General features: G+C 33.3%; 32 protein-coding genes. 18 read left to right on the top strand and 14 right to left on the bottom strand.

The annotated features are described in order from the left end of the window. From HN894_09280 to HN894_09265, 4 genes are all read right to left on the bottom strand, one after another. On the bottom strand, window positions 1-318 hold a 318-nt coding region (locus tag HN894_09280; protein ID MBT7143518.1), incomplete at its 3' end, for a hypothetical protein. 310 nt (window positions 319-628) lie between these two features. Then, window positions 629-1171 (bottom strand): hydrolase, encoded by a 543-nt coding sequence (locus HN894_09275; protein MBT7143517.1) that lies wholly within the window; start codon window positions 1169-1171, stop codon window positions 629-631. A 15-nt stretch (window positions 1172-1186) separates the two neighbouring features. Further along, on the bottom strand, window positions 1187-1798 hold the full coding sequence (locus HN894_09270; protein MBT7143516.1) for a fumarylacetoacetate hydrolase family protein: 612 nt from the start codon (window positions 1796-1798) through the stop codon (window positions 1187-1189). Between the two features lie 285 nt (window positions 1799-2083). After that, window positions 2084-3733: a GDP-mannose dehydrogenase gene (locus HN894_09265; protein MBT7143515.1), complete on the bottom strand. Its 1650-nt coding sequence runs from the start codon at window positions 3731-3733 to the stop codon at window positions 2084-2086. Between the two features lie 414 nt (window positions 3734-4147). On the opposite strand from HN894_09265, the gene HN894_09260 reads away from it, so the two are divergent. From HN894_09260 to HN894_09250, 3 genes are all read left to right on the top strand, one after another. Next, window positions 4148-4900 (top strand): hypothetical protein, encoded by a 753-nt coding sequence (locus HN894_09260; protein ID MBT7143514.1) that lies wholly within the window; start codon window positions 4148-4150, stop codon window positions 4898-4900. 156 nt (window positions 4901-5056) lie between these two features. After that, entirely contained in the window at window positions 5057-6976 is a 1920-nt protein-coding gene (locus tag HN894_09255; GenBank protein ID MBT7143513.1) for an LTA synthase family protein, read from the top strand. Then, window positions 6969-8138 carry a pseudouridine synthase gene (locus HN894_09250; protein ID MBT7143512.1) on the top strand — a complete coding sequence of 390 codons (1170 nt, stop codon included), beginning with the start codon at window positions 6969-6971 and terminating at the stop codon, window positions 8136-8138. The genes HN894_09255 and HN894_09250 overlap by 8 nt, the downstream gene beginning before the upstream one ends. 36 nt (window positions 8139-8174) lie before the next feature. Here HN894_09250 and HN894_09245 read toward each other — a convergent pair whose 3' ends face one another. Genes HN894_09245 through HN894_09230 form a run of 4 tightly spaced genes read right to left on the bottom strand, consistent with a single transcriptional unit; the run spans window position 8175 to window position 12713 of the window. Further along, window positions 8175-8768 (bottom strand): NTP transferase domain-containing protein, encoded by a 594-nt coding sequence (locus HN894_09245; protein ID MBT7143511.1) that lies wholly within the window; start codon window positions 8766-8768, stop codon window positions 8175-8177. Then, the gene (locus tag HN894_09240) at window positions 8768-9493 is read right to left on the bottom strand and encodes a nucleotidyltransferase family protein (protein ID MBT7143510.1); all 726 of its coding nucleotides are present in this window, start codon (window positions 9491-9493) and stop codon (window positions 8768-8770) included. Before HN894_09240 ends, HN894_09245 begins: the two co-directional genes overlap by 1 nt. Window positions 9494-9523: 30 nt before the next feature. Then, window positions 9524-10954 carry a phosphotransferase gene (locus HN894_09235; protein MBT7143509.1) on the bottom strand — a complete coding sequence of 477 codons (1431 nt, stop codon included), beginning with the start codon at window positions 10952-10954 and terminating at the stop codon, window positions 9524-9526. A gap of 25 nt (window positions 10955-10979) precedes the next feature. Then, complete coding sequence (locus tag HN894_09230) at window positions 10980-12713, bottom strand: M23 family metallopeptidase (protein MBT7143508.1); 1734 nt, start codon at window positions 12711-12713, stop codon at window positions 10980-10982. A 231-nt stretch (window positions 12714-12944) separates the two neighbouring features. On the opposite strand from HN894_09230, the gene HN894_09225 reads away from it, so the two are divergent. The 7 genes from HN894_09225 (at window position 12945) to HN894_09195 (ending at window position 20196) form a co-directional block, all read left to right on the top strand. Beyond that, entirely contained in the window at window positions 12945-13238 is a 294-nt protein-coding gene (locus HN894_09225) for a hypothetical protein (protein ID MBT7143507.1), read from the top strand. Window positions 13239-13249: 11 nt separating this feature from the next. Then, window positions 13250-13543 carry a cell division protein ZapA gene (locus HN894_09220; GenBank protein MBT7143506.1) on the top strand — a complete coding sequence of 98 codons (294 nt, stop codon included), beginning with the start codon at window positions 13250-13252 and terminating at the stop codon, window positions 13541-13543. 263 nt (window positions 13544-13806) lie between these two features. Then, window positions 13807-15369 carry a ribonuclease Y gene (gene rny, locus HN894_09215; GenBank protein ID MBT7143505.1) on the top strand — a complete coding sequence of 521 codons (1563 nt, stop codon included), beginning with the start codon at window positions 13807-13809 and terminating at the stop codon, window positions 15367-15369. Between the two features lie 165 nt (window positions 15370-15534). Further along, on the top strand, window positions 15535-15921 hold the full coding sequence (locus HN894_09210; GenBank protein ID MBT7143504.1) for an SRPBCC domain-containing protein: 387 nt from the start codon (window positions 15535-15537) through the stop codon (window positions 15919-15921). Between the two features lie 247 nt (window positions 15922-16168). After that, window positions 16169-17650 (top strand): YjgP/YjgQ family permease, encoded by a 1482-nt coding sequence (locus tag HN894_09205; GenBank protein ID MBT7143503.1) that lies wholly within the window; start codon window positions 16169-16171, stop codon window positions 17648-17650. A gap of 105 nt (window positions 17651-17755) precedes the next feature. Continuing rightward, window positions 17756-18985, top strand: coding sequence for a glycosyltransferase family 4 protein (locus HN894_09200; GenBank protein MBT7143502.1), 1230 nt, complete (start codon window positions 17756-17758; stop codon window positions 18983-18985). A gap of 8 nt (window positions 18986-18993) precedes the next feature. Beyond that, a complete protein-coding gene (locus HN894_09195; GenBank protein MBT7143501.1) occupies window positions 18994-20196 on the top strand; it encodes a glycosyltransferase family 2 protein in 1203 nt (400 codons plus the stop codon). A gap of 6 nt (window positions 20197-20202) precedes the next feature. On the opposite strand, the gene HN894_09190 is transcribed toward HN894_09195, so the two are convergent. Further along, window positions 20203-21033 carry an HAD family phosphatase gene (locus HN894_09190; GenBank protein ID MBT7143500.1) on the bottom strand — a complete coding sequence of 277 codons (831 nt, stop codon included), beginning with the start codon at window positions 21031-21033 and terminating at the stop codon, window positions 20203-20205. 23 nt (window positions 21034-21056) lie between these two features. Further along, entirely contained in the window at window positions 21057-23369 is a 2313-nt protein-coding gene (xdhB, locus tag HN894_09185) for a xanthine dehydrogenase molybdopterin binding subunit (GenBank protein MBT7143499.1), read from the bottom strand. Window positions 23370-23668: 299 nt separating this feature from the next. Between xdhB and HN894_09180 the strand changes: the two genes are divergently transcribed. From HN894_09180 to HN894_09160, 5 genes are all read left to right on the top strand, one after another. Further along, the gene (locus HN894_09180; protein ID MBT7143498.1) at window positions 23669-24013 is read left to right on the top strand and encodes a hypothetical protein; all 345 of its coding nucleotides are present in this window, start codon (window positions 23669-23671) and stop codon (window positions 24011-24013) included. A 47-nt stretch (window positions 24014-24060) separates the two neighbouring features. After that, on the top strand, window positions 24061-25722 hold the full coding sequence (locus HN894_09175) for a tetratricopeptide repeat protein (protein MBT7143497.1): 1662 nt from the start codon (window positions 24061-24063) through the stop codon (window positions 25720-25722). A 167-nt stretch (window positions 25723-25889) separates the two neighbouring features. After that, on the top strand, window positions 25890-26054 hold the full coding sequence (locus tag HN894_09170; GenBank protein MBT7143496.1) for a hypothetical protein: 165 nt from the start codon (window positions 25890-25892) through the stop codon (window positions 26052-26054). Between the two features lie 11 nt (window positions 26055-26065). Further along, window positions 26066-41371 (top strand): choice-of-anchor D domain-containing protein, encoded by a 15306-nt coding sequence (locus HN894_09165; protein ID MBT7143495.1) that lies wholly within the window; start codon window positions 26066-26068, stop codon window positions 41369-41371. Window positions 41372-41910: 539 nt separating this feature from the next. After that, on the top strand, window positions 41911-45990 hold the full coding sequence (locus HN894_09160; protein ID MBT7143494.1) for a PAS domain S-box protein: 4080 nt from the start codon (window positions 41911-41913) through the stop codon (window positions 45988-45990). Window positions 45991-46084: 94 nt separating this feature from the next. Here HN894_09160 and HN894_09155 read toward each other — a convergent pair whose 3' ends face one another. The 3 genes from HN894_09155 to HN894_09145 all read right to left on the bottom strand — a co-directional run bounded on the left by HN894_09155 (window position 46085) and on the right by HN894_09145 (window position 51120). After that, on the bottom strand, window positions 46085-47395 hold the full coding sequence (locus HN894_09155; protein MBT7143493.1) for a citrate (Si)-synthase: 1311 nt from the start codon (window positions 47393-47395) through the stop codon (window positions 46085-46087). 76 nt (window positions 47396-47471) lie between these two features. Next, window positions 47472-48839, bottom strand: a complete 1368-nt coding sequence (icd, locus tag HN894_09150; GenBank protein MBT7143492.1) for an NADP-dependent isocitrate dehydrogenase — start codon at window positions 48837-48839, stop codon at window positions 47472-47474. A 13-nt stretch (window positions 48840-48852) separates the two neighbouring features. Further along, on the bottom strand, window positions 48853-51120 hold the full coding sequence (locus HN894_09145) for an aconitate hydratase (protein MBT7143491.1): 2268 nt from the start codon (window positions 51118-51120) through the stop codon (window positions 48853-48855). A 236-nt stretch (window positions 51121-51356) separates the two neighbouring features. Between HN894_09145 and HN894_09140 the strand changes: the two genes are divergently transcribed. Then, window positions 51357-51653 carry a hypothetical protein gene (locus tag HN894_09140; protein ID MBT7143490.1) on the top strand — a complete coding sequence of 99 codons (297 nt, stop codon included), beginning with the start codon at window positions 51357-51359 and terminating at the stop codon, window positions 51651-51653. Between the two features lie 550 nt (window positions 51654-52203). On the opposite strand, the gene feoB is transcribed toward HN894_09140, so the two are convergent. Beyond that, window positions 52204-54708, bottom strand: a complete 2505-nt coding sequence (gene feoB / locus HN894_09135) for a ferrous iron transport protein B (GenBank protein ID MBT7143489.1) — start codon at window positions 54706-54708, stop codon at window positions 52204-52206. A gap of 456 nt (window positions 54709-55164) precedes the next feature. On the opposite strand from feoB, the gene HN894_09130 reads away from it, so the two are divergent. Both HN894_09130 and HN894_09125 read left to right on the top strand, forming a co-directional pair. Further along, complete coding sequence (locus tag HN894_09130) at window positions 55165-55932, top strand: hypothetical protein (protein MBT7143488.1); 768 nt, start codon at window positions 55165-55167, stop codon at window positions 55930-55932. A gap of 14 nt (window positions 55933-55946) precedes the next feature. Further along, window positions 55947-56243 (top strand): MTH1187 family thiamine-binding protein, encoded by a 297-nt coding sequence (locus HN894_09125; protein MBT7143487.1) that lies wholly within the window; start codon window positions 55947-55949, stop codon window positions 56241-56243. Window positions 56244-56460 lie beyond the last annotated feature (217 nt).

Genomic DNA, 56460 nt, shown 5'->3' with positions numbered 1-56460 from the left:
ATCGTTTATAACAAGAACAGCATTATAAGTTTGAGCTTGCAGCGACACATATTCCCAAACATCGGCATTTGTGATTTCAATAGTGTCCTGAGCTGAACTATATCCATTTGCAGTTACAGAATAAACATAAGTTCCTGCAGGCAAACTAAACCAGGCTTCACCCCAGAAATCAGTAGTGATTGTTTGGTTTCCGATTGTTACATCTGCTCCCATAATTCCTAACATGCCATCGTTTATAACAAGAACAGCATTGTAATTCTGTGCGCTGCTAAACAAAGCACATAGAACAATTGAATAAAGTAAAATAATTTTTTTCATAATATAAATTTTTGATTCGCTTACAAAATTGTTGTATGAAAAATCTTTATTCAATTTTTATCAGGTACAATAATTCAACAATATTTAATAAGACTACAACAAAATATAACCATGACACATATTGCCCTGATTATTCATATATTATGTAATAGCAATTTTATACTATAGTGATAGATTTATGTTAAAATCTACACATTGTATTTTAGTAAAATTCTTGAAAAATGGGAGTAAAGTGGAATTGTTGTAAATTATATTCTTAAGAAAATGATTTACAATATTCAGATGAACATATAGATTTTTTCGAGATTTACTACTTAACTATTTTCGAGATACTCTTAAAGTATTCATTATTTGAATATCTGCACAATTCAAATAGGATTGATTCGAATCCGGTTATTATAGCACCTTTTGAGCGCATTCGTTCTATTGCAATTTTTTTGTTCTTTTTGTGTCTCGACGAAACACAATCTTCCACAATAATTGGTTGGTAGCCTTTTTCAATTAGATCGATGGCAGTTTGCATTACACAAACATGCGATTCAATTCCTGCAATTATTATATTTTTCTTAGAATTGGAAGATATTTCCTGCATAAAAACTTCATCATCGCAACAACTGAAAGACGATTTCTCAATGGTTTGATAATCTCCCAAAAGTTTTTTAATAGGAGCTATAGTTTCTCCCAAACCCTTGGTATATTGTTGAGTAATCAACAATGGTATTTTTAAAGTTTTAAGCCCTTCAATTAAGGTATAGGTATTTTTTGTAAGCATTTCGTATTTGTAGATATGCGGATAAAGCACCGATTGCATATCAATAATCAGACCTATAGTTTCATTTTGTAAAATTCTCATATTTAATGTTTTATATTATTTAATTTCAAAATCCATAAGCTTCTTATCTTCAAGGAAAGCTGTAAGTCGATCGCCAATTTCAACTTTGCCAACACCGGCAGGAGTGCCAGTAAAAATCATATCTCCTATTTTCAAGGAAACAAATTTAGAAACATAAGCAATAATTTCGTCGAAATCGAAAATCATGTGTTTTGTATTTCCGTCTTGTACAACTGTTTCATTTTTAGTTAGAGAAAAATTTATGTTTTGTAAATCGGGAAAATTATTTTTGCTTACGAAATCGCTAATAGGAGCGGAGTTATCAAAAGCTTTTGCAATTTCCCAAGGGTGCCCGTTTTTTTTACATTTCGATTGCAAATCGCGAGCAGTAAAATCTATTCCAAGACCTATTTCACTGTAATATCTGTGTGCAAATTTTTTATCTACATGTTTTCCAATTTTGTCTATTCGCAATACCACTTCAAGTTCGTAGTGTATTTCGTTCGAAAATTCGGGGATATAAAATGGCTTGTTTTTTCTTAGAATTGCAGTTTCTGGTTTAAGGAAAAAAATTGGTTCTTTTGGTACCGGATTGTTCAATTCTTTTGCATGTTCGATATAGTTTCTTCCTATTGCTATTATTTTCATAATGTTCTGATTTGTTTATAATAATGTTAAAATTATAAGTATATAAAATTATGTATTCAAATACTACTAATTTAAATTTCCAAAATGCAATTATATGGAAAATATCTTTCGTGATTATCAAAAATGAAATTAATTTATTCTGTGCCCGGCAATTAAATCTTTTTCAGATTCTTAAAAGTACTTTGTTATAAAATTTCAAAATCTTCACACTTTCGCTAGGCTTGATAATTAAAAAAGCTTGAAATAGTAAAACTTCAAGCTTTTTTCCAGTGATAATTCTATCGTCTAATTTTTCTTAACTTCTCTCTTAATTCTGGCAATATGTCCACGTCCAAGAGCTTTAACTTCGCAGTCTAATTCAAAATATCGACGAATCTTTTCGTCCGACAAAATTCCAAAACAATCTACAATAGCTATTGGTCCTCCAGCCCATTTCACAATATCGTCAGGATCTAATATCAAATATTCTTCATGCGGCACAGCAAGTATTAGAGCTTCGGTGTCTTTAAGAGCCTCGGGTAAGTTTTTCGAGACTTTTATATCAGTAAGGTTTTGTTGGTTACGGAAAAACCTTTTCCATGAATATGCTTCCTCGTTTTTATTGTCTTGCTCTTCAAATTCATACCAATTTTCTACGTATGGATCGTGAACGTCCATTTCTGCACCCATTTCCGAAAGTTTCCTTACAACCATTTCGCTACCGCTATATCGGGTATCACCCACATCTTGACGATAGCTTGCACCACAAATAAGGACTTTTGCTCCAGCAATATATCTGTCCATATTTCTTAAAGCATCTCTTGTAAGTTCTGCCACATGCAGCGAACGAGTATCATTTATATCAATAGCTGTTGGTGTAAGTTTAAAAATACTGTCGCCGTCTTCAAAACCTAAAATATGGCGATATGCCCAATAGCCTAAACCTCCGTCTTTTGGTAAACAATATCCACCAATTCCCGGACCTGGGAAAATCATATTGCTATGGGTAGGTCTCATTTTAATTGCATTGATAACCTTAATAATATCCACTCCGTTCCGTTCAGCAAATAGGCTCCATTCGTTCAAATATGCAAGTGTAGTTGCACGATAAGAATTTTCTACTATTTTGGTAGTTTCAGACTCAATGGGTCGATCCATAACTGTCAATGGAAATTCTTTAGTGTTTAGAACTTCGTGCAAGAATTTTTCTACTCGGGCACGTGCTTCCGATTCACAACCTGAACAAACTCTCCAAAAATCGCGAATACTTGCTACATATTCCCTGCCGGGCATAACTCTTTCAAAACTATGCGAAAGTAAAGGCACAGAGTCAATTCCTCGTTTTTTATATTCTTTTTTTAGAATTGGCCAGGCAACAAATTCGGTAGTTCCCGGAGCTACTGTAGTTTCTATCAAAGTAAGGCAATTTGGCATAACTCTTTCTCCAATAGTTTTGATTGTAGCTTCAAGGGCTGCCATATCAGTATCGCCGGTTTTCATATTTCCCAGATCGTTTTTCTTGAAATCGCACTGAACATCAACTACGACACAATCGGCGAATTTTAGGCAATCGCTATTGTAGGTTGCAACTAAAGTTTTTGAGTCTTGAACGCAACGATTTATCAAAATATCCACTTCAGGATCTTCAGCTTTTACAGGCGATTCTGCTCTATTAAGTATCGGAATTTTCCAATAACTTCTTTTGCTCGGACGTTGACAGCCAATTACAAATTTGGTCGATTTTCCGTTTTCGTCTTTTGTATCGGCTACAATTGCTGCCATTACAGCTCCAACGAATCCTACTCCCATCACCACAACAATCTCTTTTCCCTCAGCTCTGGCTTCCTTAACTTGATGTTCAATTTTTTCCAATTCAGCCTGATATTCAGACTCTAATGGAATTTCAAATTTTTCTCCCCAAGGAGTAATCGAATAATTTACTTTAGTTTCTTCCATCGTTGTTTGTTTTAATTAATATAGAATCATAATTTTACCCTACAATATTACTAATAATTTTATTTTTTTTGTATATAATCGATAAAATTTAATGTAACTAATCAGTGTGTTTAAAGTGTTGTATTTATGATTGTTGTGAAGTTTATTTTAAGCGCAAAGAACGCTAAGTTATTGAATATGATTTCTTTGCGAATCATTGCGATTTACATGGCGACCTTTGCGGTTATATTATTTATTTTGCTTTAGTTTAGCATGTTACCATTTATTATTATACACTGATTTATTACAATTCAAGTAATCCATATTATTGCGAAGCAAAGCCTTTTTCATAAAATTCAATACAAATAAATTTTAAAACTCCTCGTTTTATAAAAAATTCATATTTTTGTTTTTTTAATCTAAATTTAATGTGTAATGAAAAATAAATATTTGATTCAGTTTGCAGCTCTAATACTTGTTGCATTTATCTTAGGTGCTTGTGGAAAGAAAGACGAATTTAAACCGAACCTTTTATTGAATACTAATTCCAATGGAAATATTGATGTCTATATGAATTTAAATGATTTCTATATTGAATTAGGTGCAACTGCATGGGATAATTTCGATGGTGAGATTACTGAAAACATTGAAATTACGCACAATATTGAAGCTCTTGAAGAAACTGAAGCTCTTGGCGAGCAAGAACCTTATGTTTATTTGGACTCGGGTGCAACAGTTGAAGTTGGTGAATATATTGTTACTTATTCTATTACAGATGCAGCAGGAAATACTGAAACGAAAGAAAGAAATGTAACGATTAGAAATGAAATGTATAAATTTCAAAGAGAATATATTATTACCAAAACAAATCTCACTGACCACGATGATCCGGAAGTAGTATATGAATCTGATGTTGAGTATGACGATGCAATTAACAATCGAATTTGGTTTAAAGATTTGGGTGGTTCAGGAAATGATATTTTTGCTGACATAATTGGCGATACTGTTTTTATTCCTGTCCAGACTTTCGATGACGATTTTAATGTAAAGCAAGTTGTTGAAATTGCTGAAGGTGGATATGCCGGTACAGTAAATCGTGGAAATTACGGCATTGATATTATATATGTGGCATCATATGGGGGTTCAAGTGCTTCAGAAGAATTTCACGAAGTGTTCAAGAAAAAATAAATCTCTAATAATTCAATACAAAAAAAGAGCTATTTGAGGGGCTGTAAAAATCAAATTATTGACTTTATTTCTTTTTGAATAAATTCGATATTTTCTGTTTGAAACTCTTGATTTTTATAGATTGCCTTATGTTTAGCTCTTTTTTTTATAACAAAAATGAAAGCATACATAAATCATTTAATAGTTCTGATTAAGAGGATTTTACTGCTATTAATTCTGTTTCAGTTTTGCAGATTATATTTTTATTTATTCAATTCAGAATATTTCGTAAACCTTTCATTTTTTGAGTTAATAGGAATTTATTTTTATGGAACTCGTTTCGATTTTGCAGCTATAATTTATATTTATTCGATACTGATACTTTTTCATTTAATTCCTTTTGATTTTGTTTATAAAAAATCGTATCAAAAGTTCTTAAAAATATTGTTCATATTAGAAACTAGCATTGTTTTGATCCCAAATTTTGTTGATTCTCAGTATTTTCAATTCATAAATAAACGATCTACAGCAGATTTATTCTCGCTTTTTGGCTTAGGAGACGATGTACTTACTTTGCTTCCTCAATATCTGCGCGATTTTTGGTTTGTGTTAATTACTTGGATTGCCATCATAATAATTACATGTTTTGTTTATCCGAAGATAAAAAATGAAAAAGCAAGATATGTTACTACAACAAAAAAGCAAAGAGTTTTTCAAGGCATAATCTCTATATTAATTTTGGCAGTATTTTATATAGGTGCCAGAGGAATTGAGCTAAAACCAATACGAATTATTTCTGCTGCAAAATATACCGATGCTAAAAACATCCCATTGGTTTTGAATTCAGCATTTACAATCGTAAGCACAATCAACAAAAATGAACTTTCAGTAGTCAATTATTTTGATGAATCTGAATTGGATTTACATTTTAATCCAGTCAAAATCTACAGAAGTGTTGATAAATTCAAAAACGACAATGTTGTAATTATAATTTTAGAAAGTTTTGCAGAAGAATATATTGGAAAGTACAATAAAACTTATAGTTATACTCCCTTTTTAGATTCATTGATGAAAAAAAGTTTGGTTTTTGAAAATTCATATGCAAACGGCAAAAAATCTATTGAAGCTTTGCCAGCAATTTTGGCAAGCATTCCGGCATTATCAGAAAATCCTTATATAACATCGCAATATTCTACAAATCGGATAAATAGCACAGCAAGTATTTTAAAGTCAAAAGATTATCATAGCTCGTTTTTCCATGGTGGAAAAAATGGGACAATGGGCTTTGATAATTTTATCGAAATTTGCGGAATAGAAAATTATTATGGAAGAAATGAATATAACAACGAATCTGACTTTGATGGCAATTGGGGAATTTATGATGAGGAGTTTTTTCAATTTTTTGCGAAAAATCTAAGTATTTTCTCCGAACCATTTTTTTCAGTCATTTTTTCTTTGTCTTCGCATCATCCATATTCAATTCCTCCGAAGTATGAAGATAAATTTAAGCAAGGTAAGCTCAAAATTCATCAAGCAATTCAATACACAGATTTTTCTTTGCAGAAATTTTTTGAAACAGTTAGCCAAACTTCTTGGTATGCAAACACTTTGTTTGTGATTACTGCCGATCATACTGAAAAACACGAGCACAAAAAGTTTACTACGAAAACAGGAATCTACGAAATTCCGCTAATTTTTTTCCATCCTTCAGATTCTAATCTGGTAGGAACAAGCAAATTAGAATGCCAGCAGATAGATATTATGCCATCGGTTCTTGATTATTTGAACTATGAAAAGGAATTTCTGTCTTTTGGAAATTCAGTCTTTGACAGTAGCAATACAGGCATGGCAGTAAATTATTTAAATAATATCTATCAATTGATTGAAAATAATCATGTTCTTCAGTACGACAAATCAAAAACTGTAGGTTTGTATAATTTAGAAAAGGATAGTTTATTGAAAAAAAATCTTAAGAAAACGAAAAATGAATTTGTTGAAAATTTAAATAATCACCTAAAAGGAATTATACAATCTTATAATACAAGGCTCATTAATAATGATTTAACTATAGAAAAACAAACTAAGCACTATGAATAGAGAAGGTTATAGAAACGAAAGAAAGAAAACTTCCAAAAGTTTTGATAAGAAAAATCCAGCTAGCAGGAAAAATGTAAAGAGAAGTTTTCGTGATGATGAAAATTCTCATGAAAAAGACAGATATTCCGAAAAGAAAACTTCCAAAAGTTTTGATAAGAAAAATCCAGCTAGCAGGAAAAATGTAAAAAGAAGTTTTCGTGATGATGAAAATTCTCATGAAAAAGACAGATTCTCCGAAAAGAAAACTTATAGAAATTTTGATAAGAAAAATCCAGGTAGTAGGAAAAATGTAAAAAGAAGTTTTCGTGATGATGAAAATTCTTACGAAAAAGACAGATATTCAGAAAAGAAAACTCAAAAACCTCCCTATGAAAAAAGGGGAAATTTTCAGAAAGCAAGATTTTCTAAACAAGAATTTAGGTCGGATAAACAAAGTGTTGAAGATGAAAAAGTTAGACTTAATAAGTTTATTGCCGATTCCGGAAAATGTTCAAGGCGTGAAGCCGACAAATATATTGCCGCAGGATTAGTTTCAGTAAATGGAAAAACTGTATCTGAGCTCGGTTTTAAAATTTTTCTTGACGATAAAGTCGAATTTAATGGAAAACTGCTCTCTTCCGAAAAAAAAATCTATTTGGTTCTGAACAAACCAAAAGATTATGTTACAAGTGTTAGCGATCCGCATGCAGACAGAACTGTTATGGATTTAGTAAAAAATGCTTGCAAAGAAAGAATTTATCCGGTGGGGCGTTTAGACAAAATGACGAGCGGTATTTTGCTTTTTACCAACGATGGCGATTTGACAAAAAAACTCACACATCCTAAATATAATAAAAAGAAAATTTATCATTTGTTGTTAAACAAACCTCTGGTTAAAAACGATATGAGTAAAATATCTGAAGGTTTTGAGCTCGAAGATGGTTTTGTTAATTGCGATGCAATTAGCTACGTTGAGGCAGACAATAAAAAACAAATCGGAATCGAAATTCATTCAGGGAGAAATAGAATAGTTCGCCGCATTTTCGAACATTTGGGTTATAGAATTATAAAACTTGATAGAGTATATTTTGCAGGATTGACGAAAAAGAAAATTACTCGGGGTAGATGGCGTTTTTTAACCGAAAAAGAGATTAGTTTATTGAAAAGAGGGGCATATGAATAAATTTGGAATAGTGCAAAATTAAATAATCTACAAAATCTATTTCATCCCATTAATTATTGAGTAATCTTGCTTTGTATTTATATTTATTAAAACACTTTTGTCGTCAACTTCAATTTTTCGATTTTGATAGTTTTTTAAAAATTCGTTAAGGATTAGATGATTAGGAGATTTTAATATTTCCGATTTTATGTGATTATTAATGATTATTGGGTGCCCACCTTTTGTTTCAAAAACTGGAACTGTGCAAGCATCAGCATTTCTGTTTATAAATAATTTCTCCAAAATATTTTCATTTACGAATGGATTATCAACATTTTGAACAAAACAAAACTCGGTATTTATTTCATTTAGAGCTAATTTTAATGAATAGAATCGTCCTAATTCCGGTGCAGGATTGATTATCAATTTGCATTTTTTTTGTTTGTTGAACTCGTTAAAATTCAAACGCTTACAAGAATTATTATTTAGAACTACTACAATTTCATTTACTCCAAAATTTAAATATTCATCAATAATTTTTTCAAGAAAAGTAGTTTTGTTATCAAATCTTAAGAATGCCTTATGAAAATTCATCCTTTCGGAATTTCCGGCTGCAAGAATTATTGCTGAAATATTATTTTTTGTATTCATTACTTTTGGCGATTTAGCAATTTTTCTGCAAGTTGAAGATTCTCCGGTTTCCCGAGATCCATCCAAAAATCATTGTCGTGCCGAAAAGCTTTTATCTGTTCATTTTTTGCCAATGAAAGCAATACATCAATTATTGAAAACTTGCCAATTTTTTCGTAAAGTTCAAAAATCTTTGGATCAATTATTTGAATTCCACTAAAAGCAAGAGGTGTTAAATCTTTCTGATTTTGTCTAACTATTTTAGTCTCACCGCTTTTAATATTTTTCCAACCTGAAAGATTTTTATTTTCATCGAACAATAAATATCTTGAAGTCGAACGATTTCGCACTGCTACTGTTCCAATTGCATTAGATTTGATATGCGAATTGTGCAATTTTTTCAAATCAATATCTGACAAAATATCGACATTGTAGATAAGAAATGGTTCTTTTTTATCAAAAAATTCTTTGGCAAAAAATAATCCTCCTCCAGTATCAAGCAATTTTTCAGATTCATCTGAGATTGTAATTTTTGCTTCAAATTTATTCAATTTTACAAATTCAATTACTTTCTCCGAAAAATGATGAACATTTATTATAATATCATCAAAGCCAGACGAATATAGATTTAATATTGCAATTTCGAGTAGGGTTTTATTGTTGATTTCTACTAATGCTTTTGGAACTGTATTTGTCATCGGTTTCAGACGTGTTCCCAGGCCTGCAGCTAAAATCATAGCTTTCATAGGATTCAGTTTTTAGTTTTGAAAAATGAATTATATATTCTCAAATTCCTGATGCTTAAGAATAATTTTGCAACCATATTTTTGCAAATGTTTTGCAAGCATTTCGGCAGAATAAACTGAACGATGCTGACCACCTGTGCATCCAAAATTTACAGCTAAATTTGAAAATTTTCGTTCAATATAATTTTCAACCGCATCGTCCACTATATTATATATGTTCGTAAGAAAGTTTTTTATTTTCAAGTCGTCTTTAAAAAAGTCAATCACAGCCTTATCTTTTCCTGTAAAGTTCTGATATTCTTTATATCTCCCTGGATTGTTATTAGCTCGGCAATCAAAAACAAATCCACCGCCATTTCCCGACATATCAATTGGAATTCCTTTTTTCTTGTACGAAAAGCTGCAAATATTTACAGTTAAAATATTTTTATCTGTATTTTCAGTTTTGAATTTTTCTGACGAAATAATTTGTTTGAAAGTGTAGAAAAGTTCGCGAAGTTCTATTGGCAATGGTTGGTTCTCTGTAATCCATTTCAAATTTTTTATTGCAAATGGGATGCTTTCAATAAAATGGGATTTTCTTTCGTAAAAACCTCTAAACCCATATGCTCCAAGCACTTGCAATGTTCTAATCAAAACAAATGAATAATAGTACTTCATAAATTCTTCTGTATCTATTTGCGCATTTTGTTTAGCAATTTTCAAATAGTGCCTTAATATTTCGTCTCGAATTTGAAACGGAATTTCAGCTTTAGCCTGAAAAAGTAAGGAAGCAAGATCGTATTGCAAAGCACCTTTTCTTCCACCTTGATAATCAATAAAATATATTTCATTATTCGAAATCATAATATTTCGCGACTGGAAATCTCTGAACATGAAAAAATTGCTATTGGCTTGAATCAAATGTTTAGCGAACCGCAAAAAATTGTCCTCAAGTTTTTGCTCATTAAACTTAATATCAGCAAGTTTAAGAAAATAGTACTTAAAATAATTCAGATCCCACATTATTGATTGTTCGTCGAATTTCTGACGAGGATAACATTTTGAGTAATCAAGTCCGTCGTTTCCAATTGTTTGAAATTTTAATAATTCTTCAACAACATTTTTATATACATCAATAAGCTCAGTTGAGTGTTTTTCCCAGTTATTCTTTTTATTTAATACCGAAAATAAAGTTTCATTCCCCAAATCTTGTAATAAATAAATGTTTTTTGACAAATCAACAGAATAAATTTCGGGTACTTGAAGTTTTTTATTGAAAAAATGTTGAGAAAAATCAATAAATGCATCATTCTCTTCAAAATTATTGTTGAAAGCTCCAATAGCTTGATTGTTTTCACCTACAATCCTAAAATATTTTCTTGATGAGCCTGAAACTGGCAATGCTGAAAATGTGCTCACTTTTTCGTCTGCCCAATCTTCAAAAAGAATTGTCAGATTATTTTTTATTATTTCGTCCAAAGCTAAATGTTTTTATATCAAAAAATTACCATGTAAAATTTGCTTCAAAAGAAGCTTTATTATTTTTATTGTCAATCACAAATAATACTAATTTGTGTTGAAGTCCTTTATCAATTTTGTCATCACTGAAATTGTAAAATATTGTTTGGGTTTTTGCATCATACCTAAACAAAACCCATTTTTCGTCAATATATCCAATGTATGATTTTATGCCTGATAAATCGTCAGAAATCCGGAATTTTATATTTTTAGATTTACTTATGTTTTTTCCATCGGTTATGTTCAAAGGTTTTATTTCCGGTACAACTGTGTCAATGGCAATTGCAAACGAGCCAAATTGTACAGATTTTGCACTGATAAAATTGTCTTTCACTGTTCCGCCTATCGAGCCTGTAATTGAATAATTCTCATCGAAGGTTGCAATTACAGACTTTTCATAATATTTTTTTGGGATTTTATCCGATTTTATCGAAATTGTAAAAGCCTTATTCAAAGGTGTGAATTTGTTGTGAACATTATGAATTTTCGAATATTGGTTCAAAGGTAAATCATAAGCGGAATATTCAAAAAATAGATTGTCGAACAAAGTATTTTTCGGAATTAAAATCTTAATACCCTCATTTTCATATGTGTTTTGAATTTGAAAAGGCATTGCCATTACATAATCATTCATTTTTTCGTCAGCCTTGATTGTTTCAGGAAAACCGCTTTTTATGTTAAAACTTAAAGTGGAAATATTATTATAGGCATCTTTCACTTCAAAACTTACCAAGTGAATTGTGTCATCAACAAATTCATATACACCTCTGTTTATTAAGTGATTATATATGCTTAATTTATTGTTTGGCTCAACAAAATTCTTTTGAACCTTGCTGCTATTTTTCTCTTTTTCAAAATAATCAATAAAACTTTTTATATAGCTCGTTTCCGAAAATGAAAACTCTGTGAGTTCGTGAAAATAGATCAAATTGTTATCAACAAAAACTTTCACTGAATAAGCTCCACACCTGTTATGAGAACCATTCAAGAAATCGTAAGTTTTTAGCCCAAAACCAATTTCTCCGTAAACTTCAAATGTCTTTTCATTTTTTAGTTTGTATTCTCCTTTTTTGCCTGTAAGAGCTATTTTTTTTGAATAGTTCTGATTATCGACAAAACTGTGGCTGTTTTGAGGATATATGTATAAATCGTAAAGTTTAGGAGAAATATCGTCCTTAATTTCAAAATTAAATAAAAGCGGATTTAATGGGTTTTCAGTTTTAGAATCCCGAATTTCGAAGTGTAAGTGTGGTCCGCCAGAAAATCCTGAGTTTCCGCTATATCCAATAATTTGACCTTTAGAAACAGGAAATTTATCGGAGGAAGGAAACAAATTCATTGCAAACTTTTTTTTCGCATAATGTTGAGCTAACACATATTTAGCTATGGTATCATTAAAACTTTTCAAATGGCCGTAAACTGTAAGCAAACCATTCGGATGAGTTATATAAAGAGCATTCCCATAACCACTTGGGCTGATTTTTATCCTTGAAACGTATCCTTCAGCTGCTGCATAAATATATTTCCCAACTATGCCTTGAGTTTTAATATCGATTCCTGAATGGAAATGTGAAGCCCTAATTTCACCAAAATTTCCTGATAAAAAAATTGGAATATCAACTGGTGAACGGAAATAGTTCTGAGGATAATCTTTTTGCGAATATGCAAAATGAAAACAAAATATAAATATAATTATAATACTCTTCTTTTTAGTTGCCATGTTTAATTTGTAATGTAAACATCAGTATATCTGAAAATTATGTATTTGAAAACAATTGATTATTTTTAGCCAAAAGTATATTTTTTTTATAAAAAATAGAGGCAAAAAAAATTTGAATCAATTTTATTGTTACTTTCTTTCATTATTAAAATAAAATTGTTAATTTAGTTCTCTATTTATATTTGAAATTTATCTTAGAATTAGTAATTTTGTCGGTGATAATTAGTGAAAATGAAAAATGAGATAAAAGATTTGATTGTTGCAGTGAAAGGAAAAATCGAATTTCTCATTAATGAAAATATTGAAATTAAGAGTGATAGAGAAAAATTAGTTACAAACGAAAAAAAATTAGAAGAAGAAATTAAAGACTTAAAGAAGAGATTAGCTGAGTCGGAAAGTAATTATAATGACATAAAAGTCTCAAATGTATTGCTTTCATCTGTAAAAGATAGACATGAGGCAAAAGACAAAATCAATTCAATTGTGCGGGAAATTGATGGTTGTATTGCTCTCTTAAACAGTTAATTATTTTGTTAATGGAAGAAAAAAGATTAATAAATGTTACAATCGCCGGAAGAAAATATCCGGTAAGAGTAGGAAAAAATAACAATGAAGAAGAAACTATAAGGATAGCTTCAAAACTATTAAATGATAAATTTTATCAATATAAACAAAGGTATCCACAAAATGATGATTTTCAATTATTAACCATGTCATCCTTGCAGTTTGTTCAGAAATTAGAAGATATTAAAAATAAAGATTTTATAGAGATTAAAAAGAGTCTGTATGATATAGATAATTTATTAGACGATTATCTTGATTTAGAGTGATTTGTACGTTCTTAAAGATAAAGCAAGATATTGCCCGCATTATTTCTTATTTGTTTGGAAACTCAACATTATTGATATTGGAGATAAGCTCACACATATGTAAGGCAGGCCTTAACCTATTTATTTAGGCTCTTCATTTATTTGAAGACATTGGAAGCAAGAAATATTTGGCCTCTCCACCCATGTTATTTAGGGGTTTTTTAAATTTATAGGGAATTTATGCGGGTTTTTTTATATATATATTATTATTAAATAAAAACAAAATGGATATTATTATTAATTTGTCAGTTGGTGTAATTGCTCTGATAATTGGGTGGGCAGCCACTAGTTCTTATTGGAAAAAAGTAATTGCCAACAAAAGTTCAAGTATAATTAAGGAAGCCGATTTGAAGGCAGAAGCAATTAAAAATGAGAAAATTTTACTAGCAAAAGAGAAATCTTTTCAGATGAGAAAAGAATTTGACAAACAAGCTCAGGAAAGAAATTCAAAAATTGCTAACACAGAAAATCGCTTAAAACAAAAAGAATCATCGTTTCTACAAAGAAAGGAAGACCTTCAACGAAAAAACAAGGAGCTAGAGATTGGGAAAAAAGAAGTTGAAACACTTAATTCTAATGTTTCTAAGCAACTTGAATTAATCGATAAGAAAAATAAAGAGTTAGACAAACTGTTAAAAGACCAGATTGAACAATTACAAAATGTTGCTGCAATGTCGGCAGAGCAAGCAAAAGCCTTGCTAATAGATTCGTTGAAAGCTGAAGCAAAAACTGAGGCAATGTCGTATATAAATAATATTATGGAAGATGCCAAAATGACTGCAAACAAAGAGGCAAAACGAATAATAATGCAGACAATTCAAAGAGTAGCATCAGAAAATATTATTGAAAATTCAGTAACTGTTTTTAATATTGATAGCGATGAAATTAAAGGAAGAATTATTGGACGTGAAGGAAGAAATATACGTGCATTAGAAGCTGCTACAGGAGTAGAAATCATTGTGGACGATACTCCCGAAGCAATTGTTTTATCGGCATTCGATTCGGTTCGTAGAGAAATAGCACGACTTGCTTTACACAAATTGGTTACTGACGGAAGAATTCATCCGGCAAGGATAGAAGAAGTAGTGAAAAAGACAAAAAAGCAAATTGAGGAAGAAATAATTGAAGTAGGAAAACGCACTGCAATAGATCTTGGAATTCATGGGCTTCATCCAGAATTAATACGGCTTGTAGGAAAAATGAAATATCGTTCGAGCTATGGACAAAATTTGTTGCAACACTCTCGTGAAACTGCAAATCTGTGTGCTATCATGGCTTCAGAACTCGGGCTGAATCCAAAAATTGCCAAACGAGCCGGATTATTGCACGATATAGGAAAAGTACCAGACGATGAACCAGAATTGTCTCACGCAGTTTTTGGAATGAAATTGGCAGAAAAGTATAAAGAAAAACCAGAAGTTTGTAATGCAATTGGTTCACACCACGACGAGGTTGAAATGACCAGCCTGATTGCACCATTAGTGCAAACTTGCGATGCCATATCAGGAGCAAGACCCGGAGCAAGAAGAGAAGTTGTAGATTCGTACATTAAACGATTGAAAGATCTTGAAGAATTGGCTCTTTCATACCCAGGTGTTATGAAAACCTATGCAATTCAAGCTGGTAGAGAACTTAGAGTCATAGTCGGTAGCGATAAAATTAGCGATAAAGAATCAGATACACTTTCTTATGATATTGCAAAAAAAATCCAAACTGAGATGACCTATCCCGGGCAAATAAAAATTACCGTAATTAGGGAAACCCGCTCTGTAAATTATGCGAAATAGTTCCTTAATAGACTGATATTTCAAAGTTGGAAGTTTTAGCCAAATTAAATATTTTTATTTACTACAATAATTAAAGTAATATTTTGTTAAAACCAATACGTGGCATTTTTTTATTGAATAAAAATTAATATATTGCAACAATTAAATATTGTCAATATTAAAAATTTGATTATGAGTTTAGAACAATATACAATTGAATTTACAATAAATACTTCCCCAAAAGTGTTGTTTTATCGTTTAAGTTCGCCCGGAGGTTTATCCGAATGGTTTGCCGACGATGTAAACCTTCAAGGAAAAATCTTTACATTTATTTGGGATGGATCTGAGCAACAAGCAGAATTGCTTCTGAAAAAAGATAATAAGTATGTTCGATTTAAATGGTTAGACGATGAAGAAGAAGATTCATTTTTTGAGTTTAAAATAAATATTGATGAGCTAACACGCGATGTTGCATTACTCATAACAGATTTTGCCGAAGAAGACGAAAAAGCAGATGCAATTGAACTTTGGACAAAACAAATAGGAAATCTAAAACGCACCATAGGTTTGTAATATTCTTAAACTGATGGAGGTCAATTATTTATTATTTAGTTTTTAAATATTCAAAGTATCTTCAAAATAATTTTTAGTAGATAAAACACACAAACATTATCAAACTATTTTGAAAAATATATTATAATAATTTGAATTTTCTGCTTCATGAAATTATAGCTTTTTCACTTAATATATATTAATTTTTTGCATATATTCAAATTCAAAAAATGATAAGTTCCGTAAAACAACAACTATATTAATTTGAGTGAAAAAGCTTCATAAATTTATATTACAATCATATCTGGGGCCACTAATTCTGACCTTTTTCATTGCTTTATTTGTGTTATTAATGCAGTGGCTTTGGAAATATATTGACGAATTGGTTGGAAAAGGTTTAGAATGGTATATAATTGCAAAGCTGTTGTTATATGTTTCAACATGGCTTGTCCCAATGGCTCTTCCTCTGGCAGTTTTGTTAGCATCTATCATGACTTTTGGTAGTTTAGGAGAGTACAACGAATTGACAGCACTGAAGTCTTCAGGAATTTCCCTTCAAAGAATTTTGTTGCCAATTATAGTATTATCGGTTATTATGAGTATCGGAGCGTTCTATTTCTCGAATCATATAATTCCATATACAAATTTGAAAATGAGTTCGTTACTTTGGGATGTCCGGCAATTGCGTCCCGAATTGAATATCAAAGAAGGAGTATTTTTTAATGGAATTGACAACTACTCCATAAAAATAGGTGAAAAAAACAAACAGAATAATACTCTTTATGATATTATGATATACAATCATCTTAAAGAGCATAAAGGAAATATTAACACAACTATTGCCGATTCGGGATATATGAAGGTTACACCCGACAGTAGATTTCTTGTATTGCAGCTATATAGCGGAAAAAGTTATGAAGAGCAAATAGAAAAAAATGTTAGAAATGCAGATAAAAAGCATCCACAGAGACGGGAAACATTCGAGGAACAAACTTTAATGTTCAGACTTAAAGGATTTGACCTTACACGAACCGATGAAAACCTATTCAAAAAGCATTATCAAATGTTAAATCTCGGGCAGCTATCAACTGCAGTTGATTCTTTAAAAATTACTAGAGAAAATAGGCAAGAACTTTTTTATACTAACATTTTGAAATCGAATTATTTTAAAATTATACCAAATAGAGATAAACGAAATCCTGATACTTCAAATATTATGTTGGATACAATTCAACTATACGACAAAAGTTTTGATATAGATAGTGTTTTTGAATCTTTAGAATATGAAAAAAAGAAAAAGGCAATAGATTTGGCATTAAATTATGCTCGATCCACTAATTCTTACATAGTTTCATCGAAAAAAGATTTGCACAACCGAGCAAAGTGGATTAACAGGCATCTGATTGAATGGCATCGAAAGTTCTCATTATCCTTTGCTTGTTTGGTGCTGTTTTTTATTGGAGCTCCATTGGGAGCTATCATCCGTAAAGGAGGTCTCGGAATGCCAATGGTTGTTTCTGTTCTGTTCTTTCTTTTATATTATATAATTTCTATTACCGGAGAAAAATTTGTTCGCGAAGGCATATTACCTTCATATCAAGGAATGTGGCTATCTTCGGTGATATTGTTGCCTCTTGGAATTTTTCTAACTTATAAAGCTACAACAGATTCTGCCGTTTTGAATATTGATACATATATGAATTTCTTCAAAAGAATAATTAAGTTAAAGAACAAAAAATCGAGTAACTAATGTTTTCGCTTAATAGTGTAAATAATAATGTAAATCTTTTGCCTGAATTTTATCTTATGAAAACCATTTTTTGCTTAATTGCAGCTTTTTTTGAAAAAATGATAAATGAAGATAATCCAACTTTCAAATAAAGTTCCATATCCTCCAATTGATGGCGGTGCAATTGCAACTTTAAATCTGGCAAAGGGTTTTGCAAAGCTTGGCCATAGTTCAACAATCTTGGCGATGAATACTTCAAAACATTTCTACGACTTGTCTGACTTGCCGGAAAATGTTAAAAAGTTAGTCAAAATTCTTGGAATTTATGTTGAAGCTCCAATTACGAAAATGGCTGCTATTAAAAATATTCTTTTTTCGAAACTCCCATATAGTGCTGAAAGATTCATAGATAAGAATTTCGAAGAAAAACTTGTTGAATTATTGCAAATAGAAAAATATGATGTCATACAGCTCGAAGGTCTTTATATGACTTTGTATATTCCAATTATTCGAAAATTTTCGGATGGAATAATTGTTCTTAGAGCTCACAACATTGAGCATCAGATTTGGGAAAGAGTGGCCAGTAACGAAAAAAATATTTTAAGAAAAAAATATCTTCTTTTTTTATCAAAAAGAATAAAAAAACTAAAACAAAATATTTTGAATAGCTACGATGCCATTGTTCCAATTACTGAACATGATGCAAAATTCTTTCAGACATTCGGAAACAATAAACCGGTTCATGTGAGCCAGACCGGATTTGATATTTATGATATTAAAAGAAGTAGCAAAAAAGCCAAATTCCCATCATTTTTTCATATTGGTGCTTTAGATTGGGCTCCAAATCAGGAAGGTTTGCAATGGTTTTTTAAAAATGTATGGAACAAGGTTTTGCAAAAAAATGGCGAACTGAAATTTCATATTGCCGGAAGAAATGCTCCTGACTGGTTGTTCAAAATTATTTCTTTGCAAAAAAATGTAATATATTTGGGAGAAGTGCCTGATGCTTATGATTTTATGAATTCAAAATCTGTTATGATAGTACCACTACTTTCGGGTAGCGGAATGCGCATTAAAATTATTGAAGGTATGGCTCTTGGGAAAACTATTATTTCTACTAATATAGGTACAGAAGGAATAAATAGTACTCACAAAAAAGACATTTTTCTGGCAAATACTCCCGATGAATTTATTCAAACTATTTTAGAATTGTCGGGAAATGAAACATTATGTGAAAGAGTAGGGGAGAAGGCTATCGATTTAATAAGAACCAATTTCGACAACACAAATCAATCTGCCAAATTAATTGATTTCTATAAAGAAATTATCAATCAGAAATTTGAAAATCAAAACTAAAATATCGAATGAAATTTTTAGAAATTGTTTTTTTCGTATTGTTGTTTAGCATATTCTATTCCTATATAGCATATGGTCTGATTTTGTTTTTTATAGTAAAAATCAAAAAAGTGTTTTCAAAAAGGAATAGTAATGTTCAGGAATTGGCGGATTCCGATTTGCCAGAAATTACTTTAATAATTGCAGCCTATAACGAGAAAGATTATATTGAAGAAAAACTAAAAAATTCTTTCGATTTAGATTATCCGAAAGGAAAGTTAAAGCATGTTTGGATTACCGATGGATCGAATGATGGTTCTGAGAAAATTTTGGCGAAATATGAAAATATTGAATTGTTTCATTTGTCAGAACGAAATGGGAAAATTGCTGCAATGAATCGTGGGATGAAATTTGTTAAAACTCCAATTGTGGTTTTTTCTGATTGCAATACTAACCTTTCGAAAAGCAGTATTAGAATTATAGCAAACCTTTTTCACGATAAAAAAGTTGGTTGTGTTGCCGGCGAAAAAAGAATTTACAAAGAAGTTTATGATGGAGCAAGCGGTTCGGGCGAAGGATTTTATTGGAAATACGAATCGGCACTCAAAAAAATTGAAGCAGAGTTTAATTCGGTGGTTGGTGCAGCTGGCGAACTTTTTGCAATTCGTACCTGTTTGTTCGAGGAAGTGGAGAAGGACACTTTATTAGACGATTTTATTATTTCGCTAAGAATTGCCAAACAAGGTTACACAGTTCAATACAATCCTGAAGCATATGCAATTGAGACTGCCAGCCTAAATGTGAAAGAAGAATTGAAACGAAAAGTTCGAATTGCTGCCGGCTCTTTGCAAACTATTTTCCGATTACCGGAACTTCTCAACCCTTTCAAATATAAAATCCTGAGTTTCCAATATATTTCACATAAAGTGCTTCGATGGACGATTTGCCCTTTGTCGATGATTATTTTACTTCCTTTGAATGTGGCAATTGTTTATTTAAAGAAATTTGATTTTGCTGATATTTATACCATTCTTCTGCTTTTGCAAATGGTATTTTATTTATTTACTCTCTTGGGTTGGATATTTTCTAATAAAAAGTTACGGCTTAAAATACTTTTTATTCCATATTATTTTTTCGTCATGAATTTTTCAATTATTCAAGGAGCTATAAAATATCTCATGGGAAAACAATCTGTGAATTGGGAAAAAGCTAAAAGGCAACAGAAAATTTGATATTCTTTATAAATCGAAAAAATGTTTTACGGCTTCGCTAAAGCCACTATTATTGTTGCTGGAAGTAACTATATATTTTTCTTTCAATACAGCGGGGGCATTTTCTACAACAAAACTATAGCCCGTAGTTTTTAACAAATCAATATCGTTATAGTCGTTACCTATTCCAAGCACAAAATCTGTAGAAAATTCCAATTTTTTGCATAAGTTTAAAACGGCATCCCCCTTTGATACTTTTTTCGGAAAAATTTCGATCCACATAGATTTTCCATCTAATGGCGAAGTAGTGCGGACCACTTTAAATTGCGACAAATATCTTTCAACTTTGCTAAGAATTTGTGGAATTTCTTCAGTAATAGCAACAAATTGGCAAGCATCTCCAATTTCTTTGAAGTCGTCTCCAATTTCCTTTGTATGACCATCATAAAGTTTAATACGATTATAAAAATCAGAATTTTTGTTATCGTTTCCGATGTAATAACAAAATTTATGATTTTCCGGAATATTCGAATGAATCATAAAACTCAAATTTTGCGATTTCAATTCGTTTGCAATTAACAGAACAGATTGCTTTGGAATATGATTTTCACTAATTAAATTTTTATTGTTCCAATCGTAAATACCGCATCCCGACGAAAAAATTAGAAAATCAATAGGAAAATCCGGCATGCATACTTTTTCAAAAGAAAACAGAGATCTTCCGGTTGCTACAACTCTAATTATTTTCCTTTGATTTAGTTCTTTTAATGTGAAAAAATCTGTGTCGCTTAGTTTGTTTTTGTCATTATGTAAAGTCCCGTCAAGGTCAGTTACAACCATTTTAATTTTTTGCGTCATATACGTTCAGAGAGTTTCTGGAATTATAGGTTTGCTTTTAGTTTTTTTATCGACAATAAAATATTTTCATTAGTTGCGGGTAAGAAATAATCAGGTTCGATTATATGATTTCCAACCGCCGAAATTGCATCTTTTAGTGCAAGCCAGACCGACAAGCCTAACATAAATGGAGGTTCTCCAATTGCTTTGCTCTGACGAATTGTATTTTCGTTTTTCGAATTTTCGTAGAAATTTACTATCAATTTTTCCGGAATATCGTCTGTTGTTGGAATTTTGTATGTTTCAGGAGAGTTATTTAATAAATTTCCTGAGCTATCCCATTTGCATTCTTCGGTAGTACACCAGCCCACTCCTTGAAGAAAACCGCCAACTATTTGTCCTTTATCTATTTCAATATTTATAGATTTTCCTGCATCGTGTAAAATGTCGGTTTGCAGAATTTTACAATTGCCAGTGAGTGTGTCGAGCAAAACTTCGGAGATTGACATTCCCTGAGCAAAATAGAAAAACGGATTTCCTTTGCCAGACTTCCTGTCAAAATCGATTCCGGGTGTTTTATAAAATCCTGTGGCACTCAAACTTTCTCTGTTTAAATATGTTTTCAAGACAGCATTTTTAAACGAGATTTTCTTTTTAGTATCTAAAGCATCATAAATGAAATCGTGTTTAAAAATTAAATTCTCGAATAAATATTTTGTCCCTTCATTTTCCTTATTAAATAGTTCAATCACTACTTTTGCAATTCTATTTTTTAATTTATCTATGGCAATTTTTACTGCCATCCCGTTAAGGTCGGTGCTGGAGGAAGCCGCTGTAGGCGAGCTGTTTGGAACTTTAGAAGTGTTAGTCGGACTTACTTTAATATTGTCTAATTGAATCCCTAATTCGTTTGCAGCAATTTGTTGAATTTTTGTATGTAGCCCTTGCCCCATTTCTACTCCGCCGTGATTTACTATAACAGAACCATCCTTATAAATATTTACCAAAGCACCTGCTTGATTAAGAAAAGCAGTTGTAAACGAAATTCCAAACTTTACCGGACTTATTGCCATCCCCTTTTTCACAAATTCGTTTTTGTTATTAAATTCATTTATGTGTTTTCGCCTGTTGAAATAATCTGAAGATTCTGACAACTCTGTATAAATTAAGTTTATAACGCTATTCGTAAATATTTGTCCATAGGGAGTAGTTTTTTCATTTTCTATTCCATAAAAATTTCTTTCTCTGACTATTGCAGCATCTATTTTCAAATAACGTGCAATTTTATCAATAATTAATTCAATTGCTGCAATAGCCTGAGGTGCTCCAAATCCTCTAAAAGCTGTGTTTGGAGGAAGGTTTGTTTTCCATGCTTTTCCTATTATTCTTGCGTTAGGGATGTAGTAACAGTTTTCGGAATGTAACATTGCACGTTCTAAAATTGCCATCGACAAATCACAGGAATATCCCCAGTTAGAATTCAGCTCGCTCGACATGGCTGTAATTTCTCCATTGCTTTCAAAAGCAGCTTTGTAGTTTATCAAAAAAGGATGACGTTTTCCTGTCATGATTTGGTCTTCTTTTCGCTGAAGCCGCATTTTAACAGGACGTTTCGTTGTTTTACACAATAATGCCGTCCAGCTTGCAATATGATTTGCCTGAGTCTCTTTACCTCCGAACGCTCCGCCAAGCCGCCTGTTTTCAACTTCAATATCTTTATTTGAGATATTCAAAACTTCAGCAATAATGCACTGGGTTTCAGTGGGATTTTGAGTAGAGCTAAATATTTTAATCTCATCTCCTTCCCCAGGCAAGGCAAGACAAACCTGAGTTTCGAGATACCAATGTTCCTGGGCTCCAGTCTTAAATCTTCCTTCAATCTTATTTTGCGATTTATGATAAGCCTCCTCGAAATTGCCGCATTCAATTTTTCTTTCTTCCTGAAAAAAATCGCCACATTCTATTGCTTGTTCTATAGTAATAACTGGCTTCAATGGTTCAAATTCGATTATTATTAAGCTTTTTGCTTCGTTTGCAATTTCTTCATTTTCAGCAGCAATTAGAAATATAGCCTGTCCAATAAAACCAACTTTTTGGCTTGCAAGCACTTCCTCGTCATGAATTACAGGACCCATTTGATTTTCTCCAGGAATGTCCTTGTAACTTACAATTGCATGAACTCCTTTTACTTTTTTGGCTTCCGATAGGTCGAATGATAATATTTTTGCATGAGCAAATTCACTTTTAAAAACAAAACCCCGGATAATTCTGTTATCAGTTTCTATATCATCAATATACTTTGCGGTACCCGTTACATGCAATTTTGCGCTTTCGTGATATGTTTTTTTGTTTTTCATTAAAATATTCAGACTGTCATATTTTTTTATTTACACTAAAGGAATTAAATTTATCTAAGAGAAAATAATGAATCATCCGTTTTTGTGAATAATTATTTATTCCCAGCAGCACAGCATCTCTATGTACAATATTTTCTACCATCATAATTTATTTCAAAAATACAAAAATTTTGAGATTACAATTTACTTAGGCAGATTCTTTTTTAGAAAAATATCAAAAAAGTATTGGAGTACAATAATGAGTTATTATCTTTACGACAAAAAAATATTTAATGAACACTAAAACATAATTATCGCAAATGAGAAGAATATTTTTAGTTATTGCTATTTCAATTTATTTTATGTCATTTTCGTACTCTGAGACAAAAATTGACAGTTTAACAGTTAACTTACTGACAGTTCAAGCCAATGAAAAAAATCCAAATTTCGTAAAAATAATTCGGGAATATATGAATTTCGATTTGGAAAAAGAAAAAGAATACTCAAATATGATAAATATAAATTCAGAAACTATTAGCAATTTGAAAAATGTATTTTCATTTATTGATTCATCCTTTATCTGGTTGTTTCCTGCATCAGCTCAAAGGTTAGTATATTCTACAACACATTTTGGACATCCATATCTCAGTATCCCGAAATTTTAATACACGAAACAACATAAGTTACAAAATTCTAAATCAAAACTACACATATGAAAACAAGAATCGTACATATTATTATTTTATTAATTTTCATTGCTACTGCTTATGATACAATGGCAATTGACAATTCAAGCCAACAATTATTGAGCAAAGCAGATAGTTTATATACCAAACGTCAGTATTCGAAGGCTTTACCAATTTATCAAAAGGTGCTACCAGCACTGCATGAAAAAAATAAAATAGCTGAAGTTTCACTAGCAATTAGTGGTTGCCTTTTGTATGTAGGAAAGATTGATTCTTCCATTTTATATGCTGATACTGCACTTTTTTTCAACAAGCAAGTATCTGACACTAGTGGAATTGTTAATTGCTATATCTTTTTAGGCACATGCAACAACAGGCTAGGCAATTTTGAAATTTCAATAGAACATAATTTAAATGCACTGCGACATGCTAAAGAATCAAACAATTTGAATTCTATTGCAGATTGTTATTCCACTTTAGGCAGTTTGTATTACACAATGGGAAATTATGAAGAGTCAATAAGATATACCCGATTAGTTTTGGAAATGGATAAACAGTCTGGCAACTCTATGTATATTGCTGTAGATTATAATGAGTTAGGTAGTACCTATTATAAACTAAATAATATTGACTCCTCTTCTTTCTATTTCAGCCTGGCATACAATATTCTTCAAAATATAGATGCACCTGATTATTTGGTAATCTCCCTCAATGGTTTAGCCTTAGTTGCAACATCTAATAAGCAGTACGATAAAGCTTTGCAGCTTCATAAAGAGGCAATGGCTATTAATAAAAGAATTGGCCGAACTGGTCAGGTTGCGGTAAACTTAAATAATTTGGGCACATTATTATCGAAACAAGAAAAGTACGATGAAGCAATATTTTATTTAAAACAGGCAATTGAAATAAACAAAAAAGTGGGAAATAGACCATTGATAAAAGATAATCTGAAAAATCTTGCAAATTTCAATTATTATTTAGAAAACTACAAAGAAGCTTTTGATTATACAAATGCCTACAACAAACTTAGAGATACTCTTCTGAATGAGGATATGAATAAGCGAATTGCAAATTTGCAAGTCGAATATGAAACAAAAGAGAAGCAAAACATGATAAAGCTTCAACAAGCTGAGATATCTAAGAAAGAAAGAATATTGTTTAATGTGATAATAGCACTGATTGTTGTTATTTTTCTTCTGATATTAATTTATTGGCAATATAAGCAGAAAAATAAGGCATATAAGGCACTATATAAAAAGAATCTTGAAATAGAAAATCAATACAAAACTACTATTTCAATTGATGATACTTATCAAAACTCTACAGAAAATAATGAGAACGAAGTATTAAAAGAACTGTTTGATAAAGTAATTGAAAAATTTGAGAAAGACAATATTTTTAAAAAAGATAGTTTGAATATTGATGAATTAGCAAAAATAATGGAAACCAACCGTAAATATTTGTTTGACTCAATAAAAAAATATAGTGGAAAAACTATCAATCAGTTTATAAATTATTATAGAATTATGGAAGCTAAAATCTTGCTTACCGAATCAAATCTAAAAATTGAAGCAGTTGGCGTAGCAGTTGGATATAATTCAGTGAATACTTTTCGTTCAAATTTCGAAAAAATCACAGGATTAAAACCTTCAATATATCGAAAACAAGGTGCATTTTTTAAGTCATAGGAAAATTTGCAAAAAGAACATATTATCTAAACTATTAAAATATAAAGACATAAAAACACTATTTTAACAATTGCAGATATTGAGCATCTTTTTTTTGAATAGTTCAAAAATCTTATGCATATTAGCAAATCAAATATAAGCCATAGCAAGGATTTGAAACATAAATTATGAATAGATTAATTAACAGAAATAGAAACCAAATTGTATTAAATTCAACACGATATCTGAATAATGGTATAGCTTCAATTCTTTTTGTAAATCAATCTAAAGCAAATCATAAAACTAAGAACAAGATTAAAATTTCGATAAACAAATTCATTAATAATTATTAAAGATTTAAATTATGAGAAAAACATTGCTTTTTTTGACAATGACAGTGGCTTTTTTGGGGCTGTGGAATGAATTAAAGGCACAGTACGTTCAAGCAAATTTTACAGCTTCCGATACCTCAATTGTATTGGGAGATACTATTTTTTTTACTGATCTCTCAACAGGTCCATACTATTTATGGTCATGGAATTTTGGCGATGGAAATACATCCACAATTCAAAACCCAAGCCATATATATCAAACAACTGGCGTTTACACTGTTTCATTGTTTATTGATGAAGGTGAGATTTCTGATACTCATGTTAAAACAAATTATATTGAAGTGTTATCTGGAATTGCTCCATCACTCGTGGCCAACTTCACTGCATCCGATACCTCTTTAACATTAGGCGACACAATCCAATTTACCGACCTATCAACAGGAAACGCAACAGCTTGGCTTTGGGATTTTGGCGATGGAACTACAGACACTACCCAAAACCCAATGCATATTTATCAAACAGCCGGGACTTATTCAGTTTCATTGGTAGTTTCTGACGGCACAAGTAGCGATACTTTGGTTATGGTGGATTATATCTTTGTTGGAGCAAGTAGTATTCTTGTTCCAAATTTCAACTTTGAACAATATCCAGATTTAGTAAATTGGCAACTAACAGGAAATGGAATTGCAAGCATTGAAGAATATGAAACCGGAAATAGAAATGCTCATTTGACCGCTTGGTCTCAAGGAGAACAAGGAACTACTACATTATCTTCTACTCCAATACAGATTCCATCAGCTCCGGTTTTTCTACATATGAAGAGGCAGCTTCATGAATATGATGGTTACCATAATAATTATTCTCAAATACTACTTGGGAATAATGTTTTAGAAGAATCGCCCGATTCATATTCTTGGCAGAACAGCCAAACAAATTATGAAGATGTATGGTATGATGTATCGGCATATTCCGGACAAACTCTTGCAGTAAAAGCTTTAGTTTACAGACATGGAAACGAAAATGATAGTGAAGGAGGAAAAGTTAGATTGGATAATGTCTATTTTACTTCTCAAACTGGAATTTTATACGATCCACTCACAGCCAACTTCACCACCTCCGACACACTCACTACTCCAAACGACACAATCCAATTCTCCGACCTATCAACCGGAAACCCAACAACTTGGCTATGGGATTTTGGTGATGGAACAACTGATACCGTGCAAAATCCTTCGCATATTTACCAAACTGACGGATTATATACAATTTCGTTGATTGTTTCTGATGGAAATAGTAGTGACACTTTGGTGATGGTGGATTATATCACAGTTAATTCTCCTCAACTTTCAGTTAGTTATACTCAATCCAACCTAAGCTGTAATGGCGGTGCTGACGGAGCAATCGACCTAACAATCTCAGGAGGCAACCCACCATACACATATTCATGGTCAATCGGAGCAACAACAGAAGATCTCTCAGGATTACTTGCCGGAAATTATTCTGTAACAGTAGGTGATGATAATGGAGGGAATACTTCGGGCATTTTCGATTGGAATTATAATGTTACCGGAACAAATCACATAATAATGGTGCAACCTACTGTTTCACTGTTAATTGATGGTCAACCATTACAAAACGGAGATTATATTGGTGTTTTCTATGAGCAAAATACAGGAGATTTGACATGTGGAGGATACATTCAATGGACAGGTAATATGGATGCTATAACAGCCTGGGGTGTTGATACCGGCAACGATGGCTTTGCTACTGGGGAATTGTTTAAATGGCGAATCTGGCAAGCATCGACAGGAAGCACTTACGATGCAAATGCAACTTATATTCTGTCAGGTTTTCCATTTATTAGTGATTCTGTGTTTGTTGTAAACGGAATGAGTGGATTAGAGAGCCTTGTAGCCGTTGGAACTAATGGAAATCAGAATGAAGTTTTATCATTTAATATCACTGAACCAATCGAAATAACAAACACAATATCGGCTTCGATTTGCGATGGCGAATCATACATTTTCGGTACACAAATGCTTTCTGTAACAGGAATTTATACTGAAGTTTTCACTGCTGCAAATGCTTGCGATTCTACAGTAACATTAACTTTAACAGTGAATTCTTTGCCAACAATTTATGCAACTATTACTGATGTTTCTTCTATGGGAACAAATGATGGAGCAATTGATATATCAATTTCCGGCGGAACCACACCTTATATATATGTATGGAATTCCAGCGGAACCACCGAAGATATTAGCGGCTTACTTGCCGGAACATATTTTGTCGATATTACCGATGCAAACGGCTGCATAGTTTCTGATAGTTTTGAAGTTACAGAACCATGCACCCCAATCCTAAGCCTCAGCCCCGACACCATAAACTTTGGAACTCTTGATATTATGCAGGCATACGACACTCTTTCGGCATACCTTATTAATACAGGAAACTGCAACCTAACAATTGACAGTTTGTTTGGTTTGGAAGAACCGTTTATAATGGGAGCATACCCTGCGGGTTTTCAAAACCCGCAGGGTATTTCGGTACCCGCAGGCGACTCATTAGAAATTCCAATTATTTTAAACCAAAATAATGCAATTGGAAATTATACCGACACGCTTAACATTTCGAGCGATGCCACAGAAACTCTAAACTTAGATTCTGGGCTCGTGGCTTATTATCCGTTTAATGGAGATGCAAATGATGAGAGTGGTGATTCGATTCCAAATGATGGAATCTTACATGGAACAATAAACTATGGGCCAACACTTTCTACAGACAGATTTGGAAATCCAAATTCTGCTTATAGTTTTGATGGTGAAGATGATTATATTTCAATACAAGAAGACTATAGATTTGAGCAAAATTCTCATACGATTTGTCTTTGGGTTAATGCAGATGCTTGGTATGGCGATTTGGTTAGTAAAGATGGTGAAACTCAAAATAGACAATGGGTTATAGGATCGTCGTCAGCTGGTCAAATTTTTGCACATGTATGGACTAACAATCAATATGCTTTTCCTTCTAATTCTAATCTAATTGAAAATAAATGGTTCTTTATTACTCAACATTGGGACGGAGCAAACCTTTCATTATATATAGATGGTCAATTGGACAACTTAATTAGCACCTCTGGATTATTAGCATCAGGTAATGACCCAGTCAGGATTGGTGGTGGTAGTTTTAATGGACTCCCGTTTTATTTCAACGGTAAGATCGACGACATCCGCATCTACAACAGAGCCCTCTCTGAAGCAGAAATCCAAGCCCTCTATAACGAAGGCACCGGAATTTCCCAACTAATAGTCCAAGCAAACCTAACAGACTCTTGCTACAATGTCAGCAATCTTTCAATGGAAATTTGTGAATCGGAGCAAGTTTATTTTAGTGGAGTTTTGGCAAGTTCGAGCGGAATTTATTACGACACACTAATCACAGCAAACGGCTGCGATAGTGTGGTGATTGTAGATTTAACTATTCACCAAAATCCAATAGTTGATTTAGGTGCAGACCAAAATTTATGTTTTAATAATTCAGCAACTCTTGATGCTGGAAATCCCGGAATGATATATCTCTGGAACACCAGCGACACAACACAAACTATTGATGTTTCGCTTGCCGGAATTTATTGGGTAGAAGTGAGCAATCAAAACGGCTGTTTGGCAACCGACAGTATCGAGATTTTCAATTATTCATATCCTACACTTTCTGTGAGTGGATTAGACTCGTACTATTGTGCAACAAACGGTTTGCCCGACTCTCTGTTTGCCACGCCCGACAGTGGTACTTTTACAGGAGACGGAATAAATGGCAATATTTTTTATCCCGGAATGGTTGCAGCCGGAGCAGTTGATATTTCATACAGCTATACCGACCAATATGGCTGCACCGATACTTTAATTGTTTCTACATACGTAGGACCGGTGGTTAGTTTCACAGGTTTGCAGCCAGAATATTGTGGCAGCGATGCACCAAGTATTTTGACAGGGATTCCCGCCGGCGGAACTTTCAACGGACAAGGCATTAGCGGCAATACTTTCAATCCAAATTTGTCGGGAATAGGAACATACAATATTTATTATCTCTATTACGATACGATGGGTTGTATGAATAGCTACAGCGATACTACAATGGTAAGCTTATCGCCCCCAGACCCTACAGCTACCGATGGTTACCTTTGCGGAAGCGGTTCTGTCGATTTATTTGTTTCAGGCTCATCGGGTATTTACAACTGGTACGATTTCCCCGGCGGAACACTACTTCATTCCGGTGCAAACTACACTAGTCCGGTACTTTTCGACAACGATACTTTTTATGTTGAGGCTCTCTATCCAAGTTCAATTACTTTGACTGATGATTTTAATTCGGGTCTGAATTCTTCAATTTGGGCAAGTTCAAGCAATGCTTCAAATAATACTACTTGTGGTGCTATGAGCGGAAATGCTCTTCATTTTACTTCAAGTGGAACACGATTAGTTCAATCAAACAACTTTGATTTTACTCTTGGAGGTAGCATTGAGTTCTACCTATTAATTGGTACCGGAGGTGGTTCAACCTGTGAAAATGCTGATAGTGGAGAAGACATTGCATTAGAGTATTCAACAAATAATGGCTCAAGTTGGACAACTATAAGTATTTATGATACAGAAGCATTTAGCAGTTTTACATATATTTCAGAAAATATGCCAGTCGGGGCTCAAACAGCTTCCACTAGTTTCCGTTTACGTCAAATAGATCACTCTGGAAATTATTATGACCAATGGGCTATTGACGATTTTACACTCACAATAAATGGAAATCAATCGGTTTGTGCAAGCAATTTGGTTTCGGCAATAGCCATTATTGACAATTCGCCGGCTCAAATTCTATTATCCGATACTTGTCTCAATTTTGGAAGCCTAATGCAAAACACCGATACTACAATAAATTTTACAATCGAAAACACCGGTTGCGATACCTTATATGTTAGTTCGATAACAAATGCCGATACAATTTTCCAACTTTCGGGAACAGGATACACAATTGCACAAAACCAAATTGAGCAGTTTTCTGTAACATATTCGCCTATTTCGGGTGGCACTTTTAATGACACTTTGTTGATTCAAACAAATATTGGCAATTCAACTATTTGCTTATCTGGAATTTGTCTCGGAGCACCAGCAATTTCTGTTGTGCCCGACTCAATAGACGTTTATATTTCATGCGACGATTCAGCCACAGTTCCTATCACAATTTATAATAATGGTAGTGGCGATTTGGAGTATGAGATTGAAAGTTTGGGGAATCAAAATAATTCTTCAGGGCAGGCTGCAAGTTTTGATGGAAGTGGGGATTATATTAACACTCCATATTCAGGAAATCTTACTGCATGGTCATTAGAAGCATGGATTAAAGATGATGGGACTCAAAGTGATTACCGTGCTATTATTCAAACTTATACGGGTAGCGATCAGGCTCTTTATATTTGTCCCACAACTTCTGGTAGTGTGCTTGGCTATTGGCCACAACCAGGAGCTACATCATCCATTCCTTCTAATGTTTGGACACATGTTGTCGCAACCTGTTCTTCAAATGGTTTATTGCAGTATTATGTTAATGGAATTTTTGATGGCTCTGTAAATAATGTCGTAGAAATTATCAATAAAATTCAAATTGGTGGATATGGAATTAATGATCCAGAATCGTTTTCAGGACAGATTGATGAAATACGAATTTGGAATTATGCAAGATCTCAACAAGAAATCCAATCTTCAATGAACACATCCTTAACAGGAAACGAATCAGGTCTGGTTGCTTATTATAATTTTAATGGACAAAATCCTTGGGAAGATTTATCTGGCAATGGAAACAATGGAGTAGCATACGGCAATACAACAACAATTTACTCAACTGCACCAATTATTAATAACAATATAGTTGATATTATTCCGAATACTGGTATTATTCCACAAAATCAAAACCAGCAAATTGATCTATCGTTCAATTCTCTTAATCTCGAAAGTGGAAACTACTCAGCCAATGTAATTATAAATTCCAACGACCCCTTAAACCCCCAAATCTCAATCCCAATTAATTTAAATGTTTATGGTTCACCGGAAATTGCATTGATTGATACTTCTCTCGACTTCGGGAATGTAACACAATGGACAAGCTCGCAGCAAAGTTTCACTATAGAAAATACGGGTTGCGATACTTTGGTTATTACAAATATTGCGAATTCCTTGGCTGAATTTTCTGCCGGCAACAATTCCTTGTTTATTGAACCATTTAGTTCGGAACAAATTAGCGTTAGTTTTAGTCCTACAAGCTCGGGGCAATTTGTCGATACCTTATATTTGTTCAACAATGCAACAGATACTTTTATAGTACTTTCAGGAATTTCCGATGGTGCACCTGTGGTTGGCTATTCTTCGACCAGCCTTAGCACAACTCTGCAAAACTGCAATTCTACTGATACTTTGGCAGTTGAAATTTACAATTTTGGGCAAGGTGGCTTAAGCTATACAGTTATGAATACCGGCAGTATTCCTTCATGGCTGCAATTGCAAAATGCACAGAATACTGTTTTTGCAGGCGACACTTCACAAATGACTTTAATTGTGAACACAGCAGGATTGATAGCCGGAAACTATCAGGCAGAAATTATTATTTCTACAAACGACCCACAAAATCCTTCAAGTTCAATTTATTGTAATTTGTACCTGTTCGGAAATCCACAAATTTCATTTTCTACTGATACGGTTTATTTCGACCAGACTATGCAATGGATGAGCGACATGCAAACACTCACAATTTTCAACAATGGGTGCAATACATTAGAAATTTACAGTGTAAGCAACACTCTGTCAGACTTTTGGGCATATGTAAACTCATTGACAATTCAGCCTTTCAGTCAATATGATTTAACGATAGATTTTATTCCGGAAAATGCCCAGGTTTATTCAGATGAATTAGTGTTATCAACCAATGATGGAGTTCATACCATTAATTTGCAAGGAGTTTCTACCGGAGCACCTATTGTAGGTTACAATCAAAATTCGATTGCAGCAAACGTAAACTGCGAAAATTCAACAGTTTCTGAATTCACTATTTATAATACTGGAATTGGCGAATTAGATTTCAATTTTAGTAATCTTACTGTACCGTGGCTAAGCGCATCGCCGGATATGGGAATTGTTCCTATTGGCGATTCAATAGTTATTGATTTTGGTTTCGATGCAAATGCAATGAATGTTGGCTCATATAGCACTCAAATATTATTAAATACCAACGACCCGCTAAACACAACTCATATGTTTACAGTTTCGATGGATGTTATTGGTGCCCCTACAATTTCGGTTTTAACTCCAAGTTTAGAATTCGATTCAATAAATCTGAATACTACCGGCTATTTATATGCAACTTTAGCAAACATTGGTTGCGACACCCTTTTTGTCGATAGTTTAAGAACAACAAATCCATGGTATGCAGTAAGCCAATCTCCATTTTATATATTGCCTGGACAATCATCAAATAAAGATGTATTGTTCACACCCGGGCTTATTACTCATTATTTTGACACTCTAAAAATTTATAATAATGACCAATATGTAGAAGTTTCTTTACACGGTTTCGGGCTTGGTATTCCTAATGTAACCATTTCGGCAGACAACCTCGATGCTATTGCAGTGAACTGCGACGATCAGCTCAACCAAACACTAATTCTGAAAAATGAAGGACAGGGAATTTTGAACTATACGGTCAGCGAAAATTTATCGTGGCTTACGGTTTCTAATATTGGCTCATCGCTATCCTCAGGCGATTCGGTGGTTTTCGATATAAATTTCGATGCAACGAATCTTGCAACAGGCATTTATTCAGGAAATATAACTATTGCCACAAACGATGCTTTGACACCACAATTTGAAATAGCCTGCCAGCTCGATGTTCAAAACTCAAACACAATTTTTGTAAGCCTGCCAAGCGATACCACTACTTGTGGAACACCTGTTACAGTTGAGGCTCTGTCGGCAAACAATGGAACTTTCATAAATTATTATTGGAATACAGGTTCAATAAATCCATTAATAACAGCCAGTTCTACAGGATTGTACAGTGTAACTGTAAGCGATGTAAATGGTTGCCAATCGAGCGACGAAATTCTGATTACTATTAATCCCCTGCCTACGGTTAGTTTCGCAGGATTAGATACAAATTATTGTCTATCAGCCACCTACTATTCATTGACTGGAAGTCCGGCAGGTGGAGTTTTCAACGGAAACGGATTGTCTAACGATGCCTTTGTTCCATACACGGCAGGTCTTGGTTTTCATACAATTACATATTCATTTATCGATGCAAACGGATGTTCAAACAGCACAAGCCAAACTACAAATGTTTCGCAAACCACAAATGTTAGCATTCTTGGTCTTGATTCGGCTTACTGTTTCAATGCTCCTACTGTAACACTTACAGGTATGCCGGCAGGTGGTTTATTTACCGGTGATGGTATTAATGGAAATACATATAATCCAACATTGAACGGAGAAGGAACTTTCGATATTTCATATAGTTATTTCGATGGGCAATGTACAAATTCAGAAGTTTTTACTGTAACTGTCGGCGATTCTATGGATCTCGACTTTGCAACTTTCGATGTGTTTTGTTATGGCGGTTCTTCAGGAGCAATAAATCTTTCTGCTTCGGGCGGAACTGCTCCATACGTCTATCAATGGAACACAGGTAGCAATTCCGAAGATTTGAATAATATTTCTGCAGGTGTCTATACTGTAACAGCAAGCGACCAAACGGGTTGTGCAGCCACTGGAAATGTCGAAATTTTCGAGGGAAATCAGATAAATGTTACCGAAACCTTAGTTTCACCACTTTGTCCCGCCGGTTCAGACGGTAGCATTTCCATTAGTGCTAACGGTGGAAACTCACCTTACAACTATAGTTGGAATATTGGAAATAACAATCAAACAATCAGTGGGTTGTCTGCCGGGAACTATTATGTAACAGTAACCGATTTAAATTCCTGCCAAACTATAGCGACTTACTATTTAAGCGATCCTGCTCAATTGTCATTAAATGAAGTTATTTCCGACATTAGTTGCAGCGGTGCAAACGACGGAAGCATTGCTTTAAATGTGAGTGGTGGCACAGCTCCCTACAATTATATGTGGTCTATTGGGCAAAGCACAAGTTCGATAAATAATTTATCATCAGGGACTTACCAAGTCAGCGTAAACGATGCAAACAATTGCAGTGTTGAAGTTTATTTTGCAATATACTCGCCCGCACCTCTAATAATAAATTCTGCCGTAACAGATGTAATTTATCCGGGAACTGCTTCCGGTGCTGTAAATCTTTCGGTTTCCGGAGGTACTTTACCGTATAGTTTCATTTGGAGCGATGGTTCTTCAAGTCAGAATTTGCAAAATGTAGTTGCAGGAAACTATTCTGTAACAATTTCAGATGCTTCAAATTGTACAGCAACTGCTAATTTCACAATAGACGAACCTGTTTCGTTCCCAACTATTTCTGTACAAACAGATAGTTTGTCGCATACAGCAAATTGTGGCGATATTGTTTACGACACTATTTTTATAAGCAATTCAGGAAGCGGCATTTTAAATGTAAATGTTATTGAATCCTTTGCCTGGCTTCATGTTACAAATCCAAATGTTTCAGTAGCCTCTGGGAATACTATTGCTATAGATGTTTATTTTGAAAGTGCATTTGCAGGCAATTTCTCCGGCAATATAGAAATTCACAGCAATGATTTAAGCAATTCGCCAATTATTATTCCAAGCGAATTTTTGAATGAATGCCCTCAATGCGATATTTCAAGCAACTCTATAAGTTTTAATAGTATTGCAGAAGGATTAACAGATACCTCTTCGTTCACGCTAAGTAATATTGGAAATTCGCCTATGCAGGTTGTTTCAATGGATATTACGGGAAATGCTTTTAGTATCCTCACCCCATTTGCAGGAGTTATACCGAGCTGGCAAAGTCTCACAATTGAAGTGGCTTTTAGTCCTTCATATGATACAGCATTTTCTGAAATTCTGAATATCGTAACTGACAGCTATACACCATGTTCCGACATTTCACTTACAGGGCAAGGTTTAGAAGCAGTTTCAAGTTGGGAATTGATTTGTAACAATACCAACTTGGGCTATGTTGACATAAACACCGGGAGTTCAACAACTTGCACAATAAACAATACGGGCACTTTACCGGTTGATATCGCCGATTGCATTATCAGCGATTCAGCATTTACAGTTTCTGCATGCAGTTTGACCCTTGCAAGCGGTGCATCCCAACAAATTGATATTAATTTTAATACAAGCCAAATTGGGCAGCATTCAGCAGAACTTGGTTTTACAGATGCTTCTGGAAATACTAATTATGTTTCGCTACTGGCTTGGGCTTACTTGCAATCGCAGGCACCGGATATATCGTTCAATCAGGCTTCTCCTTTTAACGGAACCTCGGGAGTTTCGCCAACAATAGGAGCGTCGGGAACTTATTTCCAATATCAGATTATTTATTCCGATCTTGATAATAATCCGCCAATGGCAAGCTATCCAAAACTGAAAATTGACAACAATAACGATGGTGATTTTATCGACCCTATGGACGAAATTATCAGCCTTTCGGAAGAAGACCCTAACGACCAGGATTTTACAGATGGGAAAACTTATGTCTATTTCACGCAATTGAGTCTTGGAAATCACGGTTATAAGTATTTTGCCTACGATTCGCTCGGAAATATAGCAACTGCAAGCAATACAAGCTATGTGTCGAATCCAATGGTTAGTAACGATTTTCTTGATTTGAGTATTTTTGCAAATGATATAAATTTTTCTAACTCGTCGCCAGATATGGGAGAGCAAATTACTATCACTGCAAATATTCACAACTACACAGATTATCTTGCCGAAGACGTGAAAGTTTGGTTTATCATTAAAGATACAATCGTTGATAGTACAATGATTTCCGCAATTCAGCCGCAAACTTCAACTTCAGTTGCCATACAGCACTATTTTGCATATTGGGACTATTTTCCTGTGAAAGTTATAGTAGATCCGCTTGAAACAATAGTTGAAGACAATGAATTGAACAATATGGCAATTCGCCCAATAACTGTAGGAAATGTTCCGCTTCCGCAAATTCTGTTTGTTTCCACCGGAATCACACCAACGAATGTTGATGCCGGAACAGGAGCAAGCATACATTATTTCGGTCAGATAACTTACGATTCGCTTGGCGGAAATCAGCCTTGCGAAGGTGCAACAATCCAAATGACAATACCATCAGGACAGGTAATTACAACATACTCTACTGTTGGCGGTTATTTCGATTTATATTTCTCGGCTCCTTACTCGCCGGACAATTATTCGATTAGTTCTACAGCTACAGATTATACTTTAAACGGACAATCTGGCTACGAATATTTCACTGTCGATCCTTATCCGAGTTCTCCAACAGGTCCTGTCTATCAGTTTGTTGACCTCAGAATAGACTATCAATGGCTGAATTGGAATAGTGGATGTTCAGTGGCAGGAAATCCTGTGTCTATAAGTGGACATTTTACAAACTCAGGAAATCTTGCTGCAAGCAATTTCTGGGTTTATTATTATGTAAACGATACAATTAGCGATAGTTTATGGGTAAATAATCTTGCCGCCGGCCAAAGTATGTCGATAAATAAAAGCATGACATTTGCTACGAGCGGAACCAAATCTTTTGCAGTTTCAATAGACCATACTAACCTTGTTTCCGAATCGAACGAATCGAACAATTATCTGAAAAAAAGCAAATATATTTATCCACCGGTTCCGGATTTGGCACCTACCGATATTCTATTTAGCGACAATTCGCCCTACATTGGACAATCCGTAAATATCCAATTTAAGATTAATAATCTACAATGCGTTTCAGCGGCAGCTACAACTGCATTGATAGAAGATATTACTACCGGCGATACACTGGCAATTCTAAATCTTGGAGCTGTTTCAGGCTTGTCGCAGAATACCATTTCGTTTAGTAATAGTTTTTATGCTTCGGGTTATCATTTTATAAAAATTACAGTTGATAATAATGACAATATTTTTGAAACCAACGAAGCCAATCAGGAGCTCACCGAAAGTATATACATCGAACAGTCTTATCCTGAACTGAGTGCCTCGAATATAAATGTTTCAAATGTAAACACCGCCATAGGAGCTTTGATGTCTGTTCAGGCTACAATTTCAAATACCGGCGATAGTGATGCTTATGGATTTTTTGTAGTATTTTACAACAACTCAACTTTTATTTCAGATTCTGTTTGGATAGATAGTTTGCTTGCCTACGATAGCCAATTTGTTCAGTCAGGAACTTTTGCAAGAACCGAATGCCCGCAAACAATTTCCGTTTGGGCAGATGCCGCAGAAACTGTTTACGAACTTAACGAGTCGAACAATTATTCTGTGAAAGAGATTGGCAACGATTTATTTGCTATGAAATATTATCCATGGAACAGCTACTATAATAGAATAAATGTAGATTTGGGAAGCTCGTTAAATGCTAAAACTTATGTGAAAAATAACGGAAACTTTACAAACAATAATATTTCGGTTTCCTATTTTTCCGATGGTGTATTTATTGGCACTGATGTAGTTCCGGTTATAACATCTGGCGGTCAGGTTTTAAGCTCCTTCGACCATGAGTTTCTACTTCCCGGAAATCACGAAATTGAGGTGAAAGTCGATTTCATTCCACCGGATTCTTCAATTATTTGCGAACGAAACGAATCGAACAATTCACATATAATTTATGTTTTTGTTCAGGAGCATTTTGCCGACCTTGAGGTTCTTTCTTCACATATTTCGCCAAGCATAATAAATCCAGATCCGGGCGATACTGTTGCTATTACAAGCTCTTTTGTGAACATTGGAAATGTTGATGCAGGTCCGTTTTTCGTTCACTTTAGTGTAAACGGTCAAACCCTTGGCGATTCGGTTTATGTTTCGGGATTGATAGCTTATGAAGATTCTTCGGTAGCATGTACAGATGTGTTTGTTCCCGATACTATCGGTGTAGATAATATAACTGTATCTCTTGACAATGCTAATTTTGTACCGGAGGATTATGTTGCAAACAACCAGGCTACACGTGCACTTATTGTAGGTTTAGCACCCGATTTTACTTTCGAAAGCCCTTGTGTAAGCATATCGAATCCTAACCCGAATGTAGGCAGCTTTGTTATGATTTATCCAAAAATTATAAATATTGGAAACGAAGCAGGTTCGGCTACCGTGAATGTATTTTCTATAAATAATTTCGACACCTTGTATATTGGCTCTTCTCCGGTTTTCATAGGTGCAAATTCGAGTCTTGCAAACCCAATTTTTGTTTCGTGGACGGCAACTACTGCACTTGGAGAAATATATGTCGAAATTGTGAATGTTTCACCTCAGGAATACAATCCGTATAATAATTCCTGTTCGCTACAGTTTGGTAGTCCGGCACTTAATGCTTGGATAACTGTTTCCGATTCCTTAGTTTGCAGCGGAACAAATGTAACACTCACTGCCCATACCGAAAACGGAACAGGAAATAATACATATAGTTGGTATGCAGGAAATACTCTAATTCAGCAAGACACAAGTTCTGTTCTGCAAGCTATCATTACTGCAAATACAATATTCATGTTAGAAGTTTCTGATGGAGTAAGTATTTCAACACCAACTACTCAAATAGACATACTTGCCGAAATGCAAATATCTGCAAATATTACTCATCTATCTTGCTTTGACAACAATAGTGGTGAAATTTCAGTTTCGACAAGTGGTGGCACTTCGCCATTTATGTATATCTGGGCAACACCGTTTCCAAATTATGCACCTATAAACCTCGCAGCCGGAAACTACTACCTTACGGTTCAGGATATGCAGGGATGTAGCACCGACACAACATTTACTCTAATCGAACCCAATGAAATTGTTGTTACCGAAAGCATAATCAACACACCGGCTGCAATCAGTGTGGGAGCAATAGATTTAACCGTTTCGGGCGGTGTTATGCCTTACCAGTTCTTATGGAGCAATAGCGAAACCAGCCAAAATATTGCAAACCTATCGGCCGGCATTTATGAGCTAACACTATCAGATAACAATATCTGTATGAGTGAGTTAAGCTATGCAGTAGATTCAATAAATCAGCAAGATATTCCATTAGACTTTGGCTGGAGCATGATATCTACATATTTGGAGCCGGAGAATACAAATTGCGACAGCATGTTTGCAAATGTTTCGACAAATGTATATTTAATGAAAAACTATATAGGTACAACTTATTGGCCATCGTATGGAATTAATGATATAGGCGATTTTAATTTCAAAGAAGGATATTGGATAAAAATGAATCAGTTAGATACAATGATAGTTACTGGTTTTTATAATCCACCGGAAATTACACCGATAAATATTCAGCAAGGTTGGAGTTATATTGCTTATTTGCGTATTACACCAATGTCTGTAGCAGATGCTTTAAGTTCTATTGTAAACGATATTATTATTGTGAAAGATGATTACGGACAGATGTATTGGCCTATTTTTGGAGTTAACCTTATTGATTATATGTATCCCGGCGAAGGCTATCAAATAAAAATGAGCAATTCTGCTACTTTATTTTATCCTGCAAATACAGCGAATACATCAAAATCGAATATCGAAATTCCTAAACCTAAGCATTATAAAAATGTGAAAATCACTGGAAATAATATGAGTTTGATGATTCCAAATCAGACTTGGGATATTAAACCTGAAATTGGTTCTGAGATAGGTATTTTCTCGCAAAACGGATTGTTGGTTGGAGCCGGTGTTTATACCGGCGAAAACCTTGCAATTACAATCTGGGGCGACGACGAACTTTCGCAGGAAACTGATGGACAAAAGTCAAATGAAGAATTTCTGATAAAACTGTGGACTGCCGGCGAAGAGCAAAGTTTGCAAATAGTATCATGGATTGAAGGAGATAAGTTTTATGAAACCAATAAAATTTCAATTGCTAAAAAATTATCAATTATCAATTATCAATTATCAATTGCAAAACTCTTCCAAAATGTGCCAAATCCATTTTCCAAAACTACCGAAATAAGTTTTTATCTTCCCGAAAAGGCTTTTGTTGAAATTGAATTATTTAGCATTTTAGGTGAAAAAATTGAGTCTATCGAAGAAAAGAATTATTCTCATGGAAAACATACGATTGTTTATGATAAGAAAAACCTCTCTTCAGGAGTGTATTTTTATAGATTAAATTGTGGAGATTTTTCTGATACTCGTATTATGAATGTTGAATAGTATTTTTGGATATTCACCCTTCAGACAAACTTCACAATATTTTATCTGAATAAAAAACCTGACAAGTTTATCTTGTCAGGTTTTTTTTGTTAAGAAAACAAAATAAATGTAGTGAACTTCTATAAATGCAATCTTCTTCGTTGTTTCTTCCGATAGTTATCGGGATTAAAATCTTTGTATCGACAAGCTCAACACATCGCATTTACATCAGTAAACTGTGGTTCATAAATTTATTACACCTTGAATTTTTCTATTTTTAGAAGCTCTCAATAATAAATGCTTTCAGTATGATTTTGTTTTGACTCAATAATTTATAATTGCACTAAAAGCAATTTCTTTATATTTGCTGTAATGAAAAAATTAATTAAAAATTGGTAGTTATGTTTGTTTTAAAGGATTCCTGTAAGCAGAAATATTCAAATAATGAAACTTTAAGGTCTATATTATTTGTTTGATGATTTTTTTAGTAGATTGAACAATTTTTGTGAATACTTTAAATAGGATATTTGTAAGTAAAGAATTTTAGAAAGAATTATAAAATGGAAAATATTGAACTTACACGAGAGCAACTTTTGAAAGAAAATGAAATTCTTAAACAGAAACTTGCTGCCTCAGAAAGTGCTGAAAAAAAACTAATTGCTGCATACGAAAACCTATCAGTCAGCGAACAACAATTAAAAACGACTAACCGTAATTTAAAGGAAAGTGAAGAGAAATATAAAACCTTGATTGAATATTCCTCCGACTTAATATTCTTAATAAATAATAATGGGAAAGTTTTATCAGTGAATCGTGTAGCAGCCGGTACTTTGGGTAAAACTGTGGAAGAAATACAAGGGAAAAATATTTCAGACCTATTCCCTAAAAGCGTGGCAAATAATTATGAACGGAGCATTCAAATGGTATTTAAAAGCAAAAGAGCAGAAACTTTTGAATCCATAATGCCGGCAACTGATAGAACTATTTGGATAAATACTTCTCTAAATCCGGTGTTCGACAAAAATGGTGATATAGTTTCTGTTCTGGGAGTTAGTAGGGATATTACAAAACTTAAGAAGTCTCAGCGAGAACTCCAAAAATCAGAAAGTAAATTCAAAGGAATACTTTCATCAATGTCAGACCTTCTTTTTGTATTTGATACTGCCGGTCGTTTTACATCTTATCATACTCATGATCCGAAATATCTTTATATAAAACCTGAAATTTTTATAGGTAAAAAACCTTGCGATATATTACCTTCAAATGTAAGCGAATTATTTAATCAGGCATTTGCTAAAAACGAAATTGGCGAATTGGCTAATATTGAATACTCCCTGGATCTTCCTATTGGACACAAATGGTTTTCTATGAACTTGTCCCCAATATTTATTGATAAAAAATTTAATGGTTCAGTTGTAGTTTCTCGTGAAGTAACTAAACAGAAACAAATGGAAAGTTCATTAAGGGAAAGTGAAAATCGTTTGCGTCTCGCTGGGAAAGTAGCCTATGATTTAATCTATGAATGGAATATTAGAAATGATGAATTAAAATGGTATGGTGATATAGATAGTATGCTGGGATTTGAAAAGGGGGAAATTTCTCAAACTATTAAAGCATGGTTAAAGCTAATTCATCCTGAAGATGCTATACGTATGAAAGATGCGGTGGAAGATCATAGAAGATTGAAGGACCCGATACATTATGATTATAGGATAAAAACTAAAGATGGTTTATGGAGACATTGGAAAGATAAAGCTTTACCTGTACTTGATGAAGATGGCTTACCAGCATATTGGATTGGTATCTGCACTGACCAAACAGAGCAAAAACTGTCGGAGGAAACATTAAGAGAAAGCGAGGAAAAATACAGAATGATTGCTGAAAATACCAGCGATACTATAGCAATATGTACATTCGATTTAAAAGCAAAATATCTATATGCTAGTTATTCTGCAAAATCTATGCATGGTTACGAGCCGGAAGAATTGATGGGTAAATCTTTTTTTGATTTTATTCATCCTAATGATAAGGTAAAACTATTTCCTTTGCTGAAGAAATATCTTCAGATGAAGATAAATCAAATCTTATTCCGTGGCGAAACAACTGTTCAGGAATCAATTGAATTTCGTTTTAGAAACAAAGATGGCAGATGGAAGAATATGCAAAGTATGGTTAATCTTGCAGGAAATAAGCTTATAGCAGTTAGCAGAGATGTAACTGAAAGAATACAAGCAGAGAGGGATTTGAAGGAAAGTAGAGAAAGATTAGATCTTGCAATTCAAGGTACGAATGCAGGACTTTGGGATTGGTATGTTCAAACAGGGAAAATGGTTTATAACGAAAGATGGGCACAAATTTTTGGATATAAACTTGAAGAACTTGAGCCGGTAAGCATAAAAACCTGGGAAAGATTGAGTCATCCAAATGATCAGAAAAAATCGAAAGAATTGTTAGAAAAACTTTTTGCTAAAGAAATAGACTTTTATGAATGTGAAGTTCGGATGAAGCACAAAAATGGTGCTTGGATTTGGGTTCTTGACAAAGGAAAAGTTGTAGAATGGGATAAGAGATCAAATCCAATCAGAATGACCGGAACCCTCATAGATATTACAAGACGAAAGCAGGCAGAAGATCAACTGCAAGAAACTATAAATGAATTAATATCAAGCGAACAACAGTTAAGAGCTTCGCACCAACAACTTGAAGCCAGTCAAAAAGCTTTACAAGAAAGCGAAGCGCTATATCAATTATTATCTGATGCAACATTTGAAGGTATATTCATATCTGATAAAGGATTGTGTATAGGGCAAAACAAGAGTGCAGAAAAACTGTTTGGATATTCAATGGAGGAAGCTCTTAATAAACCTGGCACTGATTGGATTACTCCTTATGACAGGGAAAAAGTAAAACAAAATATGTTGTCGGGATACGAACAAGCTTATTATGTAACTGCAGTAAGAAAGGACGGTTCAACTTTTCCTTGTGAAATACAAGCTCGAATGATGCATTATAATAACAAACCTATCCGTTTAACTGCCTTGAGGGATATTTCCCAAAGAAAAAAAGCTGAACAAAATCTTGTTGAAAGTGAAAGAAGACATAGATATGCTCAGCAAATTGCACATGTTGGTAATTATGAGTATGATATAAAATCTGGTCTTGTTTATTGGAGCGACGAATTGTTACGTATTTATGGGCTTGATCCTAATATAAATGGAAATAGTTTTACTGTTGATGATAGTTTCAAATATGTTCATCCTGAAGATTCTGAACAATTAAAAACTAAAATAGATGAAGCTACTGAAAGTGGAAATGGAATATCATTAGAATATAGAATAATTCGGCCAAATGATGAGATAAGGTATATTTTTGGTGTAAATGAGCCTACTTTTGACGATGAAGGACAATTAGTAAAAATTGAAGGGATAGCACAGGATATTACTTATAGAAAAAAAACAGAAAAAGAATTAAAGATAGCTCTTGAAAAAGCCTTAGAAAGTGAGCGGCTTAAAAGTGCATTCCTTGCCAATATGAGCCATGAAATTCGCACTCCTATGAATGGAATTATTGGTTTTATAGAGCTACTTAACCAACCAAGTATTAGTGCTTCAGATAAAAGTGAATACTCGAAAATTATTAATAAAAGTAGCAATCGTCTTTTAAATACAATTAACGACATAATTGATATTTCGAAACTTGATGCAGGGCAAATGAAGTTAGTAAAAACAGAAACTTCAATAAATTTATTAATGGACGAGCTGAATCAGTTTTTTAATCCCGATGCAAAATCGAAAGGATTGTCCTTATTTTTTGCACTTGCACTTTCCAACAATCAGGCTACTATTTTGACCGACAATGATAAACTTCATGGCATACTAACTAATCTAATTAAAAATGCAATTAAATATACCGATAAGGGTAAAATCACCTTTGGATATACCTTGAAAAAGAACTTTATAGAATTTTTTGTAAAAGATACAGGAATTGGAATACCCAAAAATAGACAAGAAGCTATATTCAATCGTTTTGAACAGGCAGATATTGAAGATTGGCAAGTATATGAGGGCTCAGGACTTGGCTTAGCAATTTCGAAAGCATATGTGGATATGTTAGGTGGAAAAATTTGGTTAGAGTCTGAAGAAGAAAACAAAAAAATTGGTAAAGAGGGATGGTCGAAATTTATGTTTACAATACCATATCAAAAGAAAACAATTGAAAAAATTGTTGAGCGTCCGAAAAAAAAGGCAAGCGAGTTGATTGATTTGAAAGCTGAAAGTTTAAAAGTCCTTATTGCTGAGGACGAGGAGGTTAGTACTTTGTATTTAAAAACAATTTTGAGAAATATTTGCAGCGATTTACATTTTGTTACAAGCGGAAGAGAAGCAATTGAAACCTGTAGGAGTAATAGCGATTTTGATATAGTTCTGATGGATATTAGAATGCCGGATATTGACGGACTTAAAGCTACACAAGAAATCAGAAAGTTTAACAAGGAAATTATTATAATTGCACAAACAGCTTATTGTCTTACAGGCGACAGAGAAAATGCAATTGCAGCAGGTTGCAACGATTATGTTTCAAAACCAATTAATAAAGAATTACTTTTGGAAATGATATCGAAGTACATATTGGGAAAATAGTTTGAGATTTCTATTTGTAATAAATTAAAAGCTAAAAAATAGCTTGCAGAAAACGTATTAATTCTCAGCAAGCCAATTTTGTTATTGAAATTTTTTACTTTTTGCTGTCTTTAGCAATTTTCTCAAGCATACTGGTAGTTAAAGATTTTGGTCGTTCAAGAGAATAACCTAAAGCTCTGTCCCAAATAATATTTGCAAGAATTCCTATTGAGCGGCCAACACCGAAAAGTACAGTATAAAAATCGTATTCTGTAATACCATAATGCCATTGTAAAATTCCCGATTGTGCATCAACATTTGGCCATGGATTTTTTGCCTTTCCGTGCTCTCTCAAGATTGGTGGAACAACTTTATATAGCATATCAACATATTTGAAAAGAACATCATCTTTTAAATATTTCAGGCTAAATTCTCTTTGTAGCGAATATCTTGGGTCGGTTTTTCTCAAAACTGCATGGCCATATCCGGGAATCACCTGACCTGAATTTAAGGTATCCCAAACAAATTGTTTCATCTCGTCTTCGTTCGGAACTTCACCACCCATCTTTTCCTTTAAATCCTGAATCCAGCGTAGAACTTCCTGATTTGCTAATCCATGCAATGGTCCTGCCAATCCATTCAACATTGCCGAAATTGACAAATAAACATCTGCCAGCGAACTTGCAACTAAATGACCTGTATGAGCACTTACATTTCCACTTTCGTGATCGCTATGAAGAATAAATGTTAATCGTGCAACATCGTCATAGGGTTTTTCTTTACCCATCATATGAGCAAAATTTCCACCAAAATCTAAATTAGGATTAGAAATAATGCGTTTTTCATCTCTATAAAGTTTATTGTAAATATAGGATGCAATTTCGGGCAACTTGGCCAAAAGATTTAAAGCATCCTCATATGTAGGATTCCAATAATCTAATTTATTTATCCCTGCATTATACTTTTTAGTAAAAAAGGATTCTCTATTCAGAGTGGCAACTGCTGTTGAAAAAACTGTCATCGGATGACTGCAACAAGGAAATGAATCTATTACTTCGTAGATATATCTTGGAACAATTCTTCGTTTACTAAATTCATCAACCAAATCGTTTACTTCTTCATCTGTAGGAATATCGCCAGTTAATAGTAAATGAAATAATCCTTCTACATAAGGAATTTCGGAGTCTTTTGGTTTAGGCAATTTCTTGAAAACTTCTGGTAAAGTATAGCCTCTATATCTGATTCCTTCGTTTGGATCGAGATATGAAATATCGGTAACAAGGCTTTTAACACCACGCATTCCTCCAATAATTTGACTGATGGTGATATTATCAACAACAATATCTCCATAATCTTTTATTAACGACTTGGTTCTTGGTCGCCATGTTTCTATTTTTTCAAATAATTTTTCTTTTAATGTGGTCATTTTTATTTATTATTTATTATTTATTATTCTTCGTGATTAATATGAAATTCATAATTAATAATTCATAACTATCTCACTACATATTTTCAATTATCGCATCGGCAAATTCAGAACATTTTAGCAATTCAGCATTTTCCATCATTCTATGATAATCGTAAGTTACTCGTTTTTGCTCAATAGTTTTCACAAGGGCGTTCCAAATCAAATCGTGAGCTTCTTGCCAACCCATATATTTAAACATCATATTACCTGATAAAATTACCGAGCCCGGATTCACTTTATCTAAGCCTGCATATTTTGGAGCTGTGCCATGTGTTGCTTCAAAAATTGCATGTCCCGTTTCATAGTTGATATTTGCACCCGGAGCAATTCCTATTCCTCCTACCTGAGCCGCAAGTGCATCGGAAAGATAATCGCCATTTAAATTCATTGTAGCGACAACGTCAAATTCTGCAGCACGAGTAAGTACCTGCTGTAGAGTAATATCTGCTATTGCATCTTTTATCATCAACTTGTTTTTCCATTTTCCGTTACCGTGTGTCGGATATAGATTTAAAACTTCCTCAACTTCATCGCACTTTTCCTTTTTTTGTTCATCGGTCATCATAAAATATCCGGGATCAACCAATTTTGCATTTTCCTCAATGCTAAGCTCCGGATTGTGATCTTTATTGCCAATTATCCAACTTTCGCGTTCGGTAACAATTTGGTCTCTATATTTTTCCTTAGCAATTTCAAATCCCCAACTTTTGAACGCTCCTTCAGTAAATTTCATTATATTACCTTTATGCACTAAGGTAACCGATTTTCTATTTTCTTCTATGGCATATTCTATGGCAGCATTTACAAGTCTTTTGGTTCCTTCGCTCGAAATTGGTTTTACTCCAATTCCCGATGTTTCAGGAAAACGGATATTTGTAACTCCCATTTGTTTTTGCAAAAATTCAATAACTTTTTTTACTTCTGCCGAACCATTTTGCCATTCAATTCCTGCATAAATATCTTCTGTGTTTTCACGGAAAATAACCATATTCACATCTTCTGGTTTCTTTACAGGCGAAGGAACTCCATCAATATATTGAACAGGTCTTAAACAAACATATAAATCGAGTTTTTGACGTAGGGCAACATTTAGTGAAGAAATTCCGCCACCGATAGGGGTAGTCAAAGGTCCTTTTATCCCAACAAGATATTCTTTGAAAGCATCTAATGTTTCTTGTGGAAGCCATTCGCCATTTCTGTTAAACGAGTTTTCGCCGGCAAAAACTTCTTTCCACACTATTTTTTTATCTCCTTTATATGCTTTTTCTACTGCGGCATCGAATACTTTTTGCGAAGCTGCCCAAATGTCCGGACCGGTTCCATCGCCTTCAATAAATGGTAATACAGGAAAGTTTGGTACTGATAATTTTCCGTCTTTTATTGTTATTTTTTCTCCTTTCATATTAAATAATTATTTAGTTTTTATTTCTTTTTTTAATTAAATTTAATGCCGAACCATTTTTGAACCATTCTATTTGATTTTTATTATAAGAATGATTTACAACAATAGTGTCTTTTGTTCCATCTGAATGATTAATTATCATTTTCAATGGCATATTTTCAGAAAAATCAGTCAGACCTTCAATATCAAAACTGTCATTTTCTTGAATTTTACCGTAATCTTCCTTCTTGGAAAAAGTAAGAGCCAGTATTCCTTGCTTTTTCAGATTTGTCTCATGAATTCTTGCAAAAGATCTTACCACTACTACTTTTACTCCAAGATGACGAGGTTCCATTGCTGCATGTTCGCGAGACGAGCCTTCGCCGTAGTTTTCATCTCCAATAACTAATGAGCTGATTTTTGCCGATTTATAAGCTCTTGCAACATCCGGAACTGCGGCAAATTCGCCATTAGTTTGATTTTTTACTGAATTTTGTTTTTCGTTAAAATAATTTATAGCTCCAATAAGCATATTGTTCGATATATTGTCGAGATGTCCACGAAAGCGTAGCCATGGCCCTGCCATAGAAATATGGTCTGTAGTGCATTTTCCTTTTGCTTTGATTAAAAGTTTAAGGTCTTTATAATCGTTTCCATCCCATTTATCAAATGGTTTGAGCAATTGCAATCTTTCAGAGTCATTTTTTACAACCACTTCTATTTTCGAACCATCCTTTATTGGTGCAACATATCCATTGTCTTCAACAGCAAATCCTTTTATTGGAAGTTCCAGACCTTGAGGCTCTTTTAGCTTTACTTTTTCTCCATTTTTGTCAGTCAAATAATCATTTATAGGATTAAATGTTAAATCTCCTGCAATAGAAAATGCCGTAACAATCTCAGGTGAAGCTACAAAAGCATAAGTGTTTGGGTTGCCATCATTTCGTTTCACAAAGTTTCTGTTGAAGGAAGTCATGATGGAATTTGGTTTTTGCTTTTCAGCACCTTCTCTTGCCCATTGCCCAATACATGGTCCGCAGGCGTTAGCTACAACTATGCCACCCATTTTGTCAAAAATGTCGATTAAACCGTCTCTTTCGATGGTATATCTAACTTGCTCTGACCCGGGTGTAACAATATATTGTCCTTTTACTTCAATATTTTTATCAATTGCTTGTTTTGCTAAAGATGCGGCACGAGTCATGTCTTCGTAAGAAGAATTGGTGCATGAACCAATAAGGCCAACTTCCATTTTTTCAGGATAATTATTTTCCTTAACTGCTTTTGCAAATTCCGACAATTTCCAGGCTTTGTCAGGTGTAAATGGCCCGTTGATATGTGGTTCGAGTTCCGATAGATTGATTTCTATTACTTGATCGAAATGCAATTCTGGATTTTCATAAACTTCTTTATCACCTGTCAAATATTCGGCAATTTTATCAGCTTCAATTGCAATTTCCTCTCTTTCGGTTCCTTTCAAATATTCCGACATTTTTTTGTCGTATCCAAAAATTGAGGTTGTTGCACCTATTTCTGCACCCATATTGCATATTGTCCCTTTACCTGTACAGGAAATATTTTCTGCTCCTTCCCCAAAATATTCCACTATGCAACCAGTTCCGCCTTTTACGGTGAGAATTCCGGCAACTTTCAGAATTACATCTTTTGCTGAAGCCCAGCCATTTAGTTTTCCGGTAAGTTTGATACCAATAAGCTTTGGAAATTTCAATTCCCATGGCATTCCTACCATCACATCCACAGCATCGGCACCACCAACTCCAATTGCAATCATACCTAATCCGCCGGCATTCACTGTGTGAGAATCTGTCCCTATCATCATTCCTCCCGGGAAAGCATAATTTTCGAGAACTACTTGATGGATAATTCCGGCTCCGGGTTTCCAAAAACCAATACCGTATTTGTTTGATACAGATTTTAAAAAGTCGTAAACTTCATTGTTTTGAGTTTCGGCTTCCTTCAAATCTTCTGTAGCTCCGGTTTTTGCTTGAATAAGATGGTCGCAATGCACTGTTGAGGGTACAGCAACTTTTTGTTTTCCGGCTTGCATAAATTGCAATAATGCCATCTGGGCAGTTGCGTCTTGCATTGCAACTCTGTCTGGATTAAAATTTACATATGATTTTCCTCGTTCATATTCCTCTTTTACGAAACCAGTTTCGAGATGGGAATAGAGAATTTTTTCTGTTAATGTGAGGGGTTTATTTATTGTTTTTTTTGCAGAATCTACTTTTTTGGTCAGGCCGTTATAGATGCTCAAAACCATGTCTTTATCAAAAATCATATTCCAAAATTCAACTTTAATTTATAAAATTACAAAGATATTGAAATATTTATAAATATGACAATTATCATAGAAGTAAATTCTGCTTGTAATCTTAAACTATGATTTTTTGTTTTTGCCAAATTGTTGTATTCGATGAAAATCTAATCTTTTTAATGCTCATTTAGAAATAGGACAAATTAAATTATAGAAAATTAACTATCTTTGTTGATAAGTGAATTTGAAATATTGAAACTATGAGTATTAGACAGCAAAAACAGGAAATAATTGATAATCTGGATTTTGTTCCTGAAAACAAGCTCTATGAAATTGATATTTTTGTACGATATATTATGAATGAAGCCAAGCAAAAGAATCTGAATAAAAACGAAATTGCGAATGAAAGAAAAGAAGAATATGTGAATATTGACCTTCTTTCAATCAAGCAAAATGAGGAACTAAAACGGAGATTGTATAATTTGGAAAACAATAAAACAAATTTTACCTCTTTCGAGGAATTCAAGAAAAAATATAGTCGATATGTTCAAGATTGAAATTTCTGAGGAAGCGGGTAAAAATCCTGAAATAATTGAAAATAGAGTTAACAAAAGTAAACCTTGAGTTTGGGTTTTATGAGAATATAGTTTAATTTTAACTCAAATAATGATAAGAATGTACAAGAATATTTTGAATGAAGTAGTTAGAGGAAAGCGAAGTTTGGAAACTTCGCATAGTAGCCGGTGAGTTCGTGGCTCGATGCCCACTTGTTCACTTTTAGAAAGTAATGCCTATGATGTCTTAAAATAGATTAATTCAAAAAAAGTGTAGCAATTGTAACAATGTAAAAAAAGCAAAATTATTTTTGGATTAGACTGTAAGTTATTCATCATATGACTCAAAGTCATATGATGAATTTCATATCATAGCTTTATATCTTTTTAAACGAACAAGCAGAACAATTGCCCGAACAACCCCTTGAATTTGATTTTTCTCTAATAAAAATCATGGAGAAAAGACTATACAGAGTATAGCTTATTGCAGAAAAAACTATTATTAGAGTGATAATATCTTGAATCATATCTGAAAAATTATTATATTAAATCGTCAATTAAAAATTGATAAACTCCCAATTTGATATACCAAAAATGAAACGAACCATGCTAAACTTGTGGTATAAAAAATCATAAAAACCGCCCATTTCCAGCTACCAGATTCTTTTTTGATAGCCGCAATTACTGCTACACAAGGAAAATATAGCAAAATGAACATTAAAAATGCGAAAGCTACAATTGGACTAAAAACTTTTTGTCCGGTTTTTTCTCCACTCGAATATATGTTTTCTTGTAGTTTTTGTTCCAAATTTGAATCGGCTTGATACAAAACTCCCATAGTGCTAACTACAATTTCTTTTGCTGCAACACCTGAAAGTAAACTTACACCCATTTTCCAGTCAAATCCAAGAGGTCTCATAACCGGTTCAATAAAATGGCCGATTTTTCCAATATACGAATTCTCTTGTTGAATACTTTCTTTGATCAATTGCAAAGAATCAATTGTGTTTTGTCCTTCACTATGGATTTCAATAATCTCATTTTCATTAAAGGTATTTTCTTCCTTGTCTAAAAAAGAAGAATAAGTTCGCTCAATTTTGGTGTCAAGTTCTGTCGTCAATTCACTATTCCTGGGATAATAGCCTAATGCCCAAATAATAATTGATGCAATGAGAATTACACCACCCATTTTTTTAAGGTATTGCGAGCCTTTGTGCCACATATGCCTAAGGCTGGTTTTTACAGTTGGTATTCTATATGGCGGAAGTTCCATCACAAACGGAACATCGGAAGATTTAAACAAAGTTTTTTTGAAAAGTATAGCCATTAAAATTGCAATAAAAATTCCAATTGTGTAAATGCTAAATAGAACTGTTCCTGAATTTTCGGGAAAAAAAGCACCTATAATTAAAATATAAACAGGTAATCTGGCACTACATGACATGAACGGATTTATCAACATTGTGAGTAGCCGGTCGTTTCTGTTTTCTAATGTTCGGGTTGCCAAAATTGCAGGAACATTGCAGCCAAAACCCATAATTAATGGGATGAAGGATTTTCCATGCAATCCAATTTTGTGCATAAGTTTGTCCATAATAAATGCTGCACGCGACATATATCCGGTATCTTCCATTACTGAAATGAAAAGAAAAAGAATTAAAATATTCGGAAGAAAAACAATTACCCCTCCAACTCCTCCAATTATTCCATCAATTAATAAATCTTTTAATGCTCCGTTTGGCATAATATTTCCAATAGTGTCACCTGTTAAGCCCACGAACTGTTCAATCCAATTCATCGGAAATTTCCCTAAAGAAAAAGTAAGCTGAAACATTAGCCATAGAAAAAAGAGAAAAATTGGGAAACCAAAAACTTTGTGTGTTAAAAAAGTATCAATAATTTCAGTTCTTTTTCTGCGGCCTACGAAGCCTTCTTTATAGGTTTCTTTCAGGGCTCCTGCAATGAAACCGTATTTTGCATCTGTAATAACTGTCTCACTATCTTCGCTAAATTGATTTTCGATTTTTTCGATTTCCTGCTCTGAAACAGAAACTATTTCATCGTGGTTTCCACATCTTGACACAGAAAATTTTGAAGTTTTATCTTTTTCGAGAAGTTTGATTGCAATAAATCGTGAGGATATTTTATCAGTTAAAAAGTAATTTTCTTTAACATTTATCTCCTTTTGAATATTATTGATAGAATTTTCAACATCTTTTCCATAATTAATATGAATATGTCGTAATATGGCTGCTTTGTCTTCATAGGCATCAATTACCTTGCTAAACAGCTCCTTAACTCCTTTGCCTTTTGAACCAACTGTGGGAACAAAAGGAATTCCAATCATTTTTCCGAGACTTATGTAATCGAATTTTGCACCTTTCAATTGTAGTTCGTCATACATATTCAGAGCAGCTACCACCTTGACATCCATGTCGATAAGTTGGGTTGTCAAATACAGGTTTCGCTCAAGATTCGAACCGTCAATCACATTAATTACAATATCGGGAATCTCGCCCAGAATATATTTTCTAACATAAAGTTCTTCGGGTGAATAGGCTGTAAGTGAGTATGTTCCTGGCAAATCTACAAGATTTATAGTGTAACCATTCAATTCAAATTTAGCAGATTTTAAATCGACAGTTACCCCACTATAATTTCCGACATGTTCTTTCGAATGAGAAGCATTATTAAACAAAGTAGTTTTTCCACAATTTGGATTTCCAACTAATGCAACATTAATTATTTTGCTTTTCTCCTTAGCCGTATGTTTTAATAGTTCGCCATTTACAATACCTTCAAATTTATTGTCTTGTAGCAATTCTTTTGCTTCTTCAAAAGTAACTACTTCTATCAAGTTAGCCTCGCTTCTTCTAAGAGAAACTTCGTAGCCCATTATGTTATATTCAATTGGGTCTTTCAGTGGAGCAGATTTCACTACCAAAACCTCCTTGCCTTTAACAAAACCCATCTCTATTATTCTACGCCTGAAAGCACCGCGTCCTCTGACTTTTGTTATAATCCCTTTCTCGCTATTTTTTAATGTAGCTAATTTCATAAATTTCTCTTCCTAAAAAAAACAAAAATACTATCTTATAAAAAATGTAGCAATACCAATAATTAGGTATAATTTGGCATAAATCATTAGTTTACACATATCATTTTTTGTAACAAATCAGTGTTTGATAATAAATTGTAATATACTAAACTAAAACAAAATAAATAATCTAAACGCAAAGGTCATCATGCAAAGCGCAATGTTTCGCAAAGAAAACATACTCAATAACTTAGCGATCTTGGCGTACAACTTAGCGTTCTTTGCGGTTAAAATAAATTTCAGAACAATCCTAAATTCAACACTTTAAACACACTGAATAGTTACCATTTTTTTATTTACAAACCCAAAAGACTTTATATCTTTTTCAAAATCCTTTTATTAGAAAATGTTCAAAAATAATCTACATTTGCACAGTTTTAGTTTTTGATATTTTATAACTTATTTAGAACTATTTTAATGAATGATGAAAGTATATTTGGGAAATTGAGCGAGATGTTCAACGAAGTCCCAAATAAATTAAATATTTTACAGGAGCAAATTGATGTCAATATACAAATGGAATATTTTGAGGCATCGAAAAATGTAAAGAAAAAAAGTAAAGATATTGATATTAAAGAATATAAGGCGAAATTACTATCATCGAAAATCACTAATGAAGAAAAAAAAGATATTCTAATTCATCTTGCTATTAACCAGAATGTTGAAGCTTACCGAGCCATCGAAGAATTTGCAAAAATTGAGGAATCGCAATTGAAAGATTGGGCTACTATTGCTTTGCAGGAAAGCAGAATGCTAATTGAAAGCGATTTGTTGGACGAAAGTCAGGTATTTATTTCAACTGGTTTGGGTGGTAAAGGTTTGAACCTAAGATATTTTGTAGTTCTTCTTTCTACAGGTGAAAATGGTTTTTCCGATAGTCAGAAAAAGATAATAAAAAGCGAATTTGAATATGCAATAAACAATAATGAAGGAGAAATTGAAAAAATTGATTTTCCTGAAAATTATGCAACTTTCGTATCATTATTACCAATCAGTTCCGATATTCAATCTATTTTTAAATCTGCATTGGAAGAGTGCAATCAACTTGGAAATTTTTTACAAGCAAATTTTTTGGTAACTAATGTAAAAGTTTTCTCGAACGATGAAATTAAAAAGTTCCTTGAAGAAAAAAATGACAAATTTGACGATGAGACTGATTCTCAGGCAGATGAAATTGAAGATTAATACTTTTTCCATATATGCAAAATCTAATAAATGTAAGCCTGCAGCTTATCCCCAAATCTAAACATAAAGATTCCTATACGATAGTAGATAAAGCTATTGAGATAATCCAAAATTCAGGAATAAAACATCAGGTATGCCCATTCGAAACTGTTATGGAAGGAAGGTATGACAAGTTGATGGAAATAATAAAACAAATTCATGAAGTTTGCTTTGAATATGGTAGCGATGAAATAATTAGTATAATAAAAATTCAAGCAAATAGACATTCAGATGTTACAATTGAGGACAAAATGTGCAAGTATGTCAACTAAATTCTGATTGAAAAGTAACAGTTGGCTTCACAAAGTTAAAATCTGAAAATTGTCTGAAAAAAAATAATTGATTTTTCCAGCAATTCCGCAAGAAAAAAAAGAACTCTTTATGTAGCTGAAGTTTAGAGAAATATGATTTAGGCTAAAATTTATTTTTCTTGCTATTTTTTTAGTTTTACTCAGATGAACCACATTTATCATAAATAACTGATTCTAT

The organism is Bacteroidota bacterium (assembly GCA_018692315.1).
Classification (GTDB): domain Bacteria; phylum Bacteroidota; class Bacteroidia; order Bacteroidales; family JABHKC01; genus JABHKC01.
The sequence above is the reverse complement of the archived record's forward strand: the minus strand, read 5'-3'. Positions and strand labels throughout refer to the sequence as shown.

Excerpts from the sequence above, each read along its gene's own strand:
- HN894_09275 (MBT7143517.1), bottom strand. The coding sequence starts at position 1,171 with ATGAGAATTTTACAAAATGAAACTATAGGTCTGATTATTGATATGCAA.
- HN894_09270 (MBT7143516.1), bottom strand. The coding sequence starts at position 1,798 with ATGAAAATAATAGCAATAGGAAGAAACTATATCGAACATGCAAAAGAA.
- HN894_09265 (MBT7143515.1), bottom strand. The coding sequence starts at position 3,733 with ATGGAAGAAACTAAAGTAAATTATTCGATTACTCCTTGGGGAGAAAAA.
- HN894_09260 (MBT7143514.1), top strand. The coding sequence starts at position 4,148 with ATGAAAAATAAATATTTGATTCAGTTTGCAGCTCTAATACTTGTTGCA.
- HN894_09255 (MBT7143513.1), top strand. The coding sequence starts at position 5,057 with ATGAAAGCATACATAAATCATTTAATAGTTCTGATTAAGAGGATTTTA.
- HN894_09250 (MBT7143512.1), top strand. The coding sequence starts at position 6,969 with ATGAATAGAGAAGGTTATAGAAACGAAAGAAAGAAAACTTCCAAAAGT.
- HN894_09245 (MBT7143511.1), bottom strand. The coding sequence starts at position 8,768 with ATGAATACAAAAAATAATATTTCAGCAATAATTCTTGCAGCCGGAAAT.
- HN894_09240 (MBT7143510.1), bottom strand. The coding sequence starts at position 9,493 with ATGAAAGCTATGATTTTAGCTGCAGGCCTGGGAACACGTCTGAAACCG.
- HN894_09230 (MBT7143508.1), bottom strand. The coding sequence starts at position 12,713 with ATGGCAACTAAAAAGAAGAGTATTATAATTATATTTATATTTTGTTTT.
- HN894_09225 (MBT7143507.1), top strand. The coding sequence starts at position 12,945 with ATGAAAAATGAGATAAAAGATTTGATTGTTGCAGTGAAAGGAAAAATC.
- HN894_09220 (MBT7143506.1), top strand. The coding sequence starts at position 13,250 with ATGGAAGAAAAAAGATTAATAAATGTTACAATCGCCGGAAGAAAATAT.
- rny (MBT7143505.1), top strand. The coding sequence starts at position 13,807 with ATGGATATTATTATTAATTTGTCAGTTGGTGTAATTGCTCTGATAATT.
- HN894_09200 (MBT7143502.1), top strand. The coding sequence starts at position 17,756 with ATGAAGATAATCCAACTTTCAAATAAAGTTCCATATCCTCCAATTGAT.
- HN894_09195 (MBT7143501.1), top strand. The coding sequence starts at position 18,994 with ATGAAATTTTTAGAAATTGTTTTTTTCGTATTGTTGTTTAGCATATTC.
- HN894_09190 (MBT7143500.1), bottom strand. The coding sequence starts at position 21,033 with ATGACGCAAAAAATTAAAATGGTTGTAACTGACCTTGACGGGACTTTA.
- xdhB (MBT7143499.1), bottom strand. The coding sequence starts at position 23,369 with ATGAAAAACAAAAAAACATATCACGAAAGCGCAAAATTGCATGTAACG.
- HN894_09180 (MBT7143498.1), top strand. The coding sequence starts at position 23,669 with ATGAGAAGAATATTTTTAGTTATTGCTATTTCAATTTATTTTATGTCA.
- HN894_09175 (MBT7143497.1), top strand. The coding sequence starts at position 24,061 with ATGAAAACAAGAATCGTACATATTATTATTTTATTAATTTTCATTGCT.
- HN894_09170 (MBT7143496.1), top strand. The coding sequence starts at position 25,890 with ATGAATAGATTAATTAACAGAAATAGAAACCAAATTGTATTAAATTCA.
- HN894_09165 (MBT7143495.1), top strand. The coding sequence starts at position 26,066 with ATGAGAAAAACATTGCTTTTTTTGACAATGACAGTGGCTTTTTTGGGG.
- HN894_09160 (MBT7143494.1), top strand. The coding sequence starts at position 41,911 with ATGGAAAATATTGAACTTACACGAGAGCAACTTTTGAAAGAAAATGAA.
- HN894_09155 (MBT7143493.1), bottom strand. The coding sequence starts at position 47,395 with ATGACCACATTAAAAGAAAAATTATTTGAAAAAATAGAAACATGGCGA.
- icd (MBT7143492.1), bottom strand. The coding sequence starts at position 48,839 with ATGAAAGGAGAAAAAATAACAATAAAAGACGGAAAATTATCAGTACCA.
- HN894_09145 (MBT7143491.1), bottom strand. The coding sequence starts at position 51,120 with ATGATTTTTGATAAAGACATGGTTTTGAGCATCTATAACGGCCTGACC.
- HN894_09140 (MBT7143490.1), top strand. The coding sequence starts at position 51,357 with ATGAGTATTAGACAGCAAAAACAGGAAATAATTGATAATCTGGATTTT.
- feoB (MBT7143489.1), bottom strand. The coding sequence starts at position 54,708 with ATGAAATTAGCTACATTAAAAAATAGCGAGAAAGGGATTATAACAAAA.
- HN894_09130 (MBT7143488.1), top strand. The coding sequence starts at position 55,165 with ATGAATGATGAAAGTATATTTGGGAAATTGAGCGAGATGTTCAACGAA.
- HN894_09125 (MBT7143487.1), top strand. The coding sequence starts at position 55,947 with ATGCAAAATCTAATAAATGTAAGCCTGCAGCTTATCCCCAAATCTAAA.